This window comes from Anabaena sp. WFMT (assembly GCF_051781005.1).
Classification (GTDB): domain Bacteria; phylum Cyanobacteriota; class Cyanobacteriia; order Cyanobacteriales; family Nostocaceae; genus Anabaena.
The window spans coordinates 115,344-173,014 of record NZ_JBPWOA010000017.1; the positions used below are offsets into that span (position 1 = coordinate 115,344).

56 protein-coding genes (2 of these 56 cut by a window edge) are annotated in these 57,671 nt (G+C 38.8%); 33 read left to right on the forward strand and 23 right to left on the reverse strand.

The window, feature by feature from the left end:
* Positions 1–287, reverse strand: the beginning of a protein-coding gene (locus ACSQ6I_RS09340) for a site-specific integrase (protein ID WP_438890294.1). It extends 1,015 nt beyond the left edge of the window; the window shows 287 of its 1,302 coding nt (coding positions 1–287); its start codon is at positions 285–287; the stop codon falls past the left edge of the window.
* A gap of 674 nt (positions 288–961) precedes the next feature.
* On the opposite strand from ACSQ6I_RS09340, the gene nifK reads away from it, so the two are divergent.
* From nifK to ACSQ6I_RS09400, 12 genes are all read left to right on the forward strand, one after another.
* A complete protein-coding gene (gene nifK / locus ACSQ6I_RS09345) occupies positions 962–2,497 on the forward strand; it encodes a nitrogenase molybdenum-iron protein subunit beta (RefSeq protein ID WP_438890075.1) in 1,536 nt (511 codons plus the stop codon).
* Positions 2,498–2,711: 214 nt separating this feature from the next.
* Entirely contained in the window at positions 2,712–3,050 is a 339-nt protein-coding gene (locus tag ACSQ6I_RS09350) for a Mo-dependent nitrogenase C-terminal domain-containing protein (RefSeq protein WP_438890076.1), read from the forward strand.
* Positions 3,051–3,500: 450 nt separating this feature from the next.
* Positions 3,501–4,877 (forward strand): nitrogenase iron-molybdenum cofactor biosynthesis protein NifE, encoded by a 1,377-nt coding sequence (gene nifE / locus ACSQ6I_RS09355; protein ID WP_438890077.1) that lies wholly within the window; start codon positions 3,501–3,503, stop codon positions 4,875–4,877.
* A gap of 210 nt (positions 4,878–5,087) precedes the next feature.
* A complete protein-coding gene (nifN, locus tag ACSQ6I_RS09360; RefSeq protein WP_438890078.1) occupies positions 5,088–6,419 on the forward strand; it encodes a nitrogenase iron-molybdenum cofactor biosynthesis protein NifN in 1,332 nt (443 codons plus the stop codon).
* Positions 6,420–6,661: 242 nt separating this feature from the next.
* Positions 6,662–7,081: a nitrogen fixation protein NifX gene (gene nifX, locus ACSQ6I_RS09365; protein ID WP_438890079.1), complete on the forward strand. Its 420-nt coding sequence runs from the start codon at positions 6,662–6,664 to the stop codon at positions 7,079–7,081.
* Entirely contained in the window at positions 7,078–7,554 is a 477-nt protein-coding gene (locus tag ACSQ6I_RS09370; RefSeq protein ID WP_438890080.1) for a NifX-associated nitrogen fixation protein, read from the forward strand. The genes nifX and ACSQ6I_RS09370 overlap by 4 nt, the downstream gene beginning before the upstream one ends.
* Positions 7,555–7,805: 251 nt before the next feature.
* Positions 7,806–8,006, forward strand: a complete 201-nt coding sequence (locus ACSQ6I_RS09375) for a CCE_0567 family metalloprotein (RefSeq protein ID WP_015214318.1) — start codon at positions 7,806–7,808, stop codon at positions 8,004–8,006.
* On the forward strand, positions 8,003–8,320 hold the full coding sequence (gene nifW, locus ACSQ6I_RS09380) for a nitrogenase-stabilizing/protective protein NifW (protein ID WP_190909155.1): 318 nt from the start codon (positions 8,003–8,005) through the stop codon (positions 8,318–8,320). Before ACSQ6I_RS09375 ends, nifW begins: the two co-directional genes overlap by 4 nt.
* A gap of 10 nt (positions 8,321–8,330) precedes the next feature.
* Positions 8,331–9,113 carry a HesA/MoeB/ThiF family protein gene (locus ACSQ6I_RS09385; protein WP_015214320.1) on the forward strand — a complete coding sequence of 261 codons (783 nt, stop codon included), beginning with the start codon at positions 8,331–8,333 and terminating at the stop codon, positions 9,111–9,113.
* A 72-nt stretch (positions 9,114–9,185) separates the two neighbouring features.
* Positions 9,186–9,560: a HesB/IscA family protein gene (locus ACSQ6I_RS09390; RefSeq protein ID WP_438890081.1), complete on the forward strand. Its 375-nt coding sequence runs from the start codon at positions 9,186–9,188 to the stop codon at positions 9,558–9,560.
* A gap of 111 nt (positions 9,561–9,671) precedes the next feature.
* On the forward strand, positions 9,672–9,968 hold the full coding sequence (locus tag ACSQ6I_RS09395; RefSeq protein ID WP_438890082.1) for a 2Fe-2S iron-sulfur cluster-binding protein: 297 nt from the start codon (positions 9,672–9,674) through the stop codon (positions 9,966–9,968).
* An 86-nt stretch (positions 9,969–10,054) separates the two neighbouring features.
* Entirely contained in the window at positions 10,055–10,306 is a 252-nt protein-coding gene (locus tag ACSQ6I_RS09400; RefSeq protein WP_438890083.1) for a FeoA family protein, read from the forward strand.
* 96 nt (positions 10,307–10,402) lie between these two features.
* Here the strand turns inward: ACSQ6I_RS09400 and ACSQ6I_RS09405 are convergent, their stop codons facing one another.
* The 3 genes from ACSQ6I_RS09405 to ACSQ6I_RS09415 form a co-directional block, all read right to left on the reverse strand.
* A complete protein-coding gene (locus ACSQ6I_RS09405; protein WP_438890084.1) occupies positions 10,403–11,053 on the reverse strand; it encodes a ceramidase domain-containing protein in 651 nt (216 codons plus the stop codon).
* A gap of 15 nt (positions 11,054–11,068) precedes the next feature.
* A complete protein-coding gene (locus tag ACSQ6I_RS09410; RefSeq protein WP_438890085.1) occupies positions 11,069–11,506 on the reverse strand; it encodes an aspartyl/asparaginyl beta-hydroxylase domain-containing protein in 438 nt (145 codons plus the stop codon).
* Positions 11,507–11,637: 131 nt separating this feature from the next.
* Positions 11,638–11,847: a TOBE domain-containing protein gene (locus tag ACSQ6I_RS09415; RefSeq protein WP_438890086.1), complete on the reverse strand. Its 210-nt coding sequence runs from the start codon at positions 11,845–11,847 to the stop codon at positions 11,638–11,640.
* A gap of 632 nt (positions 11,848–12,479) precedes the next feature.
* Here ACSQ6I_RS09415 and ACSQ6I_RS09420 point away from each other — a divergent pair.
* Genes ACSQ6I_RS09420 through ACSQ6I_RS09430 form a run of 3 tightly spaced genes read left to right on the forward strand, consistent with a single transcriptional unit; the run spans position 12,480 to position 14,611 of the window.
* Complete coding sequence (locus ACSQ6I_RS09420; protein ID WP_438890087.1) at positions 12,480–12,944, forward strand: ankyrin repeat domain-containing protein; 465 nt, start codon at positions 12,480–12,482, stop codon at positions 12,942–12,944.
* A complete protein-coding gene (locus ACSQ6I_RS09425; protein WP_438890088.1) occupies positions 12,931–14,217 on the forward strand; it encodes a SagB/ThcOx family dehydrogenase in 1,287 nt (428 codons plus the stop codon). The genes ACSQ6I_RS09420 and ACSQ6I_RS09425 overlap by 14 nt, the downstream gene beginning before the upstream one ends.
* 19 nt (positions 14,218–14,236) lie before the next feature.
* Positions 14,237–14,611, forward strand: coding sequence for a hypothetical protein (locus ACSQ6I_RS09430; protein WP_438890089.1), 375 nt, complete (start codon positions 14,237–14,239; stop codon positions 14,609–14,611).
* 27 nt (positions 14,612–14,638) lie between these two features.
* On the opposite strand, the gene ACSQ6I_RS09435 is transcribed toward ACSQ6I_RS09430, so the two are convergent.
* Positions 14,639–15,112 carry a hydrogenase maturation protease gene (locus tag ACSQ6I_RS09435; RefSeq protein WP_438890090.1) on the reverse strand — a complete coding sequence of 158 codons (474 nt, stop codon included), beginning with the start codon at positions 15,110–15,112 and terminating at the stop codon, positions 14,639–14,641.
* A 197-nt stretch (positions 15,113–15,309) separates the two neighbouring features.
* Here ACSQ6I_RS09435 and ACSQ6I_RS09440 point away from each other — a divergent pair, with 197 nt between their 5' ends.
* The 4 genes from ACSQ6I_RS09440 (at position 15,310) to ACSQ6I_RS09455 (ending at position 19,246) form a co-directional block, all read left to right on the forward strand.
* A complete protein-coding gene (locus ACSQ6I_RS09440; protein ID WP_015214333.1) occupies positions 15,310–15,678 on the forward strand; it encodes an SET domain-containing protein in 369 nt (122 codons plus the stop codon).
* A gap of 268 nt (positions 15,679–15,946) precedes the next feature.
* A complete protein-coding gene (locus ACSQ6I_RS09445) occupies positions 15,947–17,305 on the forward strand; it encodes an NAD(P)/FAD-dependent oxidoreductase (RefSeq protein ID WP_438890091.1) in 1,359 nt (452 codons plus the stop codon).
* Positions 17,306–17,428: 123 nt separating this feature from the next.
* Complete coding sequence (locus ACSQ6I_RS09450) at positions 17,429–18,496, forward strand: D-alanine--D-alanine ligase family protein (RefSeq protein ID WP_438890092.1); 1,068 nt, start codon at positions 17,429–17,431, stop codon at positions 18,494–18,496.
* A gap of 396 nt (positions 18,497–18,892) precedes the next feature.
* Positions 18,893–19,246, forward strand: coding sequence for a hypothetical protein (locus tag ACSQ6I_RS09455; protein WP_438890093.1), 354 nt, complete (start codon positions 18,893–18,895; stop codon positions 19,244–19,246).
* A 602-nt stretch (positions 19,247–19,848) separates the two neighbouring features.
* Here the strand turns inward: ACSQ6I_RS09455 and ACSQ6I_RS09460 are convergent.
* From ACSQ6I_RS09460 to ACSQ6I_RS09475, 4 genes are all read right to left on the reverse strand, one after another.
* A complete protein-coding gene (locus ACSQ6I_RS09460; RefSeq protein WP_438890094.1) occupies positions 19,849–20,784 on the reverse strand; it encodes an alpha/beta fold hydrolase in 936 nt (311 codons plus the stop codon).
* Positions 20,785–20,803: 19 nt separating this feature from the next.
* A complete protein-coding gene (locus tag ACSQ6I_RS09465; protein WP_438890095.1) occupies positions 20,804–21,307 on the reverse strand; it encodes a DUF4112 domain-containing protein in 504 nt (167 codons plus the stop codon).
* Between the two features lie 364 nt (positions 21,308–21,671).
* Positions 21,672–22,586 carry a YihY/virulence factor BrkB family protein gene (locus ACSQ6I_RS09470; protein ID WP_438890096.1) on the reverse strand — a complete coding sequence of 305 codons (915 nt, stop codon included), beginning with the start codon at positions 22,584–22,586 and terminating at the stop codon, positions 21,672–21,674.
* Between the two features lies 1 nt (position 22,587).
* Positions 22,588–24,348: a DUF389 domain-containing protein gene (locus ACSQ6I_RS09475; protein WP_438890097.1), complete on the reverse strand. Its 1,761-nt coding sequence runs from the start codon at positions 24,346–24,348 to the stop codon at positions 22,588–22,590.
* 406 nt (positions 24,349–24,754) lie between these two features.
* Here ACSQ6I_RS09475 and ACSQ6I_RS09480 point away from each other — a divergent pair, with 406 nt between their 5' ends.
* On the forward strand, positions 24,755–25,249 hold the full coding sequence (locus ACSQ6I_RS09480; protein ID WP_438890098.1) for a hypothetical protein: 495 nt from the start codon (positions 24,755–24,757) through the stop codon (positions 25,247–25,249).
* Positions 25,250–25,279: 30 nt separating this feature from the next.
* Here the strand turns inward: ACSQ6I_RS09480 and thrC are convergent, their stop codons facing one another.
* Complete coding sequence (gene thrC, locus ACSQ6I_RS09485; protein WP_438890099.1) at positions 25,280–26,371, reverse strand: threonine synthase; 1,092 nt, start codon at positions 26,369–26,371, stop codon at positions 25,280–25,282.
* A 251-nt stretch (positions 26,372–26,622) separates the two neighbouring features.
* Here thrC and ACSQ6I_RS09490 point away from each other — a divergent pair, with 251 nt between their 5' ends.
* Positions 26,623–26,811, forward strand: a complete 189-nt coding sequence (locus tag ACSQ6I_RS09490) for a hypothetical protein (protein ID WP_015214348.1) — start codon at positions 26,623–26,625, stop codon at positions 26,809–26,811.
* A gap of 20 nt (positions 26,812–26,831) precedes the next feature.
* Here ACSQ6I_RS09490 and ACSQ6I_RS09495 read toward each other — a convergent pair whose 3' ends face one another.
* From ACSQ6I_RS09495 to ACSQ6I_RS09530, 8 genes are all read right to left on the reverse strand, one after another.
* Positions 26,832–29,186: a hypothetical protein gene (locus tag ACSQ6I_RS09495; RefSeq protein WP_438890100.1), complete on the reverse strand. Its 2,355-nt coding sequence runs from the start codon at positions 29,184–29,186 to the stop codon at positions 26,832–26,834.
* A 1,347-nt stretch (positions 29,187–30,533) separates the two neighbouring features.
* Entirely contained in the window at positions 30,534–30,965 is a 432-nt protein-coding gene (locus ACSQ6I_RS09500) for an EamA family transporter (RefSeq protein WP_438890101.1), read from the reverse strand.
* 486 nt (positions 30,966–31,451) lie between these two features.
* Positions 31,452–32,651, reverse strand: a complete 1,200-nt coding sequence (locus ACSQ6I_RS09505; protein WP_438890295.1) for a 4-hydroxy-3-methylbut-2-enyl diphosphate reductase — start codon at positions 32,649–32,651, stop codon at positions 31,452–31,454.
* A gap of 71 nt (positions 32,652–32,722) precedes the next feature.
* A complete protein-coding gene (locus ACSQ6I_RS09510) occupies positions 32,723–33,592 on the reverse strand; it encodes an SGNH/GDSL hydrolase family protein (protein WP_438890102.1) in 870 nt (289 codons plus the stop codon).
* A 194-nt stretch (positions 33,593–33,786) separates the two neighbouring features.
* Positions 33,787–35,109: an ammonium transporter gene (locus ACSQ6I_RS09515; protein WP_438890103.1), complete on the reverse strand. Its 1,323-nt coding sequence runs from the start codon at positions 35,107–35,109 to the stop codon at positions 33,787–33,789.
* A 640-nt stretch (positions 35,110–35,749) separates the two neighbouring features.
* Positions 35,750–37,981, reverse strand: a complete 2,232-nt coding sequence (locus tag ACSQ6I_RS09520) for a CHASE2 domain-containing protein (RefSeq protein ID WP_438890296.1) — start codon at positions 37,979–37,981, stop codon at positions 35,750–35,752.
* A gap of 147 nt (positions 37,982–38,128) precedes the next feature.
* Complete coding sequence (locus ACSQ6I_RS09525) at positions 38,129–38,398, reverse strand: hypothetical protein (RefSeq protein WP_438890104.1); 270 nt, start codon at positions 38,396–38,398, stop codon at positions 38,129–38,131.
* Between the two features lie 74 nt (positions 38,399–38,472).
* Positions 38,473–38,715: a hypothetical protein gene (locus ACSQ6I_RS09530; RefSeq protein ID WP_438890105.1), complete on the reverse strand. Its 243-nt coding sequence runs from the start codon at positions 38,713–38,715 to the stop codon at positions 38,473–38,475.
* A gap of 205 nt (positions 38,716–38,920) precedes the next feature.
* Here ACSQ6I_RS09530 and ACSQ6I_RS09535 point away from each other — a divergent pair, with 205 nt between their 5' ends.
* The 4 genes from ACSQ6I_RS09535 (at position 38,921) to ACSQ6I_RS09550 (ending at position 43,304) form a co-directional block, all read left to right on the forward strand.
* Complete coding sequence (locus ACSQ6I_RS09535; protein WP_438890106.1) at positions 38,921–39,943, forward strand: AI-2E family transporter; 1,023 nt, start codon at positions 38,921–38,923, stop codon at positions 39,941–39,943.
* Positions 39,944–40,322: 379 nt separating this feature from the next.
* Positions 40,323–41,864 (forward strand): FAD-dependent oxidoreductase, encoded by a 1,542-nt coding sequence (locus ACSQ6I_RS09540; RefSeq protein WP_438890107.1) that lies wholly within the window; start codon positions 40,323–40,325, stop codon positions 41,862–41,864.
* 14 nt (positions 41,865–41,878) lie between these two features.
* On the forward strand, positions 41,879–42,583 hold the full coding sequence (locus ACSQ6I_RS09545; protein ID WP_438890108.1) for an actin-binding WH2 domain-containing protein: 705 nt from the start codon (positions 41,879–41,881) through the stop codon (positions 42,581–42,583).
* Between the two features lie 19 nt (positions 42,584–42,602).
* A complete protein-coding gene (locus ACSQ6I_RS09550; protein ID WP_438890109.1) occupies positions 42,603–43,304 on the forward strand; it encodes an actin-binding WH2 domain-containing protein in 702 nt (233 codons plus the stop codon).
* Between the two features lie 7 nt (positions 43,305–43,311).
* Here ACSQ6I_RS09550 and ACSQ6I_RS09555 read toward each other — a convergent pair whose 3' ends face one another.
* Positions 43,312–44,262, reverse strand: coding sequence for a putative 2-dehydropantoate 2-reductase (locus ACSQ6I_RS09555; protein ID WP_438890110.1), 951 nt, complete (start codon positions 44,260–44,262; stop codon positions 43,312–43,314).
* Positions 44,263–44,382: 120 nt separating this feature from the next.
* Between ACSQ6I_RS09555 and ACSQ6I_RS09560 the strand changes: the two genes are divergently transcribed.
* On the forward strand, positions 44,383–44,784 hold the full coding sequence (locus ACSQ6I_RS09560) for a fasciclin domain-containing protein (protein WP_438890111.1): 402 nt from the start codon (positions 44,383–44,385) through the stop codon (positions 44,782–44,784).
* A 314-nt stretch (positions 44,785–45,098) separates the two neighbouring features.
* Positions 45,099–45,446, forward strand: coding sequence for a hypothetical protein (locus ACSQ6I_RS09565; protein WP_438890112.1), 348 nt, complete (start codon positions 45,099–45,101; stop codon positions 45,444–45,446).
* 271 nt (positions 45,447–45,717) lie between these two features.
* Here the strand turns inward: ACSQ6I_RS09565 and ACSQ6I_RS09570 are convergent, their stop codons facing one another.
* On the reverse strand, positions 45,718–45,942 hold the full coding sequence (locus ACSQ6I_RS09570; protein ID WP_438890113.1) for a hypothetical protein: 225 nt from the start codon (positions 45,940–45,942) through the stop codon (positions 45,718–45,720).
* 935 nt (positions 45,943–46,877) lie between these two features.
* Here ACSQ6I_RS09570 and ACSQ6I_RS09575 point away from each other — a divergent pair.
* The 3 genes from ACSQ6I_RS09575 to murD all read left to right on the forward strand — a co-directional run bounded on the left by ACSQ6I_RS09575 (position 46,878) and on the right by murD (position 51,159).
* The gene (locus ACSQ6I_RS09575; protein WP_438890114.1) at positions 46,878–47,306 is read left to right on the forward strand and encodes a hypothetical protein; all 429 of its coding nucleotides are present in this window, start codon (positions 46,878–46,880) and stop codon (positions 47,304–47,306) included.
* 170 nt (positions 47,307–47,476) lie between these two features.
* Positions 47,477–49,627, forward strand: a complete 2,151-nt coding sequence (gene glyS / locus ACSQ6I_RS09580; protein WP_438890115.1) for a glycine--tRNA ligase subunit beta — start codon at positions 47,477–47,479, stop codon at positions 49,625–49,627.
* An 80-nt stretch (positions 49,628–49,707) separates the two neighbouring features.
* Positions 49,708–51,159 carry a UDP-N-acetylmuramoyl-L-alanine--D-glutamate ligase gene (gene murD / locus ACSQ6I_RS09585; RefSeq protein WP_438890116.1) on the forward strand — a complete coding sequence of 484 codons (1,452 nt, stop codon included), beginning with the start codon at positions 49,708–49,710 and terminating at the stop codon, positions 51,157–51,159.
* Positions 51,160–51,672: 513 nt separating this feature from the next.
* On the opposite strand, the gene ACSQ6I_RS09590 is transcribed toward murD, so the two are convergent.
* Positions 51,673–53,331 (reverse strand): alpha/beta hydrolase, encoded by a 1,659-nt coding sequence (locus tag ACSQ6I_RS09590; protein WP_438890117.1) that lies wholly within the window; start codon positions 53,329–53,331, stop codon positions 51,673–51,675.
* A 212-nt stretch (positions 53,332–53,543) separates the two neighbouring features.
* Here ACSQ6I_RS09590 and ACSQ6I_RS09595 point away from each other — a divergent pair, with 212 nt between their 5' ends.
* Positions 53,544–53,984: a hypothetical protein gene (locus ACSQ6I_RS09595; protein ID WP_438890118.1), complete on the forward strand. Its 441-nt coding sequence runs from the start codon at positions 53,544–53,546 to the stop codon at positions 53,982–53,984.
* A gap of 69 nt (positions 53,985–54,053) precedes the next feature.
* Here the strand turns inward: ACSQ6I_RS09595 and ACSQ6I_RS09600 are convergent, their stop codons facing one another.
* Complete coding sequence (locus ACSQ6I_RS09600; protein WP_438890119.1) at positions 54,054–55,082, reverse strand: M28 family peptidase; 1,029 nt, start codon at positions 55,080–55,082, stop codon at positions 54,054–54,056.
* A 149-nt stretch (positions 55,083–55,231) separates the two neighbouring features.
* Between ACSQ6I_RS09600 and ACSQ6I_RS09605 the strand changes: the two genes are divergently transcribed.
* Together ACSQ6I_RS09605 and ACSQ6I_RS09610 are read left to right on the forward strand one after the other, a co-directional pair.
* Positions 55,232–56,464, forward strand: a complete 1,233-nt coding sequence (locus ACSQ6I_RS09605; protein ID WP_438890120.1) for an urease accessory protein UreH domain-containing protein — start codon at positions 55,232–55,234, stop codon at positions 56,462–56,464.
* A gap of 52 nt (positions 56,465–56,516) precedes the next feature.
* Positions 56,517–57,098: a hypothetical protein gene (locus ACSQ6I_RS09610; protein WP_438890121.1), complete on the forward strand. Its 582-nt coding sequence runs from the start codon at positions 56,517–56,519 to the stop codon at positions 57,096–57,098.
* Between the two features lie 46 nt (positions 57,099–57,144).
* Here the strand turns inward: ACSQ6I_RS09610 and galE are convergent, their stop codons facing one another.
* On the reverse strand, positions 57,145–57,671 hold the 3' portion of the coding sequence (gene galE / locus ACSQ6I_RS09615) for a UDP-glucose 4-epimerase GalE (RefSeq protein WP_438890122.1). 472 nt of this gene lie beyond the right edge of the window; the window shows 527 of its 999 coding nt (coding positions 473–999); its start codon lies beyond the right edge, outside the window; it ends in the stop codon at positions 57,145–57,147.

The window sequence follows — 57,671 nt, forward strand, 5'->3', positions numbered from 1 at the left end:
TTTCCTAAATATTTATCAGTCCAGGCAAATGTTTTTCTAGCAATTAACTTTCCTAATTCATAAGCTTCTTCTTCAGCCGTTTTCAGTCCATCCAAATTAGCGGGAATATTCAAAGTGAGATTGTATTGTTTTCTTCCCGTTCCCCTTGTATCCTGATCTCCCGGTTTAATGGGTAAAGTTGCCCGTAATTGCAGACATCCATTTGATTCCCGAATTGTTACCCTAGCCTTCGCAGACTTCAAACGCAGATTTACCTGCTCTAATTCCCATAGTAGCTGTTCTTTCATCATCCTTGGTGTTGCTGATTAAGAATATGAATTTATTTCACGCAGAGTCACAGAGAGTAAGAGTTGAGAATTGTCTCGTTCCCAGACTCTGGCTGGGAATGCAGATGACGAGGTTCTACCTCGACTATCTTCAGCGGAGGCAGAGCCTCTAACTGAGGCATTCCCTGTCTGAGCCAGGGAACGAGAGGTTGGTATTAGCCTATATTTAGACTAAAAATAAATGTGTTATCTGCATACATTGTTTATCGCTGACATTGCTCACTGCAAACATAGCGGAGTGAAAAGCTATTAAACCATTAGAATAACTACTCCGGTCCTTACCACGGTTACGACGGATTCGCAATCTTTGCTCGTGACATGGATTTGGCGCTAAACAGCCCAACCTGGGGATTAATCGGCGCTCCCTGGAACAAAAAAGCTCAAGCTAAAGCAAAGGCTAAAGCTTCCGTCTAGAAACACCAGAGAGTAGGGGCAACCCTGCCCGTACAGGGATAGCCTGGGGTGTTTACCCCAGGGGGGAGTTGGAAATTCAAAATTCAAAATTAAAAATTCAAAGTTTCGGATTTTGGATTTTGCATTCTGAATTTTGAGCCACATTCCCGACTTCCCCCAAAGGTGGAGAAACCCCGCCCCAAAAGCAAACACAACACACAGCAAGCTTGGAGATACACAAAATGCCTCAGAATCCAGAAAATATTAAGGATCACGTTGAGTTATTCCACCAGCCAGAATACCAACAACTGTTTGAAAACAAGAGACAGTTTGAAAACGGTCACGACCCCGCAGAAGTAACACGGGTTGCAGAATGGACAAAAAGCTGGGAATATCGTGAAAAGAACTTTGAACGTACAGCTTTAACAGTTAACCCAGCTAAGGGTTGCCAACCTCTAGGTGCAATGTTTGCTGCTGTAGGTTTTGAAGGTACTCTTCCCTTCGTTCAAGGTTCTCAAGGTTGCGTGGCTTACTTCCGTACCCACTTAACCCGTCACTACAAAGAACCATTCTCCGGCGTTTCTTCTTCTATGACTGAAGACGCTGCTGTGTTCGGTGGTCTGCAAAATATGATCGATGGCTTGGCTAACTCCTACAGCCTTTACAAGCCAAAAATGATTGCTGTCTGCACCACCTGTATGGCAGAAGTTATCGGTGATGACTTACAGTCATTCATTGGTAACGCGAAGGAAGCTGGTTCAGTTCCTCAAGATTTCCCAGTACCTTTTGCTCACACACCTAGCTTCGTCGGTTCCCACATCACTGGTTATGACAACATGATGAAGGGAATTCTTTCTACCTTGACCGAAGGTAAGAAGAAAGCTAAGAGCAATGGTAAAATCAACTTCATTCCTGGTTTTGATACCTACGTAGAAAACAACCGCGAAATCAAGCGGATGGCTAACTTGATGGGTATTGACTACACTGTTTTATCTGATAACAGTGACTATGTTGATTCACCCAACACTGGTGAATTTGATATGTACCCAGGTGGTACTAAGCTGGAAGATGCAGCAGATTCCATCAACGCTAAGGCTACTGTTGCTCTGCAAGCTTACTCCACTACTAAAACCCGTGAATACATCGCTAAGGAATGGAAGCAAGATGTCTCCGTTTCTCGTCCTTGGGGTATCAAGGGAACTGATGAGTTCTTGATGAAACTCAGCGAATTGACTGGTAAGGCTATTCCTGAAGAGTTGGAAATTGAACGTGGTCGTGCTGTTGACGCAATGACCGATTCCCACTCATGGTTGCATGGCAAACGCTTCGCTATCTACGGTGATCCTGACTTAGTTTACAGCGTAGTTGGTTTCATGTTGGAAATGGGTGCTGAACCTGTACATATCTTGGTTCACAACACCAACGATGTATTCGAGAAAGAACTGCAAGCATTGTTAGATTCTAGCGTCTTCGGTAAGGGTGCTAAAATCTGGGGTGGTAAGGACTTGTGGCACATGAGATCACTCTTGTTCACAGAACCCGTAGACTTGTTAATTGGTAATTCCTACGGTAAGTACCTGTGGCGTGATTGTAAGGTTCCCCTGGTAAGAATTGGCTATCCTATCATGGATCGTCACCACTACCACCGTTACGCTACTGTTGGTTATAAAGGTATAATCAACCTCCTCAACTGGATTGTTAACACAATCTTTGAAGATATCGACCAACACACCAATATTCCTTCTAAGACAGATATTTCCTACGACTTGATTCGTTAAGAATGTCTTTGGGGGACGGGGAAACCCCGCCCCGACAATGTTCATTAAATAGATAACGAATTGTAGTAATTATCACTTGTCAATTAAGGGTCAGGAAAAGACAAATCAATTCAAATATCAAAATTCAAAGTTATGAGTTTTGCAAATTGAATGAGTCCTAACTTTTCCTTTTCCCTTTTCTTTTTTTTCATGGCATTTACCTGAGATATCTAATATGGAAACAACTCACTCACACACTCATCCACATCCTCAGCCTAATTACCATCCACCTAATGATCAAGAAGATTCTGGTTCTTTCGGTCTTCTGAAGCCTTTGCGACGATGGGTGGATGGAATTAAAGTTACAAATTTCCGCATTGCTCATATACTTTGTCAAGTAATTCCTTGCTGTTGTCCTTTTGAGAGAGATGTTAATTTATTTGGGTGGACTTTACATATTCCACCACTATGCAAACTCAATCCGTTGTATGATGAGTTTGTTTACTTAAGATTTCGGGCTTTGTCTTACCTTGCTGATGAATGTGGTGAAGATGTCACAAGGTACATTTGCTAGATTTTCTGATTACTCATTTCATCTACAAATAATAGGGTATTGTTGAATTAAGATAAAAAGATATCACACGGAATCGCAACATAAATAGTGAGCTTTTTATACTTAAATTCAGCAATACCAATAATAGAGTAGGAATTTGTACTTGATGATTTCTTTTATTTTTCGTGAAGGTTTTATTTTTTGTCAATAGAAGAATATGGATTTAATGAACCGCGAAGGCGCGTTCGCGCAGCGTTCCGAAGGAAAGAGCGCGAAGGAAGAAAGAAGAAGAAGGAAGAAGAGAGGTAATTTTATATTGGGAATGGACTATGAAAATTCAGGTACGGCTAAATAGATATCTTTTCTGAAACTTTATGTGTGTAAATATTGTGTAAAGAGGAATTTTGCGGGAAGTCTATTCAGGTTTGCTCATATTTCAATTAATAACTTCCATCTAACGCGAGAAGACAGATGAAAATTACCCAAGGCAAAATTAACGAGTTACTTAGTGAGTCAGGATGCGAACATAATCAAAAGAAACAAGAAAAGAAAAACAAGTCTTGTACACAACAAGCTCAACCAGGTGCGGCTCAAGGGGGTTGTGCTTTTGATGGAGCAATGATTGCTTTAGTACCTATTACTGATGCTGCTCATTTGGTTCACGGACCGATCGCTTGTGCTGGTAATTCTTGGGGTAGTCGAGGGAGTTTGTCTTCTGGCCCAATGCTTTATAAGACTGGTTTTACCACTGATATTGGTGAAAATGATGTTATTTTCGGTGGTGAGAAAAAGCTCTATAAGGCAATTTTGGAGTTAAAGGAACGCTATACACCAGCAGCGATTTTTGTTTATGCAACTTGCGTAACTGCTCTGATTGGTGATGATGTTGATGCAGTTTGTAAGGTTGCGGCTGAGAAGATTGGTATTCCTGTGATTCCTGTGATTGCTCCGGGTTTTATTGGTAGTAAAAATCTGGGTAATCGCTTTGGTGGTGAAGCTTTACTAGAATATGTAGTGGGAACTGCTGAACCAGAATATACTACACCTTATGATATTAATTTAATTGGTGAGTACAATATTGCTGGCGAAATGTGGGGCGTTTTGCCTTTATTTGAAAAGCTAGGTATTCGCGTTTTATCGAAAATTACTGGTGATGCTCGTTATGAAGAAATTCGTTATGCTCACCGGGCTAAGTTAAATGTAATGATTTGCTCACGGGCGCTATTAAATATGGCGCGGAAAATGGAGGAACGTTATAACATTCCTTTCATTGAAGAGTCTTTTTATGGTATTGATGATATTAACCGTTGTCTAAGAACTGTTGCTAAGAAATTAGGTGATGCTGATTTAATAGCACGGACAGAAATGTTAATTGCTGATGAAACTGCGGCTTTGGATATTGCCCTAGCTCCCTATAGAGAACGCCTGAAAGGTAAGCGGGTGGTTTTATATACTGGCGGTGTGAAAAGTTGGTCAATTATCTCGGCAGCTAATGATTTAGGAATTGAAGTTGTTGCTACTAGTACTCGTAAAAGTACAGAGGAAGATAAGGCGAAAATCAAGAAGTTGTTGGGCAATGATGGCATTATGCTAGAGAAAGGTAACGCCCAAGAATTACTGAAGTTGGTGCGAGATACTAACGCAGATATGCTTATTGCTGGGGGACGGAATCAATATACGGCGTTGAAAGCGCGGATTCCTTTTCTGGATATTAACCAAGAACGTCACCATCCTTATGCGGGTTATGTGGGGATGGTGGAAATGGCGCGGGAGTTGTATGAGGCTTTATACAGTCCTGTCTGGGAACAAATACGTAAGCCTGCTCCTTGGGATGAAGAGGAAGTTTAATGGGGGTTTCCAGGAGGCTTTGCTTTCAGAGTCCTACCGTGTAATTGCTCTTGTGCCATACATAACACCCCACCCCTAGCCCCTCCCCGCAAGCGAGGAGGGGGACTGGATTTTCGGTTAAATCGTGTTTTTAGGGAAGGATGTGTGTACACCGTAGGCACGTGAGTCAGGGAACGAGAGGAAAGTTTAAAATTTATGAAAGATTAATTTATGGCAATTGTTAATACTCCGAACAAGTCTCTTACTGTTAATCCGCTGAAACAAAGTCAGGCTTTGGGTGCTTCTTTAGCTTTTTTGGGGTTGAAGGGTGCAATGCCTCTGTTTCACGGTTCCCAAGGTTGTACTGCTTTTGCTAAGGTTGTGTTGGTGCGGCATTTTCGGGAAGCGATTCCTCTGGCTACTACGGCTATGACGGAAGTCACTACTATTTTGGGTGGTGAGGAAAATGTTGAGCAAGCTATTCTGACTTTGGTGGAAAAGGCGAAACCGGAAATTATCGGTTTGTGTACGACTGGGTTAACGGAAACGAGGGGGGATGATATTGAGGGTTTTTTGAAGGAAATCCGCAAACGTCATCCTGAACTTGACTATTTAGCGATCGCATTTGCCCCGACTCCAGATTTTAAAGGTGCGTTGCAAGATGGTTTTGCAGCAGCGGTGGAAAGCATTGTCAAGGAGATTCCCAAAGCGGGGGGAATTAAACCTGAACAAGTCACGATTTTGGCTGGTTCTGCTTTCACTCCTGGAGATGTGCAGGAAGTTCGAGAAATTGTCACCGCTTTTGGATTTGAACCGATTTTTGTCCCTGATTTGGGTGCTTCTCTAGATGGACATCTGGAGGATGAATATAGCGCGGTGACGGTAAGCGGGACAACTCTCAAACAACTGCGTTCTTTGGGTAGTTCGGCTTTTACCTTAGCTTTGGGTGAAAGTATGCGCGGTGCTGCCAAGATTCTGCAAGAGCGTTTTGGCACAGATTACGAAGTATTTAAGGATTTGACGGGTTTAGAACCTGTGGATGAGTTCCTGCAAGCGTTAGCGGTGTTGAGTGGTAATCCCGTACCGGAAAAATATCGCCGTCAACGTCGTCAGTTGCAAGATGCAATGTTGGATACTCATTTTTACTTCGGTGCAAAACGGGTATCTTTGGCACTAGAACCGGATTTACTTTGGTCTATGGTGCATTTTTTACAGTCAATGGGGGCTTCTGTTCACGCTGCTGTGACAACCACGCGATCGCATTTATTAGAACATCTCCCAGTCAAAAGCGTTACTATTGGCGACTTGGAAGATTTAGAAGGGTTAGCTGTAGGTTCAGATTTGCTGATTGGTAACTCCAACGTGAATGCGATCGCTAAACGTCTCAAAATCCCCTTCTACCGTCTCGGAATTCCCATCTATGACCGTTTAGGAAATGGCTTATTCACCAAAGTAGGCTATCGCGGCACAATGGAAGTTTTGTTTGGTATGGGAAACCTCTTTTTAGAACACGAAGAGACATTAATGATCAATCATTGGTCATCAGTAATTAATAGGGAATAGGTGACAGTGAAAGCCATAACCCGCCTGGGAATGAATTCCCAGTCTCATAGCTGAAGTCATCTAAAGATGACTAAATAATCTCAAAATTCTTTAGTTTACTTCAGTAAACTTTGGCTATTAGCCCGGAAATTCATTTCTGGGCGGGTGTGGAAGCCAACAAATAAGCGATTTTTAGCTTAAGTTGACACCAAAGAAGATTGTTAAACCTCTACAACAGAAAACCGACAACCGACAAAGGACAAATGAACGTGAAAATTGCCTTCACCACAACAGACAGAATTCATGTTAATGCTCACTTCGGTTGGGCTAAAGAAATTGATGTTTATGAAATTTCAGATAATGGATATGAATTCCTACAAACTCTGAAATTTGAAGGCGACCTCAAAGAAGATGGTAACGAAGATAAAATCACACCTAAACTTGAGGCATTAAATGATTGTACAATCGTTTATGTAGTCGCCATAGGTGGCAGCGCAGCCGCTCGTTTAATCAAAAAAGGTGTGACACCAGTCAAGGCTAAATCAGAAGAAGAAAAAATCGAAGAAATTCTGAATAAATTAGTAACAACTCTCAAAGGAAACCCCCCACCTTGGTTGCGTAAAGCCTTGAATAAAACCAAGTCAAACTTTGCAGAAGAAGTAGAAAACGAAGCAGCCGTATGAGTGAAAATAACAGTGTCAATGGAACCGCTACAAGCACACCAATAACCTCAGCATTCCTGAAAGCATTAGTTCAACAAATCCGGGCGCAAGATACTTATGGAACTTACCGGAATTGGGCTGATGAATTAATCCTCAAACCTTTTATTGTCACCAAACAAAAGAAACGAGAAATTTCCATTGAAGGTGAAGTAGACCTAGCAACAATATCACGAATCAACGCCTTCTTCCGGGCTGTAGCCTCCAGCATCGAGAAAGAAACCGGATTAATTTCTCATGTTGTAGTTGACTTAGGTCATGAAGGATTTGGTTGGGCATTAGTCTTTTCAGGTCGTTTATTGTTAGCTGTAAAAACCTTACGCGATGCCCATCGCTACGGCTTTGATTCCCTAGAAAAACTAGCCGAAGAAGGAGAATCATTCGTCAACAAAGGCATTGATTTAGCTAAACGTTTCCCCGAAGTAGGAAATATTTAACAAATTGGTAATAGGAACTGGGAAAGAATTATCGTAAGAATTCAGGAGTCAGGAGTCAGGAGAAAGAAGAAGAATATTTTTCTTTTCTGTTAAGAGTTCCCGGCTATATCAAACATTATGTATCCTGAATCCTGAATCCTTACCAATTATCCTACTTCCTTCCTTCTTCCTTCTTCCTTCGCGTCCTTCGCGCCTTCGCGGTTCATTAAATCCATATTCTCCTAGTACGAATAAAGTATTACCAATTCCCAATGACAATTGAGGAACTCACAACAAAAATCAGAAAGCTAAATAGCAAAGCAGGTCAAATGAAAATGGATCTGCACGATTTAGCTGAAGGACTACCAGCAGATTACAAAACATTGATGGATGTTGCCGCTGAAACTTACGAAATCTACCGACAACTAGATGAACTCAAGCAGCAACTCAAACAACTGGAGAGTGCAAAATGACCGGGACTATTCAAGAATTCAACAAACTTGCAGATGCAGAAGAATATTTTATCTTCTTTCAACTGCCCTACGACCAACAATTTGTAAACATAAATCGTCTCCATATATTGAAAAAATTCTCTCAATATATGCAAGAGATTGATAATACTTCTCCTAACTTGAGTGATACAGAAAAATTAACTCAATATTCCTTAGCTTTGCAAAAAGCTTATGAAGTTTTTCTAGAATCAACACCCCACGAACAAAAGCTGTTCAAAGTGTTTAACGATAAGCCAAAGAATGTAGTCACGCTGACAGAAATCACTTCTGATTAGGAGGTATAAATTGATCAACCTAACGCCTACCGAATTAGAACGCTATAGTCGCCAAATGATGCTCCCAAATTTTGGCGAAGCGGCTCAAAAACGCCTCAAGTCAGCGACTGTTCTGGTGTCGGGTGTGGGGGGATTAGGCGGTACGGCGGCGCTTTACTTAGCAGTAGCAGGCGTTGGGCGGCTAATCTTAGTCCGGGGTGGTGATTTGCGGCTGGATGATATGAATCGTCAGATTTTGATGACTGACGACTGGGTGGGTAAACCGAGAGTATTCAAAGCCCAAGAAACACTAAAAGCCATCAATCCTGATGTCGAAGTGGACGTAGTTCACGATTACATTACCGCCGAAAATGTGGACTCATTGGTGCAATCAGCGGATATGGCTTTGGATTGCGCTCACAATTTCACAGAACGCAATTTGTTAAATGAAGCCTGTGTGCGATCGCGTAAGCCAATGGTAGAGGCAGCTATGGACGGGATGGAGGCTTACCTCACCACGATTATTCCTGGTGTCACCCCTTGTTTATCCTGTCTATTTCCAGAAAAGCCTGATTGGGATCGGCGCGGTTTTTCCGTTCTGGGCGCGGTTTCTGGGACTTTGGCTTGTTTAACAGCCTTAGAAGCCGTGAAGCTAATTACCGGTTTTAGTCAACCGCTATTGTCAGAACTACTGACGATTGACTTGAACAGAATGGAATTTGCTAAACGTCGTTCTCACCGCGATCGCAATTGTCCCGTCTGCGGTAACACTGCACCTTGGAGATACTCCCAATCTCAACCGTTAACGGTGTGAAATTCCGTTCCGCCAAAAAAGCAATTTCCCACATCTAAAAATCAGAATAATCGCTACAGAACAGGAAACAAAATGGCTGTTACTTTAACAGAAAAAGCAGAATTTCGTCTGTGGGCATTTTTAAGAGGTTCCGCAACCGACGAATCTAATAAAGCTAAAAAAGGTGTCCGCATCTCTGTCAAAGATGGTGGTTGTAGTGGCTATGAATATGGAATTGACATTACAAATCAGCCTCAACCAGATGATGTCGTAACTCAACAAGGAAATGTGTTGCTTTACGTGGACGCTAAAAGTGCGCCGTTATTAGAAGGTGTTGTCATAGATTTTGTTGAGGGAGTAATGGACAGCGGTTTCAAGTTCACCAATCCCAATGCAACTGATACCTGCGGTTGTGGAAAGTCTTTTAAAACAGATGATGGTACGCCTACCGGTGTACCTTGCAGCTAGGAAATTCAAAGTTCAAAAATTCGATCCTTTATTTTGAATTTTGAATTGTACCAGGGAGACTTAACCAAGTCAGCAAAACTAACTTTATTCACGTTTGAGGAGAATCGAACAATGGCTTATCAAGTAAGATTGTTGAACAAAAAGGACAACCTTGACACCACAATTGAATGTGACGAAGAAACTACAATTCTAGATGCAGCAGAAGAAGCCGGTATTGAATTACCCTTCTCTTGTCACGCTGGTTCTTGTTCTAGCTGTGTAGGTAAAGTTGTAGAAGGTGAAATCAACCAAGATGATCAAAACTTCTTGGATGATGAGCAAATGGCTAAAGGATTCGCTCTATTGTGTGTTACATACCCTCGCTCTAACTGCACAATTAAAACCCATCAAGAGCCTTATCTAGTCTAAAATTTTAATGTCTTAGCTTGTATAAAGATGAAGGATGTTAATCATCCTTCATTCTTTTAATTTTAACCTTTCATTTTTATTCCGCAATGTTTACTTCTTTTAGTTTTACAGGTTGCTCTTTAGAATTGCTCAAGCCAGGAGAAAAAGGAATTATTATTTCTTGTAAAACTCAGGATGAAAGCATTCGTAAAAAAATCATTTCTATGGGAATAACAACAGGAAATAGTATAAGTTTAGAACAGCAATTTCCTTGTTTAATCGTTAAATTTAATAATATATCTATGACAATAGATCGACAAACAGCCCGCGCTATTTATGTTCGTGTGGTTGATATTTGAGAAGATTCATATAACTAGTAGGGTGCGTCAGACAAATAACCTAGTAATAAAATGATTAAATTAAAAATCTGACGCACCGTATACATTTTCAATTTTTTAGTCAGCTTTTGCCTTTATTGACCAATTTAAGATTAGTCCTCTTGCTGATAAGTACAGTAAAACTCCATTGACAAGATGCCAAAATAAATGAGTGCCAATTGGGAAATAAGGGCAAACTATCTGATCTAAACTCCGAAATAATAAAGCTAAAAGGAACACCCCTGCTGCTCCTAATAATATAAATCGCTCACGTTTTTGTTGTTGAAAATGATAAATTCCCAGTCCCAGTAAAAACAAAAATGCAGGAGCGTAGGAAAGAGATCCATTGAATATATTTGTGAATTGTTTACTGTAATCACTCGCAAAGTAAAAAACAACAATCAAAGATCCACTATAAATATATTTCATCTTCATTACCTGACGACTGTAAAGCCATATAAAACAAAATTGAAAAAACATAATAGGCAAAACATCTAATAAGCTCGCCCATTCTGTTGCAAAGGTATGGAATAGAGTGCTACCAATACCAATTGAAATTGCTAAAATAATCAGTATCCAAATACCATTTGTAATTTTTTGTTGTCGTCGTGCTAATTGCCAAATAGCCCCTGCTGCAATGAAGAAAGAAATATTAGATATAGCATTAAATGGTTCACTCCATAAACCAGGAATGATGCGTTCACAGTAAAGATCAATGTAGTCATTCATAGATTTTTCTCTGTTTTATACGTAGGTATTTGGTTGTTCAAGTAATCCCATCGCATACTGCAAAGCATCCCCTGATATCTCATCAGAACTATGCTCTAAACCTGGTTTAATAAAATCTAGAAGTAATACTGCTCGTGGTAAATCAGAGTCGTTCCATGCTTCATGTTCTGTTGTATCTTCAAAAATTAAGCAATCACCTTCCTGCCAATGTTTTAGGGACTGACCAACGCGCAGACTACACTTTTCTGGAACAACTAAACCAAGATGCAAGCGAAATTCATTTTTTGCCCAGCCTGTGTGGGGTTGAATATGTGTATGGGGAGCTAAACGAGAAAATCCTGCTAAGGTCAAATTGGGAATTTGTTCTGACGGGGAGACAAACAAGGCTGAAAACAAGACAGTGTAAAGAATATAACGATTTATGGTAAAAAAAGATAGGTCAAGTATTGTCAATAAGACCTATCTAATGAAAATGATACCTTTATTCTATCAAAAGCACTTAAAAAGTCAATTGAGTCTAGCAGAATACAGCGCTCTGTAGGAATCGCATTACCCATCCTACACTTTACAAGTCGCTAAATTTTTTAGTCAACAGCAACAAGTACATCCGATGACTTAATTACAGCATAAGCCTCTTTACCCTCTACTAAACCCAGCTTTTCTGCTGATGATTTAGTGATGACAGATACTACTTCTACACCAGGTGCTAATTCTAGTGTTACCTCTGTATTAATTGAACCAGGAGTAACTTTTTTCACAGTTGCTTTGAATGTATTTCTGGCGCTGATTTCCATTATTTTTATTTTCCTTTTAGTTATTTACACTGAATAAACTAACAAATTTTATATATTAGTGGTGAATTTTTAGATTTTCTTAACAAGTCTATCGAGTAGGATGACACAACCTGCAATTATATTTATACGAAATTACAAACAGTTGTAAATCATAATTTTTATACTTTTTTAATGGCAATTAATATAAAATTTTATCATGGATTTTTAATTTCAAATATTTGAAAAAAAGATGAAATGTGATTCCTGTTTAACCATGCTAAAAATCCGGTAATCTTTAATAAATGATTTATAATTCAAACTTATCAGAGTGATAATATATAAATAAGCTAAATTGTTGGTAGTGAACCATTACTTCAACAAAAAGCCATTATAGAGTTATCAAAGATATTCTTACGTTATTCCTGATTAAGCTAAAACAAAGGTAGAAAGTAAGAAAGTTAGACAAAAATATAGAGAAACTGCGTAAATCTTAATTCCCAAAAAATTGATGTTTCCAAATCATTTAGGATTGCTCTATAAGAATTAGAAAGTGTTCGTCAGCTACTAATAACTCATGAGAATTGAAATAGTGTTTTTAGATATGGTGAGCAATGCTCACCATTACGTTTTTAGTTGTCGTCACAGTAATAATTATGAGTCAAACAAATCAGCCAAAATTGAGCGCAGAAACTAACCAATGGCTAATAGCAAATGGTTACAATACTGAAGATTTAAATCAGCGTGGTGAAAACGGTGATACAGCTTTAATGAAAGCTACTAGAGAGGGAGTCTACCCAGTTGTCAAAGAACTGATAGATGCGGGTGTAGATATTAACGCCAGAAACAATGATCGCAATAATGCTTTATGGTTCGCTTGTTTTGGTAATCACTACGATTTAATGAATTTGCTGCTGTCAGTCAACATTGATATTAACAATCAAAATGATAATGGTGCAACTGTCCTGATGTATGGTGCATCGGCTGGAAAGACAGAAGTAGTAAGGTTGCTATTACAACACAATCCTAACATGAATTTACAAAATTTGGACGACTATAAAGCAATTGACTTTGCCAGCAATATAGAAGTTTTAAGGTTACTGAAAAATGCCACACAGTAAGCTTTCTAAAGAAGCCTGTCACGAGGCTACCAAGCATTCTTACCTATCAGTGCAGATGAATCCCAATTATGTGGATGCATCAACTCAACCTCACACCTTTAAAGTTTATCCAAAATTTTATCGGCGAGTGAAATTAATTGTCGATAATCCAATTCATGCTTTTATCAGGTTAACAAGCGCCATTACTTTTGAGAAGATTTACAAGGATGGTCTTTATAAACTCCGGGTAAATCCCTCAGCAGGCGCGTTATACCCAACGGAGGTTTATATTCAAATACGTGGTGTTGAGGGATTTATAGATGCTATCTATCATCTGGAAGTTGAGAATAATTGTCTAACACTGATCTATGAATTAATTGATGATGGGTTGGAGAGTTATGTTATACCAAATAAACGTATCAATGGATTCATTTTTTTAGTTAGTTGTGTTTATTATAGGTCTAGCTGGAAATATCAAGACAGGAGCATGAGGTATTGCTTTTTGGATAGCGGACACCATTTGGGTGCGATCGCATCTTCAGCATATCTTCACGAAAAAAACATCCAATTAATCTTTGACTTTGATAAACTCTCTCTCAATGCTGATTTAGGATTTGAGAATAAGGAGTTTATTACTAGTTGTGTGATATCGGGAGAAACGCAAGAAAAGTCAGTCAGACGCTTAAGACTACCAGTTCCTTTTGTTTGTGGTACTGATTATTTTCAAGCTAATCAATTCATTGAAGATGCCTATCAAGCAACATCATGGCAACCTAGTCACCAGCAACATCTAGAACATCCTCAATTTAATTTTCACCGAGAAAGGTTTTCTGAGAACGTTTGGAATAGGCGTTCTATTCGACGTTTTCAAAAGCAGTCTATTTCCCAACAAACCTATTGGCAAATTTTGCAAGATGTTCAACAACCAATACCAAGTGAGAATTTTGAGGAAATAGAAATTTACTCGGTGGTGCATCGTGTCGAGGGAATGACACCCGGTTTATATAACGGTAGGAATCTCATAAATTCGGGTGATTTTAGCGAAAATACAGGTTACTTGTGTATTAATCAGGCGCTGGCTAAAGATTGCGCTGTAACTTTGTTTTTTGTATCCGATTATCTCAGCTATCAAACTGCTATGCAATTAGCTGGTTTTATCGGACAAAGAGTGTATCTATTTAGCAATTATTGGGGCATAGATTGTAGCGGGATTGGTGCTTTTTATGATGATGAAGCCCAAGAGTTTCTAGGAACCAATAAGGATGTGCTTTATGTAATGGCAATTGGTAAATAAAATAGGAAAATCAAGAGAAATGGCTAGAAGACAATTTGATTCCCATGCTGATGATAAGCACCCTATGCAGCCAACATCAGCAGATATTATTTTGCGGCAACAATTAGAGTATTCTATTAGTAGGTACTTCTATGACGGGTGCGATCGCACTATTCAAGGTCTATTATCCGATTGTCGTTGGTATGTGACAACCCATGCTAGTGCTTTAACATTGGTAATCGAATGCCCTGATCAAGTTACTAACTGGCGAGTTTTGCAAAAAATCGTACCAATGGGAAGTCTACTCTACAGCATTGTCAGCAGTGCTAAAATTCGCGTATGTCCCCCTGAAACTAATGGCATACCATTTGAAATGAGGGTAGATGAATTATCAGTTTATCGTGATTGGGCATAAGCTAAATTTGGGATTTTGGATTATTAATTAAGCCATAACATTCTGGCTGAAAATTGTGATTAGTTCTGCAAAAACTAAATCGGCTGAATGTTGGACAACTGGACTTAATTCTAAGCCTAAATTAAGGTTAGCGGCTTCAATTAAATAAACTGTCACCTGTTGAGGAAAATCATCTGCAAAGATTTTTCTCCCGGCTGCTAAAGCATGATCCCAACGAAAATCATGCAGGTTGTAACTAGGTTCTGGCAGTGCTTCTAGTTCTTTACCTGGGACTTTAAATATAGCACCTGGTTCGGAACCTGTGCAACTGGCATCCAAAATAATTAATTTTTCACTTCCTCTCGCTTGAAACATCACTTCCATTCCCGCAGTACCACAATCAAAAATGCGGATGTTGGGGTGAGGGTTTTGAGCGAGATATTGCTGTAAACGTTGGGCGATGATTACGCCTACAGCATCGTCATTACGATTGAGATTTCCACATCCAATGATAGTTAGCATGGGATATTTATAATAACATGATTTTTATTATATCGGCGCGGAAAAATTAATATTTACGGAAATTTTGACTATATCTTTGATTATTAACTTTATAGTGGCTATAGCAGCCGTAAGTCATGCACGAAAATCTTTATTCTCTCTGCGTTTGGCGTGATTAGTCCTACACAATATTTCTCACCCATCAGACAGAATTGTATATGCTAGTATTTCGTGATACAGACTCTAAAGGTAGAGGTATATTTGCTCAGAAGAGTTTTGCTAAAGGAGAGGTAATTGAAAAAGCAGCAGTGATTGTTATCCCTAAGCAACAAGTTAAATTAATTGTCAAAACGGTTTTATTAAATTATTATTTTGGTTGGCATGGGGAAAGTGGAGCTATAGCTTTGGGCTTTGCGTCACTTTTTAATCATTCTTATCATCCCAATGCGCTTTATGTTAAGAATTTTTCTAAAAATGTAATTGAAATTATTGCTCATAAAGATATTCGAGCAGGTGAAGAAATTACTGTTAATTATAATGGGCAGGTTGATGATTTATCGCCTGTTTGGTTTGATGTTGTGGAGTAAGTCTCACGCAGAGGCGCAGAGTCGCAGAGAGTAAAACAGGAGTGAGTTATTGTGCGATCGCTAATGCTTGAAGTGCAGAGGAAAATAGTATCTTAGAGATATCTTCCAACTGGGTTGCAAGTTCCCTTTTAATAATGATTTATTTAGTAACTTTGACTACTTTCATTATTTTTTCAAGTGTTCTAAATAAACGGCAAAATATATTATGATTTTGTTACATTCTTGTTAAGAAAGGTTACAGGAATCTTAACAAAAGGAAATATGTCTTATGGTAGCACTGGAGAAAAAGCCATTACATCAAGTTGTCATTGTTGGTGGTGGCTTTGGTGGACTGTATACAGCAAAGACTCTTGGTAACGCAAATGTAGATGTTACTCTCATTGATAAACGGAATTTTCACCTATTTCAGCCGCTTTTATATCAAGTTGCAACAGGTACGTTATCACCTGCTGATATTTCTGCACCATTGCGATCTGTATTCAGCAAAAGCAAGAATACAAAAGTATTGCTGGGAGAAGTAAGTGTTATTGATCCAAAAGCGCAACAAGTTATTTTGGGTGATCAAATAGTACCTTATGATACATTAATTGTTGCCACAGGTGCTAACCATTCCTATTTTGGTAAAGATAGCTGGAAAGAAACTGCTCCTGGTTTGAAAACTGTTGAAGATGCCATAGAAATGCGTCGGCGGATATTTTCAGCATTTGAAGCGGCAGAACAAGAAACTGATCCCGAAAAACGTCGTGCTTTTTTGACTTTTGTGATTGTGGGGGGTGGTCCTACCGGTGTAGAATTGGCAGGTGCGATCGCAGAATTGGCATACAAAACTCTCAAAGAAGATTTCCGCAACATCAACACCTCAGAAGCGAAAATTTTGCTATTGCAAGGGGGCGATCGCATTCTCCCACACATTGCGCCAGAATTATCCAAGGTAGCAGCAGAATCTTTGCAAAAATTGGGAGTGATTATCCACACTCTCACTAGGGTGACAAATATTGAAAATGACATAGTTACTTTCAAGCAAAACGATGAATTGACAGACATTGCCGCAAAAACTATATTGTGGGCAGCAGGTGTTCAAGGTTCGGCACTGGGGAAAGTCTTAGCAGAACGAACAGATGTAGAATGCGATTTCTCTGGAAGAGTAATTGTCGAACCAGATTTGACTATCAAGGGTTACAAAAACATTTTCGTAATTGGAGATTTAGCCAATTTCTCCCATCAAAATGGTAAACCCTTACCTGGTGTCGCACCGGTAGCTAAACAACAAGGAGAATATGTCGGTGGACTGATTCAACTACGTCTTCACGGTCATACTTTGCCACAATTTCATTACACCGATGTAGGTAGTTTGGCGATGATTGGGCAAAATTTAGCTGTTGTAGATTTAGGTTTTATCAAACTTACTGGTTTCCTAGCTTGGGTATTTTGGCTAATAATTCACATCTACTTCTTAATTGAGTTTGACACTAAATTGGTAGTAGTATTTCAGTGGGCATGGAATTATATTACTCGTAATCGACGCTCTAGATTGATTACAGGTAAAGAGGCTTTTTTAGAAGTAACACCTGTTAATAATAGCAGTCCTTCCCCAACTACAGAACAGAAGCAGCCAATTAAGCTGTAAGATTTTTGGCCAGTTGTACTCCTGACTCCTGACTCCTGCTGTATATTTCTTGAAAATCTAATCGGTTAAGATTGCATTCCCTGTGGTACGCTATCTGCTTTAGATAGTGTCGAGGTACAGAAGATGTCTAAGCTGCGGGTGGGATTGCTGTTTGGTGGACGTTCTGGAGAACATGAAGTTTCAATAATTTCTGCACGAGCGATCGCTAATGCTTTAAGTGCAGAGGAAAATAGTCATAAGTACGAAATAGTGCCTTTCTACATCCAAAAGGATGGTTTTTGGCAAGCTGGGGAAGTTGCACAGCAAGTTTTATCATCTGGTGTGGCTAGAGAAAATCTAGCCGTAACCCCTAATTTATGGGAGTTTCCACCACAAACAGCAGAAATTGATTTGTGGTTTCCTATTCTCCACGGCCCCAATGGTGAAGATGGTACGATTCAAGGTTTACTCACTTTAATGCAAGTTCCTTATGTGGGTTCTGGGGTGTTAGGTTCGGCTACGGGAATGGATAAAATCGGCATGAAAACCGCTTTTGCTCAAGCTGGACTACCCCAGGTAAAATATAAAGCGATAACTAGGGCGCAAGTTTGGTCAAATCCTTGTATTTTTCCGAAATTATGTGATGAAATTGAACTAACTTTAGGCTATCCCTGTTTCGTTAAACCGGCTAATCTGGGTTCATCGGTGGGAATTGCGAAAGTGCGATCGCGCCAAGAGTTAGAATCAGCTTTAGATAATGCCGCAACCTATGATAGACGCATCATAGTCGAAGCCGGTGTTGTCGCTAGAGAAGTAGAATGTGCCGTTTTAGGTAACGATAATCCCAAAGCATCTGTTATTGGTGAGATTACGTTTGATAGTGATTTTTACGATTACGAAACTAAATATACCCAAGGTAAAGCTGATTTATTTATTCCCGCACATCTGACAGAATCAGTAGTTCAGCAAATTCAAGAAATGGCATTAAAAGCCTTTTTAGCTGTTGACGCGGCTGGTTTAGCACGGGTAGATTTTTTCTATATCGAAGCTACCGGAGAAATTTTAATTAACGAAATTAATACTTTACCAGGGTTCACAGCCACAAGTATGTATCCTCAACTTTGGGCAAATACTGGCATTTCTTTTCCCAAATTAGTAGACGAATTAATTCAATTAGCTATTGAAAGACATTTAAAGAGTAACGACTGCTGAGTAAAAAAGAAATAATCTCACTCCTCCAAGATATTTGGCAAAAATTAGTATGATATTCAATTTTCTGTAAAGTTTGGGTAAAAAACTATTTTTGCCAATACAAAACTGAATTACGAACTAAAATAATGGCAACGGACAACTAAAGAGTAGTGAGTGCTGAGTATACTCAAAACGGCTAGAAATTTGACTTTTTGATAATACTAAATAACAAGTTCAAAGCCTCTCCCCGTGAACGGGGAGAGGTACTCTTCGAGACGCTTCGCGAACGCGTCAATGGAGAGGGGTTCCATATTTAGTTAAACTATGAACCGTTTGCAGTATAAATCTGACTCCTGCCATAACACTTATGTCTTCTAGTACAATAATCTACTAGAGCATATAAGCGTGATATTAATTATGGACAATAGTGACGATGTAAAGCAAAAGCCAAACCAATCAACAGAAACTAGTCTAGAAGCATCAAAAAATACACCCCCAGCTAAAAACCTGTTGCTAAAGCATTCTTGGCTTTTGTTTGTAGGGTTGTTCGGAATTTCTGTAGGAGTCTCAATTTTTGGTTATTATCAACTAAGTTATATTGGGGATGTGCCAAAAAAGGAAGCAGAAAAACCCTTAAAAGTAGTCAGTGCGGAACTAATCACAAAATTCACTGATACCAGTAATGCTACACCTTCATGGTTAATAATTGCGATCGCTCTGACTTGTGCTGCTGGTTGCTGGGTAATCTTTCGCTTACTCAAACTTCCATAACGGGGTTGAAGAAATGTATAGGGTGTAAGGTTTTGAGAATAATCAGAATACTTGTACAACATCCTCTCAAATTGATAACCGATAAAAAGTGCCAACTTGGCAACCAATCTGTAAATAACCCAGTTAAATTAATAAAAGATAAACGACTTAAAGGGTGTTGTTATCAGGGGCAACTACTATTAATAAATCAGTCTTATAAAGGCTTTTTAAAAAAGTCTTTCTTAGGGAGAAAAAGCAATCTACTTACATTTTTCTGGGCTATGAGTTCAGCAAAAAAAATAATAATCAAGTTTAACATTTGCTGCAAAGGAATATTCACAGCATACAGGCGCTGTCGTTGACGTACAATTTAGCCCCCCTAAATAACGGGCAGCGTCTATACATATTCCTGAACGCTCCAGCAGCAAATGCAGAGTGGGAGATTAAAGGCGATTGGTATGCCTTCTCCCACTCTTCTTTTATGGATAATTGGGATCAACTTCATTAAACATAAAAAATCTGTAGGGTGGGTAAAGCCCTTGCGGGCATGGCTACGCTTAGAGCGACAGCGTAACCCACCATTATCCTAAATTTACGGTGTGTACTTACTTTACAAACATCCTCTAACAAAAATCTGTATCCTGCAAAAATTTAATAATCTCTGAATTCACTACCTGAGAAGCACCAGTTGAGGCATCATGATAGCAGTTATGCAAAACTTGAAAGCGCGAATTAGGGATATGTTGATGTAATTTCTCTCCATGACTAAGAGGAAACCAACTATCTTGATCACCCCATAAAATTAGTGTAGGACATTCAATATTGCTAAGATTACTTTGAATCTGACTAAGCATATTGGGCTTTTTAGCTTGGAAATTTTCAATTTCTTGTACTGCTATTTGTAACTCTTCAGCCACCTTTACCAAAGTTCCTGGAATTTCAATAAACGGATAAGTTATCCAATAAATATCTTCTTCTGTGAGAATAGAAGGATCAAATAACACTTTACGTCTTTCTATACCCATTACCTCTCTAACTATAGGTGCAAACCAATATGCTAGACGTAAAAAGTCAATTGTATGTATGAGTTCCAGCGGTGTTTGGGCAAGTAATCCCATAGCCCAATGAGGTAACTGTTCAACAAAGATTGGCGCGTTAATAACTACCAAACGCCCAATTAATCGGGGATTTTTTGCAGCTAATGCTAAAGCAACTAATGCACCTAAAGATTCTGCTACAATGATAGGAGGTTCATCGCATAAAGCCTGAATAATTTGTTCTAATTCAATTACTTGATGACCAGTTTCTTCTCGGCGGGACAGATTTTTTTCAGAAAAACCATAACCTTTAGCATCAAAACAAATAACCCGAAAATCTTTAGATAATGGTTTGATACTGTGCCGCCAATTATAACTCCAACTGCCCAGACCATGTAATAAAATTAGCGGCTTACCTGTACCTTTTTCGCCATAAGCGATTTGTGCGGTATATCCATCACCATCTGGAATAATCAGACTTTGTTGCCCTTTGGGAAAGTTAACTTGCCACCAGTTTTGCATTGTGTAATTAATAATTAATTTAACCGCCAGTTAAGGCGTTCCATAGCATTCTTATTAATATCACGGGTAATGCTATTAAGACAATGGCAAGCAAAAACAATCCAGCAAAAAGGATAATAATAAATAGCTGGTCAACTTTCTTTTTTTCACCAGGAGATTGTAGGTAATCTTCTAATAACTTGATGTTATAACTATTTGCTTTCCAGGCAAAATCAAATAAGTCTCCCAACATGGGGATAGCACCTACTAAAGCATCAATGATGATATTTGCAACCATTCGGATCAAGGTAGCTCTAGGCACACCCATCTGTGCTGATTCAATGATAATGTAGATAGAAACTATCAATGACAACACATCACCACCAACAGGTATTAATCCGAGAATTGGATCTAACCCAATCCCAACCTGAGTGCCTGGAATTGTAATAGCATTATCTAAGAGTCTACTAATTTGACGTATACGCTTTAATCTAGGTGCATATCCATCAGGTTCAATGGAAAAGCGATCAGGAGAATTAGACATTTTTGATAATTGATAATTGGTGATTGGTAATTGGTAATTGGTAATTGGTGATTGGTGATTGGTAATTGGTAATTGGTGATTGGTGATTGGTGATTGGTGATTGGTGATTGGTGATTGGTGATTCTTCTCCTGAACTCCTGACTCCTGAATTCTTACCTAAGAGGGTGTTTGAAAAGTATAAAGTGTCATGCTGAACGAAGCGCCAGCGTAGTGTTCGCGGAGCGTTCCGGAGGCTTCAGCATCTCATAATTTAACGCCAAATCAGGATTCTTCACTGCACTTCGTTCCGTATGGCTAACGCCACACTTCGTGAACAGAATGACGAATTATACCTTTCATAGACTTTTCAAACATCCTCTAATACTTATATTGACTGATTCATATTATTTGTTTTGTCAAATTGCTCCCTTTTTGTCTGTATAAATTCACCAACTGTTACATTTAATTGGTTGCCAACCAGGAGAACAGAGGCACTCATCCACAACCACAACATTAGTACTATAAAAGTTCCTACCGTACCATAAACTTTATTATAATTTCCAAAATTGCTGACATAAAGCCGAAATAGTGCAGAAACTAATGCCCAAAATATAGCTGCTAAAACTGCTCCTGGCATCAATGGTATACCTGGTTTCCACACGCTTGGTCCATAACGATAGACTAAGCTAAAAGTAGCAGAAACAATAACTAAGGCTAAAGGCCACTGTAACAGTTTCCAAAGAGGTAATAAGAATGCTAAATAAGGATTGCTATTTACCACTATTCCTAAAAGTAAATCACTAATAAATACTAAAAAAGAAGCCAGCATTAAAAGCAATATTGTACCAATTGTTAATCCCAGGGAAATGAGTTTAGCTTTCCAAAAGGGACGCATATCTTCTGGAGGAATTTGCTCAATTTGATCAAAAGCAGTCATAGCGGTACTGACTGCACCAGAAGCTGTCCAAAGTGCGATCGCAAAACTGGCAGAAAACAAACCCCTATTTTTAGACTCAGCAATCTCTGTAGTCGCAAAGTCGCTAATTAAAATCCACGCATCTTCGGGTACAATCTGACTCAGTTGCACTGTTAGTTGAATAAAGGTGTTTTGCAATGATTCTCCTGCTAATCCAATGGCTGTCAGTACAGCAAGAACAGCCGGAAATAGGGATAACATGGCATTAAAAGCAATTTCTGAAGCCAGTCCTAAAAGTCTTCTTTCCATCGTCCTGGCAAAAGTTTTCTTCAGTGTTCGCCCATTGAGGTAGCGAAAGAATCTGATAAAACGAGTTTTAAACATATTAGCGCGGTTCTGGCAGAGTTTCCTGTGGTGGCTTCTTCAGTGATTCTACTGCAATTTGGAGTTTGGCATTTGGTTTAGGTTCTGTACCTATTTGCGTATCTATCCTGTGGTCACTGATTTGCCATTTTAATTGTAGGTATTCTAGAATGGCTTGCGATCGCGCTTGAGTGATATCTTGTAGCTCGGTTAGTTCCTGGTTAACTATCACCTCTAAGCTTAAATTAGGCTGTTGCTGTAAAATTTCACCAGCACGATCTAACAACTTAGCATTAGCTGGTGTCACTACTGATTGATCTTTTTCAAAAGAAATAATTCCTACGTCAGTTCCTATTCTCTGCATTGTCACTTTCGCAGACTGGTAATTAAGCCTACTTTTAATAGTATCTGCCAAGAGCATTTGAGCATCTCTATCAATATCTCTTTCACTCAAATAGATTAACCGAATACTTAATGGTTGCAGAGGACTACTAATTAATTCGTAATTAATTAATTTTGCTGGCTGAGGAAGTTGTATATCACTTAAGGAAGATTGTACTTCTTGAAAAAAGTTGGCTTGCAACTGAGCAATATTAACAACTTGTTCAACAGGTTTTTCCGCAGGTAATTGGCGGACAAGTTCATTTGATGCTGTCGGAATTTCAATCAGTTTCAATGCTAATAATTCTGGTGATTTCTGCAAACGAGAAGCCAATATTTGGATATAATTATTTTTTTCTTCATTCGTGTATTCTTTACTGCTAAATACCTGAAGTTGAATTGTCAGCCTATTATTTTTTTCTGAAGTTGAAATATTACTAATATAAGAACGTGTTTCACCACTAGGGAAAGTTTCAAATTCCTGTTGCCATACTTCAGTCGCTGTTCTCCGAATTTTATTTTCCTGTTGCTGCAAAGCAATTTCACGCCTGAGTTGGCTGAGAGATTGATTGAGTGGAAAACTAATTATACCAATGGTAGTAAAAATCAACAAAAATCTGCCAGGAAGACCTCCCACCTTTTTCAGTTTATTGTATGCAGGTAATTTTTCTAAAATACTCTGCATCCGCAAACTTTCTTTATCTGTTGTCCGCCATGCTTTTACTGTTTGTTTTACCTGATCATTATCAATATGTAAACTTAAAAAAACCAGCATGGCGGTGAACGTAATTGCTACTAAGTTGGTCAAAAATAGTAATCCCCCACCACTAGCTACCTGTAGTCCTTTGACAGAATCCACGCTAATTGCGACACCAATACCATAACCAACAACGCATAAGGGCGGCATTAAGGCCACTGCAATAGCCACACCAGGGACAGAAGTTGCTACTCCTTTTGCTTCTTTACAAATTGCCACTGAACCAACTGCACCGGAAAATAAAGCGACTACTAAATCTAAGATATTGGGGCGAATTCTAGCTGCAATCTCAGTAGTCATTTCCTTAAATGGTAATACTGACACCAGGAAGACAGCAAAGGAAATGGCAACTATACAACTGAGGACAAGATTAAAAAGCGATCGCATAGCAAGGATGACATCACCCGCAGCCAGTGCTAGTCCATTCGCCAGAATACTCCCCATCAATGGAGAAATTAGCATTGCACCAATAATTACGGCAGCGCTGTTTAAGACCAATCCTAGTGTAGCAATGCCCGCAGCAAATAAAACCTGAATCCAATAACTGACATCTTCCAGAGTTACTGATCTACATAGATCCAGGTATACTTGTTCCTTCCGAGCTTGACTAATTCCCAAGTTATCAGCAAACCACTGTCTAAACATAATTTAACTGCTAACTAGATTTGAGTATCAGTAACAATAACAATATACAGCAGAAGTCAGGAGTAGGGGTTTAGCACTGCGCTTTACCCCTACAGGAATGAAAGCTGCTTGATGCTTGATAGTTCAGCATGGCATACGCCATATTTTGATTTCAACTTTGGATCTCATTTACCTACAATGTGCTGTAATAGCAGTAGCAATTTTTTCTCTAGTCTACTAATCTATTGGTTGTAAGGATTCAGGATACAGAATATTTCATATAGCAGGGAACAGAAGAGAAAAATATTCTTCTTCCTCCTGACTCCTGACTCCTGACTCCTGACTCCTGACTCCTGACTCCTGACTCCTGAATTCTTACTATTGGTTGTATTAAAAAGATTAAATACAATTACTACAAAAACCTTCTATGACTCAAGATTTAACACAAAAATGGTTAGCGGAAATTCAAGCCCTGAAACAGCAGATAACTGAACTTCAGCAAAAACGTGATGAGGCTTGGGAGAGTTCACAAAAATGGCGACAACTATATAATACTGAATCAGAACAACGTCGTGCAGATGCCAAAATGCACCAACAAGCGATCGCATCTGTAAAAGCTGAACTTCAGAAATTGCAAGGTATAAACGCTGATACCATTGCTGAAAGTGCGACAACGACGATTGAGCCAGAATTGGCAGAACCAAAATCTGTAGAGGAATTACAAGCCAAATTCATCGCTGTGACTAAAGAGCGCGATCGCTTAATTCAGGCATTGAAAATCGAGCAAGACAACCACGCTCAAACCCGTAACAGCCTAACCACAGCCTTGGGTGATGCTATTGACAGTTTAACCAAAGCACGCGCAGCAGGGGAGCAGGGGAAGCAAGGGAGCAGGGGAGCAGAGGAAGCAGGGGAGCAATAATTACCTTTTTACTTCTGTCACCTGTCACCTTTAAAATCCCATTGCCTCAGCTACGGCTTTAACTTCCGCTGCGATACCTTGTTTAAATTGGGCATGACTGTGTTTAATTGCTGTATCTGGATCTTTCAAACCATTACCAGTGAGGACACAAACCACAGTTGCACCTGTGGGAACTTGGTCTTTTACCTTTAACAACCCGGCTACAGAAGCCGCACTAGCAGGTTCACAGAAAATCCCTTCTGATGAGGCTAAAAGTCGATAAGCGTCGAGGATTTCTTCATCTGTGACGGCGTTGAAGCTTCCCTGACTTGCAGATTGAGCAGCGATCGCTTTATCCCAACTAGCAGGATTACCAATTCTAATTGCTGTGGCTAAAGTTTCAGGATTCGCGACAGGTTTACCATTTACCAAAGGTGCAGCACCAGCAGCTTGGAAACCCATCATTTTCGGCAAGCGATCGCACTTTCCATCTTGATGATATTGACAAAAACCCATCCAATATGCTGTGATATTTCCCGCATTCCCCACCGGAATACACAACCAATCGGGAGCATTACCCAAGGCATCGACAACTTCAAAAGCTCCTGTTTTCTGACCTTCCAAGCGGTAGGGGTTGACAGAATTCACCAAAGTGATGGGATAACTATCTGCCATTTCCCGGACAATTTCCAGCGCTCGGTCAAAATTCCCCTTAATAGCTAATACCTCTGCGCCATAAAGTAAGGCTTGCGCTAACTTACCCAAAGCCACATAACCATCAGGAATCAACACAAAAGGTTTCATTCCCCCACGTCGAGCATAAGCAGCAGCGGCAGCGGAAGTGTTACCTGTACTAGCACAAATTACCGCCTTAGCCCCTGCTTCCTTGGCTTTAGAAATTGCCATTGTCATCCCCCGGTCTTTGAAGCTGCCGGTGGGGTTAAGACCATCATATTTAACAAATACCTTGACCTGTTTTCCAATGCGTTCTGCGATCGCTGGCACTGGGATTAAAGGTGTGTTACCTTCCAATAGAGTAACAACTGGCGTGCTTTCACTGACAGGCAAATATTCACGATAGGCTTCTATCAGTCCGGGCCAAGGTTGGCAATGAGATTTAGCAACAGACAAGCTCAAAGTCACAGGATTCTAAACTTCTTAACTAAGGATTTGGGATTGGAAAAATGGGATTTTATTTATAGTGTCAATAACTTTACCACGCTGAGGGCTTTGTTATCTCTGGAACAGAGTCGCTATCATCGTAGTCTCTTATGACTAAAGGGTAAACCTATCAGACTATGTGATGGAAAGTATACAATGTTTTAAGAAAGATTAAGATGACATTATTATAATATATCCAATGGTGTGAGTTAAGTTTGCAAATGAGTATAACTATGTCCACTTTGTCATCCAGTGTTGCCAGTTGCGAATCCCATAGCGAACTAGTCAAAAAGCTTACCAAAGCTTACTATAGAGACGATCAGCAAGAGAAATTTATGGATTTGCAAGCCGAAGTAGATTCCCTGCTCGAACAGTTACAGAACCTGAAGAGCCAAAAGACAGAATCTTCCAGCCACGAATAATAAACCCCAAAATTTGCTTACTACTCAAAGCGCTGATTAGTTTCTGACCAGCGCTTTAAGTTATATGTATTAGCACTTTCCACCAATAAAGCTAGAGATTGATCACTAGACAGTTTAGCGATCGCAGTCAGATTTTGTTCTGACTTGGAGATAAAATCGTTATATATGATCTTGCCATTAGCTCTAAAAATCAGAGTCCGGGGGCGAATTTTATCATCCTCATTCCCCAAGTTTTCATTTTCTGGCTGAGTCAAAGAAGCGATCGCAGAACCAGAAATAGTCAACACCACATCAAGATTACCGTCATTGGTGACATCAACCATCTGCACAGGCCAACTACCCATTTGTGCTTTCATCTTCTCCAAGCTAAGAACCTGACCAGAAGGAATATCCCCAGACTGCTGCAAAGCACGCCATACATTCGGTAAAATTGCTTGTAATCCTTGAGGATTCTGTCGATTCAGTTCTTGAATAGCGATCGGCGAAGGTTGCACCCATTCTAATGCTGCCGAAGTCAAAGCTAGAGGTTTGGGTTGAATAGAACTATTTTCATTTTGGGGAATAGAATCACCAACCGCTAAAAGTCGCAACACCCCGCCTCGCATTTGTACGGCTTTGATAGTAGCAGCGTTGATTTGCTGTTCTCCATTGCTTCCCCAAACAACTATCTGAATAGAGTTATCAGTCCTCATTCCCAAAACTCTCGTCCAAAATTGGCTAGTCTGAGTTTTTGGTAATCGCAAATCAGAAAACGGGTAACTTAACCAACTTGTACCATTATGAAATGCGCTCACTTCCACCTGATACCATACTTGTTTATCCGTAATTTTAAAATCGGCTTGAGGATCTATTAATAGCCAATCAGCATTATTAACTTGGGTGATTTTCTTCACCCCACCAACAATCTGACTAACATGAGGATTATTTACCTGCTCATCGAGTTTAGTGAACAAACCTTGAAGATAGGGTAGAGTTTCCTGAGTAATATTTGCTTGTCCTTCTATCCACGAATCAGCACGATCTTCTCCCCTTTGCACAGCGAAGATCAGATATGCCCAAGCTAACACAGCACGTCTAGTAGGATTGAGCCGCAACGCCACCGTTGTCCGATGCCATAACTTACCCTTATCTGTTTTGAGTAGGGTATAAATTTCTTTACCTTTTTCAGGCGATTCTATCAATACCTGTAAAGCTTGCTCCCAGCGACCATCAAGTAAATATGTCAGTACTTGTTGACTAGGACTAGCCCAACTTTGGTCAGCTTGAATTTTGGTAAATTGAGAATGCAGGCGAATTAAATCTATTTGCGCCTGTGCTGCTTCTGGATAAGGCTTTTTGCGCTCTTTTACCAGAGATGTCAACCAAGCATCAGCAGGTGTCCACAGTCCATTGCGGGCTAGTAACAGAGAGTTTTTATAACCAAAATCTTCACTTTCTGGTTTTTTGAGGTTAATTGCTTCCAGTAACAGGGAATTACTAACTAATTTGCTAGGTTTAACTTGATAAACTTGCAAATGCGGCTCTAAACCTACTGTCTGATCTATCACTAACTCTTTAGCACCACCACCAGTCACTTCCTGCCATTTAGGTAGTGTTCCATTAGGGTTTTTCCACGATAATATCTGCTGTAAACTGCGATTTTGTGGATTGTAGTGAACAATTCGACCATAAGCAGTTTTATTATCATTGTCTTGTGTGCTATCGCCCCACAAATAAAACCAGAAACCTGGTGATGTCGAATTTTCAAAAGCTTTGATCTCCGTTAAAGCTAAGTTAATGCTTCCCTCTTGAGTTTCTGACTCTGGAACATTTTCACCCAACCCAGATTCCACAAAGGACTCTGTAAGCCCAGTAACAGACAATTGAGTGACTAGATGGTAGTATTTTTGTTGTTGAAATTGAAACTCTAAGTCTTTTGATAGCGCATAAACCCTCAGTTCCACAAGTTCTTGACAATCAGACTGACAATTGTTCCGTTTTTGAAAAACTGGTAGTAGAAATAACTTTTTTTGCTGATTATCTAAAGATAGACTTTCCCCAGCTATACGCTTTTGTTTACTTAAGGTGAGTTCAATTTCCGGGAGTGTGTAGGAGACATCTTTCTTCCCTAAAGGGATTTGCGCCCATTTTGGTAAAACTTCATTTAGCCAGCTAATCTGTTCTGGATTCAGTATGTAGAGAATGCTAATCCAGCCAACACCCACAATCATACCAGTACTGCTCAACAAAATAGTCAGCGCTAAAGTTGATATTAACCAACTGCGCCATCGAGGCTGTTTCTGAGATGTTTGATTCGTCTTTTTCAATGCGTCATCTATACGGTGCTGATTAGTTCGAGCAGCTTTTGGCTTCAGCTTACGCCTGTTGTGTGCCATTTTAGTTTTCGGTCAATGCGGAGAGTCTTTTCAGGCTGAGTATTTTTACTTTGATACTCGTGCTTTGGGTAATTGTCCATAATTATGAGGACTTACGCTAGATTAACGTATTTTCGTCATAACGACGGTCAGGAAGCAATTTCAAACCCTGATTTTTCGTACCCTGTGCATAAATCCTGATTATGAAGTTTAAATTTTTACATTGTACAAAAAAATACAATTTATCTAAATTTGTGTTAAATAAATTATAAAAACACAGGCTGGTATAATATTGTTTATAGTAAAAGATGTGTCATCAAAATCGCAGGGGAGTAAAAAAGGTTTTATAGCTGATGCAACTCTGCGCTATAAAATTTTGGTGCATATGCAGGAGCTATCACTAGTCAGATGAACTTAGGGACTTCCAAGAAATAAATTATCCAGATTAACGAACCGCAGAGGCGCAGAAGACAAAGAGGAATAAGAGTTTGAGTGTTTTTTTATTTGGAAGTCCCTTAATGTAACTAATTTTTCCGGATATTTGGTTAAAATTAAGGTAGAGATATAAATATAAAAAAGGTTTGGTGATTAGCCAAACCTTGCTATAAATCCAGTGCATAACAACATCCCAAATCAATTTACCCTGTCCTGTTTTGTTAAAGCATCTTCCTAGAGGATGTATGCAAATAGGCTAAGAACTGATAAGAGAGGATACGACTGCTAAAAAAACGGAATCTGATTTTTGGCAGTTACAAATATTATGTTATGCAAAATTGAGCAGAACACATAGTTTCAATCTTTATCATCATCGTTAAAGATCACATATTTATTCTGGAAAATCGACAGGATAAACGTAATACTATTTCTTTATGAGACTGCGCCGAATTTCCTAACCTTGTCTTTTCCTTCTCTGCGTCTGGAGTGGTATGCCTCCAGCTCCTATTAGGAATACGTTTAGAGACTTCCAAATAAAAAATAAAGGACGGGGGGTTATTCCGTCCGCACTAATAGCTTGAAAGTGGCAATACACCTTGGAATATGAAAAAAAATAGTACAAATAAAATTCAATAGGTTTTCAGGATTGCAAATGAAACAAACAATAAGAACGGGAATTTAGCCCATGCTATTTGTTTTGATCATTATTAATTCCTGCTATTGATAATAACCTAACATAGATAGTTTTTCATTTTCTGCCAAAATGCCAAATAGTAAATAACAAAAAAGACGGGGTTTAACCCGTCTGCGGTATAATTAGTAAAAACATCTTGGTAATCTCTGTAATGTATCAAGCCGCTATTGTAAACGAGTGCCAAAATGCCAAATATCTAAATAGGTTTTGCTGAAAATTCTCTTAGTTATGGAACGGTATCAAAGAATCACAACCAGCGTACCAATTAAAATTAAAGATGTTCCCAAGAATATTTTCAGCGTTAGCGGTTCCTGGAGAAAAAGTACTGAAAAAACCAGTACTAAAACCAAACTCGATTTGTCCAAAGGTGCTACTAAAGAAGCTTTTCCCACTTGTAAAGCGCGAAAGTAAAACAACCAAGATAAACCCGTTGACAACCCAGAGAAGACTAGAAACAACAACGTTTTGGGAGTGATTGCCAAAAATGTATCGAATTCTCCTCTAACTAAAACCCAACTCCAAACCATCACAAGAATAACTACTGTGCGGATTGCGGTTGCTAAATTGGGGTTAATTGCTTCGACTCCAATTTTGGCAAAAATGGTCGTCAAGGCTGCAAAAAATGCCGATAACAACGCATAAAAAATGCTCTTGCTTGCATCATCCAACATTTATGATTTAAGTGGATAAGTATTTATTGAGAAATAATATCATTATTTGCCTATCCTTAAACCTGTACATTTAGCAGTATGTCTGGGTATAATTTTTTGTATCCTGCAATTGAGCAAAATACAATCCACGATAGGGTATTTTAAGAATTTGCTTGTAATATAGGACTTACGCATGAGTCACGGAATAACGAACCGCAGAGGACGCAGAGGACACGGAGGAATAAGATTTTGGGAGAGTTTTTGCGTAAGTCCTATAATGTTGTCTGCATGGGAAGGGTAAGAGTAAGCCACAAAATAAATGATCCTGTCTTGTCACACTTCGTGAACAGAATGACATTGGGCATTTCTTTTTGTGGAGTTCTCTAATCTTACTTACCGGACGGTGAAACAGCGATGGAGAGTCACTTTAAACACCGACAATATCAGGACAAATTATATTAGGAGTCAGTAATTCGTAATTCGTAATTCGTAATTACGAATTACGAATTACAAACTTGCTTTTAATGCAAAAATTTTCTCAATAATATCTTCCACTACTTTATCGGGGGTGGAAGCACCGGAGGTGATGCCTACAACAATTTCTCCTGCGGGTAACCAATTTTCGGTAATTACCAAATCTCCTGTTAGTTGCCTGTGTTCAATGGCATTAGTAGATTGAATACGCTCAACACAATCAATGTGATAAGAAGGAATAGTGCGGTCAAAAGCTATTTGTTGTAGTTGGGTAGTATTTGATGAATTAAAACCACCTATTACTACCATTAAATCTAGATTTTGTTCTACTAATTCTAACATAGCATCTTGACGTTCTTGAGTAGCGTCACAGATGGTATTGAAGTTTTGAAAATGCTGAGTTAATTCTGTGGGACTATATTTTTGCATCATAGTTCGCTCAAACATTTTACCAATTTTCTCGGTGTCATCTTTGAGCATGGTTGTTTGGTTAGCGATACCTACTCGTTCTAAATCTTTGTCGGGGTCAAATCCAGCAGAACAAGCTTTAGCAAACTTCGCTAAAAATTCTTCACGGTTGCCACCATTGAGGATATAGTCTGTTACATATTCTGCTTCTTGTAAATTTAAGACAATGAGATATTTACCTGCAAAGGAACTGGTAGCGACGGTTTCTTCGTGCTTATATTTACCATGAATGATGGAGGTGTATTCGCCTTTTTTGTGTTTTTCAACTGTGTTCCAGACTTTGGAAACCCAAGGACAAGTTGTATCAACAATTTGGCAGCCCTTATCATTTAAAATCTGCATTTCTTGAATGCTGGCACCAAAGGCAGGTAGGATGACTACATCTCCGGTATCAACAACAGAGAAGTCTTTTTTATTAGCTTCCACAGGAATAAATTTGACTTCCATGTCTTGCATTCGTTGATTCACAGAGGGATTGTGAATAATTTCGTTGGTAATCCAGATGCGTTCTGAGGGGAAGTGCTGACGGGTTTCGTAGGCCATGGCTACTGCACGTTCTACACCCCAGCAAAAACCAAATGCCTGTGCTAGTCGGATGGTAACATTGCCTCTTTGGAGGGTGTAATTGCGATCGCGTATTTGTTGAATTAAGTTACTTTGATATTCAGACTGCAACTGGGTAGCGACTTCTGCTTTATGTCCAAACCCTTTACGGTTGTAGTTTTCTGAATGTTGGAGGCTGCGTTTAAATGCTTTCGTATCCATTTTGGTTTTGTGGCTAAAATCACTATTGATCATTTTCTCGTGCGAAGACACGATTTCGATGGCTAACTTTATTAAATCCGATCTAGACTTGGTTTGTTTTGCCTTTCCTGAAACTGGGCTGCTAATTCTCTGTTGCTATAAATCTGCAATGCAGTCCGCCAAATTATGTAGCCTTGAGGATTGAGGTGTAAACCATCGGTAGTAAATTCTCGGCGGAGATTACCTTGTTTGTCGGTAAACAGGGGATGTAAGTTGAGGTATCTGATACCTTGTTGAGTGGCTATCCCTTGTAGTTCGTCATTCAAATTGCGAATGCGACTGTTGGGAATAGCCAGCAGTTTCTCCCGTCCTTCCCAAGTTGCTTCCTCTCCCCCGTGAGGTAAAATTGATTGCGCTACAATTTTTGCTTGGGGGTGCTTTCTACGTAAATAACGGATAATTTGGCGTTGATTGGCTAAAATTTCTTCATCGCTGACCCCACGAATGAGATCATTAATCCCAATCATCACAAAAACTATTTCTGGCTGGGTACGGTCAAATAAATCTAATCTTTTCAATAATCCATCGCTAGTTTCCCCAGATATTCCCTGATTCAGCCAATTTCTATCTTCGGGTAATAAATCAGGTGGAAACCACAAACTCAGAGAATCTCCAGCGAGGACAGTTAATTTCTGGGGTTGTTGTTCTGCTGATGCTTCGGCTTCTTGTTTGAGGACATCTACCCATTGTCGGTAACTAAGCTTATGGCGAGGGCCTAACTCTGGTGCTAAAGATTGGGTTTGCGGGACGAGGTTAACTTGTTCTGGGGGAGTTGTGGTTGCAAATGCGGTAGTTAGTTTCTGCTGTCGCCAAATCAGCAGGATGACGGCTGACATCAGGATACCGTTGGTGATAAGCAAGAAAAATCCCCAGATCGGAAATGTTTTGGTTGGAGTGGACACAACTAAAAAATTAAAAGTCCTAAATTAAAAATTTAAATGAATTCTATAGTTAATTTCATAGCGAGTAAATTAAATGTACATCAGTCCCACAAATTTTAGCAATATAAAAAAAACAGCGGGATGAAAGCTGTTCCGCTGTTGCTTGGGTTGTAGTACGGAGTTAAGAGTATGGAAGTAGAAAGAATCAGATGCTTTTAGGAAACGTTAATGCGATCGCCAAATTCGGAGTTATAACCTTCTTCTCCGTGTTCGTTGATATCCAAACCTTGATTTTCGGTTTCCTCTTGCACACGTAGTCCGATTGTGGCATCAATAAATTTGAGGATCAGCCATGTACCAGCAGCAGCAATGATATAAGCTATAGCGATCGCTGCTAGTTCTATGAATAATTCCCCGAAATTACCACGCAATACCCCATCTTTCCCACCTGAGTTGACTTCTGTAGTGGCAAATATGGCGGTTAAAATTGCCCCAAGGGTTCCTCCTACACCATGTACCGGAAAGGTATCTAAGGCATCATCAACATTAAGCTTGTGCTTGAAACTCACAGCATAGAAGCAAACAACTGCGGTGATAAAACCAATAAAAATTGCTGCTAAGGGAGTGACAAATCCTGCTGCTGGGGTGATTCCTACCAAGCCAGCTACTGCACCTGTGGCTGCACCAACGGCGGTGGGTTTTCCCCGTAAACGTGCTTCTAGAATTAGCCACATTAAAGCACCTGCTGCGGCTGAGGTATTAGTAGCTACAAATGCTACCGTGGCAACGCTGCCGGCAGATAAGGCGCTACCAGCATTAAAACCGAACCAGCCAAACCAAAGTAAACCTGCACCTAGCAATATGAAGGGTACATTGTGGGGAGGACTGAGACGATCTGGATGGTTTTTCCGGGGGCCAAGGACGATCGCTGCTACAAGGGCAGAAACCCCAGAACTAATATGTACTACTGTACCTCCAGCAAAGTCAAGAGCGCCTATTCCACCGTATAAACCCAAAAATCCACCTTTTGCCCAAACCATGTGCGCTAAGGGTGTGTAGATAAAGGTTGACCACATCAGCACAAATAGGCAATAAGCGCGGAAACTCATCCGTTCGGCGATCGCACCAGAAATTAAAGCTGGGGTGATGATTGCAAACATGGCTTGGTAGATCATGAATGCTTGGTGGGGAATTGTCCCTGCATAGGAAACAACATCTTCAGGGGCTGAACCTACCAGATAATCGGTTGTTTCTAAACCGACACCATTCAACCCTAACCACTGTAAGCCACCGATGAAGGGTAAACCAGGGGCAAAGGATAGGCTATAACCCCACAGAATCCAGGTGACTCCCACAATCGCCATCAACACGAAACTCATCATTAAGGTGTTGAGGATATTGCGCGATCGCACAAATCCACCATAAAAAAAAGCTAACCCTGGTGTCATCAACAATACCAGCGCTGACGAAATCAGCATAAATGCCGTATCTCCAGTATCAGGTGGTGGAGTTGCTGCTTGGGCCAAAGCATTACCCATCGGTGGAACTCCCAACAGCAAAAGGGTAAAAACCCCAATCATGAAAAATTTCTTCAGCACTTGTTTTTGTTCCTATGCACCAATTGCTTGACGTTATTTAAGTAGTTTCCGTAGTCCTTGATACTATTTCTGTCTTTAAAGTTACTCAACTTTAAGTTTGCGGGAAACCTTAACAAAAAAATAATCCTGATCGTAGCTGCTAATGGCACAACTTAATTATTCGCTTATGTAATATTTACATAATTTATTTTCATAAATTACATATATAATAATGACAGCGAAGTGATTTTTCATACTAATAACCAATAGACATCTGGTGAAAAAGATTGTAGAGACGAGGTAAGAATTCAGGAGTCAGGAGTCAGGAGAAGGAAGAAGAAGGAGGAAGGAGGAAGAAGAATATTTTTCTCTTCTGTTAAGAGTTCCCTGCTATATCAAATATTCTGTATCCTGAATCCTTACATAGATAAAATTAGGACTTATGCAAAAACTCTCCCTTTCCTCTTTCTTTCTGACTCCTGAATTCTGAATTCTTACGAGACAAGAATCCCTATACATGGAACCTCTCTACAAGGTTTTAAAGTCACGCACATTTAATTTTCACTCCTATGTCTAATAACTAATAACTAATAACCAATGACTAATGACTAATGACTAATGATTTTAAATCTTGAAGAACAGCAGTAGCAGATTGATAGCGATCGCTAAAATGGTAGCAAACCATCCTCTCTAAAATTGCCGCTAACTCTGTGCTGACAGTAGTTGTGTGTTGCCACATAATATTACCGGTCTCTGGATTTGGTTGTAATTCCTGCGGTGAAATGCCAGTGATAGCTTGAATAGCAATCATACCCAAAGCGTAAATATCACTAGATAAGCGGGGATGACCTGCAAATTGTTCTGGTGGTGAATAGCCTCTTGTCCCAATAGCTACTGTGGCTAATTCTGTTTCTCCACTTATTCTAGGTTGGATTAATTTAACCGCACCAAAATCTATCAAAACCAGTTTATTATTTTCAGCACATCTCATAATATTTGTTGGTTTAATATCCCGATGAATGACATGATATTGATGTATAAATACTAAAATTTCTAAAATTTCTTTGAGCATATCAACTACAAAAACTTCGCTTTTAACACCTTTTTCGGGTAGTAATTCTTCACTCAAAGTTTGACCGGAGATATATTCTTGCACCAAATAAAACTCTTGATTATCTTCAAAATAGGCAAATAATTCGGGAATCTGAGGATGTTTACCCAAAACGGCTAAAATTTCAGCTTCAGTATTAAATAATCTACGGGCAACTTGTAAAAATCTGGTATCCTGACGGGCAGGCATTAACTGCTTAACGACACAAATAGGATTACCCTGTCGTTGGGTATCTTCTGCTAAATAAGTACGACCGAAACCACCAGAACCAAGAGATTTAAAGATTTTGTAGCGTCCAGCCAAAAGAGAGACATCGTTTTTAGATATGGATATATCCGAGATAGTCAGGTAATTAAACTGGGATGGGAATGCTGTGTCTTGATCAAATAATAGACTTAATTGTGCGATCGCTTCTTGTTGTTTTTCTACTTGCAACAAAATCGCCTGATTTTCCTGCTGAGTTCGGTAACTCGTGTAAAGCATCATAGTAATACTACTTATAACCACCGCTAAAGAAGGTGCAAATAATGGTATCCATATTCCTTGTAGATAAAGACCAGCAGCAACTCCCAACAAACTGAAAAGAATAAAACTTGCCACTAATAATAACAACAAAGGATGTCGCCATTGCCATGCCAAAACAGCACCCACCAAGGCACAAACCCAAATCCACAAAAATTCAGCCCAGTCAGTCCAATAATAAATTAGAGGTCTTCCATCTAAAACTGTACCGAGAATTTGACTAGCTACTTGAGCATGAATTAAAACACGAGGCATTCTCGCAGGTTGGTCTGACAAACTGCTATAAGGCGTATAGTAACCAGGATGCACACTAGCAGCAGTAGTCCCAATAATTACCAAACGATCTTTTATCCAATTAGGGTTGATTTGATTTGCAAGAACTTGTGTGAGAGTAACTTGTTGAACAAGATTATTTGGGTGACGATAATTTAATAGAATTTGATAGCCATCTGCATCTGTATGCTGATAACTGCCGGCATTTTGATCTAAACGCGGGAATATAGTTTTACCTATTTGAAGTTCTTGATTGTTATTAAAATTATATGTAATTCCTTCTTTCTCCAGGTATTTAATCGCTAATAAAGCCGGAAAAGAAAACTGCGTTTGACATTTATAATCTGTATTTGTAGATTCAGTAAATAATAAACTGCGTCGAATAACTTGGTCGTTAAAGTTGTCAGTTACTACATCGTCAAAGCCAATATTTTCGATAGGAAAGTTAGGTGGTGGCGGTACTTCCAATCTACCAAAATTACTTAACAAACAAGTACCAATAATGTTATCTTGCTTTTGGAGATCAGTGCCTAAATTTGTTTGCTCATTGCGGTAAATATTTAACCCAATTACACGGGGTTGATAAGATTCTAACTTTTCTAATAATTTGTTGATAGTTTTGTCTGACAAAGGCCATTTTTCTCGTGTCAGATCCTCTTGAGTAATTGTAACTAATAAAATTCGCCTCTCAAGTGGTTCTTGAAGAGGAGATTTTTGCAATTGTGAAGCATCTCGCAGCATTTGGTCATAAATGCTTAACTCCCCAGCTTGTAACCATTTTAGCCCCCGCATTCCCCATACTGAAACCGCCACTCCCACGCTAGTCAGGAGAATAATTGATAGCCAATTATAGGTAGTAAAAACTGGACGTGAAACCTGATCTGTGACGAAAACTGCACGAAACCTTGCTAAAATTCCATTAATCACTGTATTGCAGCAGTAGCCTGGATGTGGTAGATGATAATATTTGCAATATACAGTAGATTGCAGATACATGAAATACAGAATCTAAATTCCAAGCCAAACACCAAGCCAGTTTGACTCTTGATTTTAGAATTGTGCTGTAAGTGTTTTTTATTCCTGTGGAGTTTTTTGAACCTCTTCAATGGAATTTAGCATTGATAAAGAAATTGGTGTTGATGAATCTAATTTAGGTGGTTGGGGTAATAATTCAGCCATAGCATTACTGAAATAAGAACCGACAATTTTATCGTAGTTGGAAGCAACCGCTAAAAATGCTCCTCCTAAAATATATATCGGCAAGGGTAGCGATAATTCTTTCACCCAGTCAAAAAATTCTGCTAAGGCAAATAATACAAAAAAACAGGCAAGCCAAACCCTCATCTTTTTTTCCCCTGTATGGAAACAACTCTATTTATAGGTTAAACAGCTTGCATGATACTGGATGTACGCCACAATCACAAATTTTTGGTTAAATCCTGTATCACCTGATTGTAAACTTCTTGGACATCCTTGCGATCTTGTAGTTCTGGCAAGGTTTCTAGGCTGCCACGCTCAATCATATCAGCATGATGACGCAGAACTGCATGGTATTGGGGATTTTGGGTAAAATTGGCAATAATAGCGATCGCTTCTAGTAAATGCATCGTCACCGCTTTTTCAGAACGGGAATTTTGGCGAATTGCATCAATATTACCCATTAATAACATACAAAATTATCTATTAATTGCCATCAGACTTTAGAAAGAATGATATACATAATATTTTATTGTATAGGTATAAAATATTTATTGAATCAAGTTTAGAAATCAGTCTTTCAGAAGTTTCTATCTTCATACAAGACAATATAATTGATAAATATCGTAGAAATATCACCAACAATTTTGAAATCATGGAGGCGACACTGTGCGTTTTGGGCAATGGCTAGGCTTACTCGCACTTGTTATATCTCTTTATATTCTTTGGCAAATTCGGCAAATAATTTTAATCGCATTTGCATCTGTAGCCTTAGCAACTGTATTAAACCAACAAGTGCGATTTTTACAGAGATTTAGGATGCGGCGAAGTCTTGCTGTTAGTATTTCAATTGGATTGTTATTAGTAATAATAGTAATTTTTTCTTTATTGATTGTTCCTGCTATTATTGAACAATTGCAACAATTTAGTAATCTAATGCCAATAGTATTAGAACGAATTCATTCTTGGAATAATTGGTTAATTCGTGTTATTCCAGATAATATTTTAGAAAATATTCGGGGACTACAATATTTAACTCAAAGTATTCAAACTTGGGCGAATCAAATACTTAGAAACTTTTTTATTTTACTCAATAGCTCTTTCACAATTGTTTTAGGATTACTGCTTTTCTTTGTACTAACTATTATGCTTCTAGTCAACCCTGGCGAATATCGACAGGGTTTTATTATGCTATTTCCCGCCTTTTATCGTCCACGAGTTGATGATATTTTGAGCAAGTGTGCTAATTCTTTAGTCGGTTGGATTAGAGGGACACTTTTAACCATGTTAATAATTGCTATGATGAGCTATATTGGGCTATTAATTTTAGGAATACCATTGCCGTTAATCAATGCACTCTTGGCAGGGTTATTAGAGTTTATTCCTAATGTTGGTCCAACTTTGAGTGTAATTCCGCCTGCGCTACTTGCTCTAAATGAATCTCCTTGGAAAGCAGTTGCAGTAATAATTTTATACTTTGGTATTCAACAGGTAGAAAGTCTGATTTTATTACCTTTAGTCATGAAAAGTCAAGTATCCCTATTACCAGCAATTACAATCTTAGCAGTAGTTATTTTTGGCAGTTTTTTCGGTTTTTTAGGTGTATTTTTAGCCGTTCCATTAGTAATTATTTTCCAAATTTTGATCAAAGAAGTTTTAGTTAAAGATATACTAAACCACTGGCATAGTTAGTAGAGAAAAACTGCTGTTAATCCCTCATTAATTAGGAAATAGAACCAATGATGTACCTTACACGATATCATCTATCAATGATTTTCACTCTTTTAGGTAGTAGTTTGACCTGGATATATTTCAGTTTTTCTGTTCTCATATCCTAGTCTAATGAAGTACAAAATTATCTGCGTCCATCTGCGTTTAATTATTACTGCTTGTACCTCACTTGCTATTCATAATTTTCTCTTTAAAAATCTACTTTGCTATTACCATTTTGCATTCAGGTAGACAAAGCCAATTTTTGGGTCAGCTTTGATAAAATGTGACAACTTTGTGAAATTTTCTACTTAGTGAAACGATAGGATCAATAATATACAATTGACTGGAATTAAATTTTATGTCTTTAACTGAAGAGATTCTTTCCCAACTACCAGGTGATGTTTTAGGTGGTTTACGTCGCACTGACCGCATCTTAACATCCCTACGAGCAGACAATGCAACTATCCCAAATGTAGTTAAAGAAAACCAGCAGCCTTTAGACTCTGTAGACTGGGATGTAATTATCTGCGGTGGTACTTTGGGAATTTTGATTGGTTGCACTTTAGCAGTGCGGGGTGTGCGTGTAGCGTTGCTAGAAAGAGGTTTTTTGCGAGGGAGGGAACAGGAATGGAATATTTCCCGCAAAGAGTTGGAAGTGTTTCGAGAATTGGACTTGCTGACAGAGGTGGAATTAGAAAGAGCGATCGCAACTCAATATAACCCAGCACGAGTTAGCTTTCAAGGTGGCACTGAGGTTTGGGTAGAAGATGTCCTCAACATTGGTGTAGATCCTGTTTATTTATTAGAAACCTTAAAAACCCGCTTTCTCGCTGCCGGAGGTCAGTTATTTGAAAATACACCATTCACTGAAGCGGTAGTTCACCCCAACGGAATAACTGTAAACAATAAATTCACAGCCAGATTATTACTTGACGCAATGGGAAATCTTTCACCAATATGTCAACAAGCGCGTCAAGGAAAAAAACCAGATGCACTATGTTTAGTTGTGGGAAGTTGTGCTGAAGGATTTCCGGAAAATGATGCAGGTGATTTGTTGTTATCTTTCACGGCTTTGCAAAATCAATGCCAATACTTTTGGGAAGCATTTCCCGCTAAAGATGGGAGAACAACTTATTTATTTACCTATATGGATGCAAATCCCCAACGCTTGAGTTTAGAAACTTTGTTTGATGAATATCTCCGCCTTTTACCAGAATATCAAGGTGTGGAAATTAGTCAACTCAACTTTAAAAGAGCGTTGTTTGGTTTTTTTCCTAGTTATCGTCAAAGTCCTCTCAAAACTCCTTGGCATCGCATTTTACCAGTGGGAGATAGTAGCGGAAATCAATCACCTTTAAGTTTTGGTGGTTTTGGGGCTATGGTGCGTCATTTACAAAGATTAACTTATGGTATTGATGAAGCACTAAAAACTGATCAATTATCTGCCCTATCTTTAGCACTTCTGCAACCATATCAACCTAGTTTAAGTGTAACTTGGTTGTTTCAGAAAGCAATGAGTGTGGGTATAAATCAAAAAATTGCCCCCAATCAAATTAATCAATTACTCGCTGCCGTTTTTCAAGAAATGCAACAGCTAGGTACACCTGTTTTAAAACCATTTTTACAAGATATAGTCCAGTATGAGGCATTAACACAAACTCTGTTAAAAACAGGTTTATCCCATCCTGTATTAGTTGCCAAAATAATCCCGCAAGTTGGTTTATATAGTTTACTTGATTGGATATTACATTATATTAATTTAGGTGTATATACTGGCTTGTTTTCTATAAATCCCATCTTAGAATCATTAGTTAATATGTTGCCAGAAAAACAACAATATTATTGGCATCGTTTGGTTGATGCTTGGAAATTTGGTTCCGGTGGTGATTATTCTGAATAATATCTGAGGATAAGATGATTGAACGTAAGTCTATTAGAGTCAAATACTTTGCAGTCTTGATTCAATTACTGCGAGAACGTCAAGTATTTCTCGAAGAAATTCGTCAAGGTGTAAGATTACCAAGTAAAATAATTTCTCTGTTGGTTTGTAGTTCCCTATTTATAGCAATGTATGGCGGAATTATTGGTGCATATCATAGCTGGATGCAAGCTTTATCTTCAGCAGTAAAATTACCAGCACTCTACTTAATCACTCTCTTGATTTGTCTGCCGACTTTGTTTTTTTCTAATATTATTTTTGGTTCAAAGCGCACCTTTGGTCAATATTTTGCCTTAGTGTTAACAGCGGTTGCAGTTACGAGTGTTTTACTATTTAGTTTTGCACCAATTGCCTTGTTTTTTTTAATGACTACAAATAATTATCAATTTTTAATTTTGTTAAATGTCATTATTTTTTCCCTAACAGGATTTATTGGTATTTCCTCTTTATATAATGCTACTAGTGTAGTCTTAGAACAAGAAGATGAAGGTAGTCAAACACGCAAAAAGATTATCCAAGGTTGGTTATTTCTTTATGCTTTTGTAGGTAGTCAGTTAGGATGGACTCTCAGACCTTTTTTTGGCACACCAGATTCTATATTTCAATTGTTCCGTGAAAGAGAAGGCAACTTTTATTTGAGTGTGCTGCAATCTCTTGGTCATATCTTAGGAATTCGTTAATTACTCAAGGGAAATTAAAATGATAGAACAACAAGCTTATGTAAAAAAATACTTTGGTGTTTTACTAAGTTTATTAAGAAATCGCCAAGGGTTTTTAGAAGAAATTAGCCAAGAAATCAGATTACCATATAAAATCAGTTCTTTGTTTGTTACCAGTTCTATATTTTTTGCAATTTATGGAGCAATTATCGGTGCATCTCACAGTTGGGCGCAATCATTATCCGGTGCAATTAAACTTCCAGTTTTCTATTTATTAACACTGATTATCTGTTTCCCTACGTTGTTCTTTTTTAATGTTTTATTTGGTTCTCGTAGTAGCTTTAAACAGCATTTTGTCATCTTATTGACAGCAGTATCAGTAATTAGTGTTCTGTTATTTAGTTTAGCACCAGTGACGCTGTTTTTTATGATTACAGCACCTGATTCATATCAGTTTTTCAAACTATTAAATGTTTTGATTTTTGCAATCACAGGTGTTTTTGGTGTCAAGTTTCTTTATGAAGGAATGCAGTTACTTTCTCAACAAGATGAAGTTGGACAAAAAACTCGGACTACAATTTTAAAATCATGGTTATTGCTGTATGGTTTTGTGGGTGTGCAATTAGGATGGTTTCTTCGTCCCTTTTTTGGTGCGCCAGGTACTAAATTTGAGTTATTTCGGGCGGTAAAAGGTAACTTTTATCTAGATATTATGAATGCAATATCAGCAATTTTTAAGTAGAATTATTTTAAGTTAAGACAGAATTTTGTATTCTGGTATTTAAGAACTGCAACTGTTGATATAAACAACGAATCTGCGGTAAATTGACACCTGCTGCTTCGGCTTTATTTAATGAGTTGCCAAAAATTGCTTCTATTTCCAAAGGACGACATTCATCAAAATCAATTTTCATGCTGGTGCGGTAGGGCTTCATTTTTACTGTATAATCAAGCATTGTTTGAATGAAACTATCAGGAATAATTCTTCCTGTACTTTTTGCACCTGCGACTACTTCAAACATTAATTGTTTAACTAACTCACGGGTGTGAATATCTGCCATTAATTCGTCGGTTGTAGCATTGAGAATCACAGATAATCCGTTGTAGGGAATATTCCAAACCAATTTTTTCCAACGTCCTAATAGTAAATCTTCTGCTAGTTCTATTAATATCCCCGCATTTTGAAAGTCTTCTGCAATTTCCCTCATTCTGTCTGTAATTCCAGTGGGGAGATATTTAGATGCATATTCACCAAGGGTAATTTGTCCATAGTCTAAATGATGAATATGTCCTGGACTTACTTTGTTGGAACAAAGAAAACATAAACCACCTAAAATATGAGTGTTGCTGACAATTTGGGAAATTTCCGCTTCTATACCAATTCCATTTTGTAATACTAAGACTACCCCATCATGTTTGACAACAGGTGGTAATATTTGCGGTAGCAAGTGGTTTTGGGTTGTTTTTAGCGCTACTACCACCACATCACAACGAGGCATTTTCTCTGCATCGTTGTAGGCTTTTACTTGGGGAAGGATAAAATTGCCGTCTTTAGATTCAATAAATAAACCATGTTGCTTGACTTGTAGATAATCACTTTTGAGTAAAAAGTGGACATTATTGCCAGCTTTTTGCAATTTAGCGCCATAAAAACCGCCTAATGCACCAGTCCCGATAATTGCGTATGTGCGTTTACCCATTTCATCTATAGAGAAATCTTAGGAAAATCATAGAAGGATATTGTAGCAAGATGTGAGTTAATAAAAGTTAAATATGATTTACTATTCTTTAGAACTTTTGGCAGAGATAAGGTGACATAAATGGCTGATATTGTTGATATTGCTGTTGGTAATGATTCGTTTCAAACTTTAGTGGCAGCTGTGCAAGCGGCTGGTTTGGTAGAAACGTTGAAAAGTCCAGGTCCATTCACAGTTTTTGCTCCAACTGATGAGGCGTTTGCTAAGTTACCCCCAGGTACAATTACAACTTTATTACAAAATATTCCCCAGTTAGCACGAATTTTAACATATCATGTTGTTCCTGGAAAGCTGACTCAAGCTGATTTAAGCAAACTGGGTACAGTGACTTCTGTGGAAGGTTCCCCTATAAAAATTAATTGTGAAGATGGTTTTGAAGTGAAAAATGCCCAGGTTTTAGCAGCAGATATTGATGCAGATAATGGTGTAATTCATGTTATTGATACTGTGATTTTAATGGGTTAATTTAGTTAGGGATAAAGCTGAATTCCACAATCAATATCTCTTGTGGCTTGCATCAGACTCGATAATTTGGCAACAATCAACAGATTTTTGGGATCTGATGCACTCTACTAAATATTCCAGTTGAGTAAGTCCTGTTGGTAATGGCGGGCATTTTCCACCATATCTCAATATCTAGTTGAGAATTTTGGTTGGCTTAGATTCTTTAAAGAATGTAAAATAATCTACACGAATACTCACTCCCATGCTATTATCAGCGTAGGTAAATAAATAAATGTTAACCTTATAATAAGTCAATTCTTAATTACCATAATTTAATGCTCGATTTCAACACTTTAGCTGAATTATCTCGTGCCAACTGTGCAGGTATTTGTGCATTTCTCATACCAGCAAACATTCTGTCCACATTGTTGACAATTACCCTCACAGCACTAAACCGTCCCACAATTCAAGTATGGCAATCTGCTGGCTTTGCTAGTATTTTCGCCTGTGTGATGATGCTGCACGTTTATACTTGGTTAATGATTGGTGTAGTGATGCTACCAACTTATATTTTATTGGGTCTAGCTATTAGTTGTTTATTAACTAATTTAGCTGCTGTTCTTTGGCGGTTTAATGCGCTACCATTACTCGCTCACTGGAAGTATAATAGACAATCTGAATAAGTTCAAAAGATTGGTTTATATCAATTTTCCAGATTAATCCAGATTAAATATATATCAATAAAGTGGGAGGGTAATTATATTACTCTCCCGTATTATTTAATTAGCTTTTTACTAATAGCTAAGGGACTTCCAAAATAAAAAAATGTACAAAAATTTCTTGTGGTGCGGGCATCTTGCCCGCAAATTATCAAGGACGGGCAGGATGCCCATCCCACAAGATTGGATAATTTATTTTCTGGTGTTCCCTAATACTCTGGATTGATTTAGTTAATTACCACCAGCCATTAGAGTAGCCAGAATGGTTTTTGTAGGAGTGGTCTTTGTAAGAGTAGTCTTTATAAGAATGGTTGTGTCCGTGATATTTACCATGACAAGAATGACCACCACCTGAAACAACTAGAGTTTCCTGAGTAGCTAGTTCATTGAGAAAGCTGGCGGAATCATTGAATAGTTCATAACCAGTAGGAAGTAGTTTGGAAATATGGATATTAGCCATGAGAATTTCTCCTTTATCTGGATGTAAGTTTTCTGCAATTTATAGATTAGACTTGATTGCAACTAATCTTATTTATCATGGTTTCAAAAAAACTATATTAAATCAAGGGTTTTACCTCAATTATCTGGACATAAATAGATTAATTATGTCTGGTAATATTCTGAATTTAGCAATTAATTTTCAGGCAAAACCTGTCAGTATAATTTTTAGTTAAAAGACATATAATTAATATTAAAACGGCAATATCTACAGAATAGCGATAAATTTATCAAATGTTTCTGTATGATGTTTTTACCGATTTAGATCCTCTACAGGTTCATATAGATGTTTTCTGTTGGATGCAATACAATTAAGTGCGGGAAAACTCAGCCCCTAAGAGACTTCCAACTAAAAAAATATCCCGTCGTTGTGACGGCAGGGGGGCAGGGAGCAGAGGGAAGAAAAGTCGCTTTGATTTGGTGAAATTGGATAGCGAAGCGCTGCTGCAAGCAGTTCATCTTTTTTGTGGAGTTCTCTAAAGGGTTAGTAATGGAAAATTTTATATCTTTAAGAAGAATTGGGCAGGGGGTTAAATGTTTGAATCAGCGGGAAATAAGATGAAGATTGGCAGACTTAAGGACTTTAGTTATGTCTGACAAGATGACTGAAAAACGAGACATGGGGTGCAGTAGAAGCGATTACAGATCAACAACTAGAAAATTATCAAGAAAAAAGTATCTATAAAAAGTTTGATGAAATTGAATTAATTGGTTGTTGTTCTGTAGAAGAAAATTTATAAACTACATACAAATAAGTTTGATCTAATACCAATTCTGTATAAAGTGCGCTCAATTTAGCGGATTAGGTTGCGTTTTATTGCTGATATTTGTGGTTTATTAAAATGATTATATAATAATGTATCTAAAGTTATACTACTTCTAGAGTGGTAATAAATTATGCAAATTAAAGGAATAAGCATTGCTTTAGTTCTGGGTCTTTCTTTGCCCATAGTTACAGATATTGCCATCCAGAATCAAGCTGTGGCTGGTCTCGCTTTTCCGGAGGGAGAATTTTTTGCCGTGCAGGGTCAACCACGCAATTGGCATTTAACTCTTTGGCAAGATCAAGGTAAGTATTACTACAAAAATTTAAACCTGAAAACAGGCAAAAAAATTTGTTTAGTTGGTGCTAGAGCATCTGGTACTAAAGCTCGTCCTGTCTTCACATGGACTAATGGCAAATTTAAATATCAAGTTGCCTGGCAAACTGTCCAATCCGATTTGGTGCGATTACAGGTAATAAATCCTGCGGGTCAGATGATTTTAAATGAACTTCTTATCCGTCAGCCTGGTGAATTTGAAGATCCCAATGCCACTAAATGTTAGAAGATATTTAGACATAGGCGTGAAAAACAATGTAGAGCGGAGAATCTCTACCCAGGTCACGTCTCTACATTGGAAAAAAGAAAATTCTGCCGAATCAGTTGTACATCGCATACTTCAGCCTGATGGCAAGGTACACTGTTGGAATTGACTGATAAAGTTAAGAGTGACCTATGCCTGCGTTTTTATTAGAAGTTGGAACAGAAGAACTACCTGCAAGCTTTCTTAGTAATGCTATTGTACAATGGCGATCGCGCATTCCCCAAACTCTGGAAGCTAACAGCCTTACATATCAAGCTTTTGAAGTTTATGGAACTCCTCGCAGATTAGCAGTTTTAATCACCGGTTTACCATCTCAACAACCAGACAAAGAAGAAGAAATCAAAGGGCCACCCGCACAAGCAGCCTTTAAAGATGGTCAACCCACACCCGCAGCAGTCGGTTTTGCTAAAAAACAAGGTGTGGAAGTCGCAGCTTTTGAAATTCGTCCCACAGAAAAAGGTGATTTTGTCTTTATCCAAAAAAAGACTCCTGGCCGTCCAGTTGCAGAAATTTTGACAGAACTGGTTCCCCAGTGGATTTGGAATTTAGAAGGAAAGCGGTTAATGCGTTGGGGACATGGAGATGCTAAATTTTCCCGTCCGATTCGCTGGTTGGTGACTTTGTTAGATGGGGATGTTTTGCCGTTAGAATTGGAAAATGGCGGTAAAACTGTCAAGAGTAATAGAATCTCTCAAGCACATCGCGTTTTACATCCCGAACCTGTCACAATTCCCCACGCTACAGAATATGTAAATACCCTCCGTTCTGCTTTTGTGAATGTTGTCCCAGAAGAACGGGAAAATATCATTAAAGAACAAGTGACAACAGCAGCACAAAAGTTAGGCGGATATACACCAATTTACCCAGATTTATTAGCAGAAGTCATCAATCTTGTTGAATCTCCTAGCGCAGTTATCGGTAAATTTGAAGATGAATTTCTCCAATTACCAACTGAAGTAATTACTACAGTTATGGTAAATCATCAGCGTTATTTCCCTATTTTTAAAACTGCTGACAGCAAAGAGTTATTACCCAATTTTATCACTACTTCTAACGGTGATCCTGCCAAATCAGATATTATTGCAGTCGGTAATGAAAGGGTAATTCGAGCGCGTTTAGCTGATGGTAGATTTTTCTACGAAGCTGATTTAGCTAAACCATTAGAAAGCTTTTTACCGCAATTGGAAAAAGTCACTTTTCAAGAAGATTTAGGTTCTGTTCGGGCGAAAATTGACAGAGTTGTTAATATTGCTAATTTCATCTCTCAACAATTGCAGTTAGGAGAAAGTGAAAGCGAGAAAATCAAAAGAGCAGCATTATTGTGTAAAGCTGATTTAGTCACACAAATGGTGTATGAATTCCCAGAATTGCAGGGAATTATGGGAGAAAAATATGCTTTAGCTAGTGGGGAAGATGCAGAAGTTGCCACAGCCATTATTGAGCATTATTTACCCAAAAATGCTGATGACATTTTACCCCAAACCCTCACAGGTCAAATTGTCGGTTTAGCTGATAGATTAGATACATTAATCAGTATCTTTGGCTTAGGCTTAATCCCCACAGGTTCCTCTGATCCTTTTGCATTGCGTCGGGCAGCAAATGCCATAATTAATATTACATGGTTTGCGAATTTGCAGATTAATTTAGAAAAGCTATTAGAACAAATAGCCACCGATTTTGCAACAGCTTTTAACAAAGATGGGAAATCATTAATTAAAACTTTGCAAGAATTTTTCCTGCAACGTATCCGCACTTTATTACAAGAAGAAAAGCAGATTGATTATGATTTGGTAAATGCAGTTTTGGGAGAAAATGACCCAGAATACACAGAACGAGCATTACAGGATTTATTAGATGTACGCGATCGCGCTCTCTACTTGCAACAAATCCGCAAAGACGGTACTTTAGATAAAATCTACGAAACCGTCAACCGTTCCACCCGTCTAGCAGCACAAGGCGATTTAGACTTCCAGCAGTTAGAACCGCAATCTTTAATTAACCCCGAATTATTCCAAAAAGCCTCTGAATCTGCATTCTATAACGCCTTGGTTGAGTTAGTACCCGAAACCCAAGCAGCGCAAGAAAACCGTGATTACCTACGATTAGTAGCCGCACTAGAAAAAATTGCTCCCACTGTGAGTAATTTCTTTGATGGTGAAGATAGCGTTTTAGTCATGGACTCCAATGCCGATATTAAGCGAAATCGGTTAAATTTACTGGGATTACTTCGCAATCATGCTCGTGTTATAGCCGACTTTGGTGCGATCGTGAAAAATCTGTAGCAAAAGTCAACAAAAACAGGTGTAATTTTTGCTAATTAACGCTACCATAGGGTAGCTTAACCAGGGATGCTACACAGTCTATGCCAGAAGCTATAGTTATTGGATTGGGAAAGTCCGGTGTTGCTGCGGCAAGATTGTTGAAACAGGAAGGCTGGGAGGTGGAGTTAAATGATAGTAGCACCTCCCCGACCCTCCTCAAACAACAACAAGAACTTGCCATTGAAAAAATTCCCGTTAAATTAGGTCACACTCCAGACCTAAATAATACTCATTTACCCAAATTAATAGTTGTTAGTCCCGGTGTCCCTTGGGATATTCCTATCTTAGTCAAAGCGAGAGAGTTAGGGATTGAAACAATTGGGGAAATGGAATTAGCTTGGCGAAATTTACAAAATATTCCTTGGGTGGGAATTACTGGTACAAACGGTAAAACTACCACCACAGCCTTAACTGCTGCCATTTTTCAAGCCGCAGGATTTAACGCTCCTGCCTGTGGTAACATCGGTTTGGCTGCGTGCGAAGTAGCTTTAGCCAACATGAGTATTGAAGGCGACGACCAAAACCCAATCCAAAATCCAAAATCTAAAATCCAAAATCGTTATGATTGGATAATTGGTGAACTTAGCAGTTATCAAATTGAGTCTTCCGTAACTCTTTCTCCCCGCATTGGTATCTGGACAACCTTCACACCAGATCATTTAGCACGTCATAAAACTCTAGAAAATTACTACAATATCAAAGCCAAGCTATTAAATAATTCTCAGTTGCAAATATTCAACGGCGATGATTCCTATTTAAGTAAAATAGGATTAAGTGATTGGCCGAATGCTTATTGGACAAGTGTTAAAGGTCAAGATTTTTTAATTGGTGAAAAAGGCTTTTATATAGAAAATGGTTGGGTAATAGAAAAGTTAAGTTCCACATCTGCACCCACACCAATTGTAGAAGTATCGGCTTTGCGAATGGTAGGAGAACATAACCAACAAAATCTCCTCATGTCAGTAGCAGCAGCAAGGTTAGCAGGAATAGATGTTAATGCGATTTCCCATGCTGTGCGGGAATTTCCCGGTGTTCCCCATCGTTTAGAACATATCTGCACATGGGAAGGTATTGATTTTATTAATGATAGCAAAGCGACTAATTATGATGCCGCAGAAGTTGGTTTATCATCTGTAAAAAGTCCCGCAATTTTAATTGCTGGTGGTGAAGCTAAAGCAGGTGATGATACAAATTGGTTAACAAAAATTCAAGCCAAAGCTGCTGCTGTTGTACTCATTGGTAATGCTGCACCAGCATTTGCTCAACGTCTGCAAGAGGTAGGATATACTAACTTTGAAATTGTGGAAACAATGGAAAAAGCTGTACCCAAGTCCGCAGAATTAGCAAAACTCCATCAAGCATCTGTCGTTTTGTTATCTCCCGCTTGTGCAAGTTTTGACCAATATCCAAATTTTGAAATACGCGGCGACCATTTCCGGCAATTATGTCTTATCGAACAGAATTCAGGAGTCAGGAGTCAGAATTCAGAATAATATCGGGAAGTGCTGTATGTCATACTGTATCCCTGACGGGGAGGGTTAGGATGGTAGTTTGTAACCCGCTATAAATTGAAGGAATAATGGTGGGTTAGCGTAGCGTAACCCACCCTACAATTTTTAGGGAATTTATTTTTTGGTGTTCTCTTAGTAGAACTATCAACACTGTTCTAAGTAATCAGAGAAAATTAATTACACAGTTTATTCCCCATTCCCCTTTAAATGCCACAGCTATATATAAAGATAGATGAATTATCTATCTCATAAATGATTAAATTTGCCAGAGTCTTTCACTTCTGTGATTAAGGTTTGGCACAACACCAAGCCTTTTTTATACTTTTACTATATCACACTATAAAGTAAATTGGGCAGTGCTTTCGTTCAAAATTAGCCTTGATTGTACTCCTTAAGGAGGATGCTTAAATTACTGAGAGTTTATACACTAGGATATATTTTACCCTGAGTGAAGTCTTGGCTTGGTTTCCCTTCCAAGCCTTTTTATTTTTCTAACTATCTTTTCATCAACCCCATTGCATCCATAGGAATTTGTCTGACTATACTAAATGGAAACAGACTAGTTGATGAAATTTGAGCATAATCTGAAGTCAAAAATTCCGCATATTTACTAGCTTCTGGTGTTAACTGTGCTGCCATTGCTAAAGTCACAATTTTCACAAATTTCCGCACATCAGTTGCTTGCTCACCCTTGATTTCTCGACTCGAAAAAGGTGTATTTGGTTCTACGGACTGATTTAAATTGGTATCAGAGTCCATAACACTCAAATGTGTAGCACCAACAGCACCAGCAAACCATTTAGGAGCCTGAATTTTAGCAAAGCCTATTACCTGTTCGGTTAAAGGTGGAGTAATTTTATCTGCGGAACTTGCTAAAACGAGGGTGGGAATTTGTACTTTTGTTAAACCAGTTTCACCAAATAATAAAGAAGTGGCTGGATTAAGTGCAACTATTTGTTTAATTCTGGGATCTTGCAATTGGTAGTTTTTCTCTGGTAATTCTTTAGCTACACACAGAAAACCTTCGACTAAACTCAATTTAGCCGATTTCTGTTCACAGCTTTGTTTGAGGCTTTCAATTTGAAATTCACCACCAGCTAGTGCTAAAGCTGTAGTACCACCAAAAGAGTAACCGACAACCATGACTTTATCAGTTGCGAGTTTCCCTTGGAGTGGGTTATTAGCAGTTTGGTTGATTTTTTCTAATTCATCGACAACAAAACTAATATCACGAGGTCTGTCTAAAAATTCTTGAGGTTTTAGCAACTGGGTTTTATTTTTAGCTGCTAATTCACTACTAGTTTGATTACTACCTGGATGTTCTAAGGCTGCGACTACATAACCATGAGATGCGAGATGTTGTGCTAAATAACGCAAATCAGCGCGGGTTGAGCCAAAACCGTGAGAAAAGACAATTACAGGTTTATCGGTATTTGCGGAATTTGACCAGTACACATCTAGGGGAATATTGCGATCGCGCTTTTCGTCATTTAAACTTAAATTGAGTATTTCAACTTGTGCGCTTCCAGCTTGTTGAGGGTCAAGGGAATAAGCTTGTTTGAGATTGCTGGGGTCACTTGGTGGAGCCATAGCCAGCATAAACAACTGAGTCCGCAAAAAAGCCATATTTAAGCTTTTTGCCACATTTAAAGCCTGTGGTACATTAATTTCTAGGCTTTTACTGGGATAAGCCGCAATAAAACTGAGTACAGATAGACCTTGGGGCGAATTAGCACCTATAATCAATCCGGATCTAAGTGCTTGAACGCCGGCTTTATCTTTGCGACTGATACCAGTAGAAATGTCATTAAGAATCGTACTACCAATTTGAGTATTAAGTAACCTATTCAGTGTGACGACATTTAGTGGTATTTTTGCTCTCAACCCCCCGATTAAAACGCGGCGTTGTTGTTCTGATAGTCTTTTGGTATAAGTTCCTAAACTAGCGGGTAATTCTTTATTTTTCGCAGATTTTTTTAATTCATCTAAAGAAACAGATTCTTCTAAAGCACCATACCGCACAACAACTGTATCTGCTGCTTGCGCTGAAGTGTTTGCTCCTAATAATGGCATGAATGCGATTGCTACCGCAGGTATCGCACTAATTACACCTGCTACTAACTTGATATTTTTCCAGTTTTTTCCTATCAACATTTTTCAACTACACCTTAACTTAGGGGATTGTAGCTGGTTTTAGTTTATTTGACTACCATACTCTTATGAAAAACGTGAAATAATTGATAGAGAATGTATCCAAAATCAGTGTTTACAGCCACAAAATTTTCTTTAAAAATCATCTAACTTTAAGATGGTATTTTTCTGATTAATCTCAACACAACCTCTATTCACAAAACTAATTTAAATTTATGCGTAGTCCCTTTATATATGCTTCTATTCTGCTGCTTTCTTGTTTGATTATTGTTATTTGGTGGCCTGTAAATGATTCTACTTGCAGTCTTGTCGATGTGCTGAAGTTGAAAAAAACAAATTTTCAAGTCCAAGCGACTCAGGTTGTGGTTAAACCTTGGCAAGGTAAACATCATATATATGCAATATTTAAGGTTCCTGATGAATACAAAGAAAGCAAATTTTTTATGTTAACGGTTCCAAGTAATCGTAAATATTGTTCTCGTCCTTTTGGGCATAGCCAAAATTATGATGATGTTTTTGCAGAACCAGGAACACATTTAATTAGGCATTATATTAGAACTCGTATTGCTGTAAAAATGATTTTTCAAGGTTTGTATTCTCAGCTTAATAATCCCCAAAATTGGACTTTGACATTTCCTAAAATCAAGGTTGATTAACCGAGTACCGAGTACCGAGTATTGAGTACCGAGTAAGAATTTTTTCCCCTGCCTTCTGCCTCATGGTCTCTAATTTTGGCTGTTAGTTGCTGGTTGAGTTGTTAAAACACCGGATTTTTCTAACAACGTATTAGTAGCATTGACTATAATTTGCGCTGAACCTGTGAAAAAAGAGCGATCGATATTTTTTGGTAAATCACTTGGTTGGTGGTAATTAGGGCTACGCAAATTAGCAGTATCTGTCACTAGAACAGCACCCACACCTTGATACCAAAATGGTGCATGATCACTGCGTAAAGTATCTGGTGTTAATAAGCCTTTAAAGGGTATGGGTAATGTTAGCACTGCGGGTAGATTTTGATTAGTGCTGTTAAAAGTATTTAATAAAGGTAAATGTTCCATATCACCGACTACGGCTAAAAAATCACCTTTATCACTAAGTGGAGTTATAGGTAATCCAGTCGGGTATTGCTGACAACCAGCAGTGTAACAAGCATAACCTACCATATCCATGACAACTACACCTTGGATATTTTTTAATCGTGCTGCTTTTCTCACAAAAGCTTGACTACCTAAAAGTCCTGCTTCTTCTTGGTCAAAAAAAGCTAACTGCAATGTTCTCGGTGTGGCATAATCGGCAAAAAGTCTAGCAACCTCTAATACTACAGCTACACCAGTGGAGTTATCATCTGCACCAGGAGATAAATCAACGGTATCATAATGGGCAGCGATGAGAATTGCACCAGCGGCTTTGTTAGTTCCTTGTTTTTGGGCAAAAATATTTACACCAGTGGGAAATTTTTCTATTTGGGGTTTCCAGCCAAATTTTCGCAATTGGGTTGTAATATAAGTGCGGGAGTGCGATCGCTCTTTTGGAGTAAAACGCTGAAAGTTCAACTTCTGAATGTGTGCCAAAAGTTGATCAGCAGACACTAATGGAATATTAGTATTAATTTGTTGTTCTGGCTGTGGTTGGGGCTTTTCTATGGGTGTATTTTCAACAATAGGTAAAGTCTCAGGTTGCTGGAAAAAACCGCTAATGCCCATCACAACTATTGCACCCGATATCAGCAAAAGCAGCCAAAGCCATTTTTTCATGATGATTTTTCCTGTCTTCCAAACAAAGATAGCGCAACACCTAGTTTGACAAGTCGTCTTTTGACAAAATCAAAAATTTAATCTATATTCCCACTCTAGAAAAGTTCTGATTTTTCAGAACTCAGGACTCAGGACTCAGGACTTTATTTATGTTAGATTTGCTGTTGATGACCATCCTGGGATTCCTGGGGAGTTTTGGACATTGCTTTGGGATGTGTGGCCCCTTAGCAGTTGCATTTTCCCTTTCCCATCAAGAAGAAACTCAGGGTTGGCAACAGCAATTAAAATTTCATACCTTGCTCAACTTAGGACGAATGTTGAGCTATGCTTTAGTCGGTGCGGGTATTGGCGCATTAGGTTCTGTATTAGTCGAAGGTGGACAATTAGCAGGTATTGGTAGCGATTTCCGCCGCTGGATAGCAATTATTACAGGCATAATGTTGATTTGGTTTGGTTTAGGACAAGTCAAACCAGACTTATTACCGAGTATTCCCCTATTACACCCCCTATTAAAAGGTAGTTTACATAACCGCTTGAGTGCAGGTATGGTGAAGCTATCTTTACACACAAAGTGGTGGACACCAGCATTACTAGGGATGACATGGGGTTTAATGCCTTGCGGTTTTTTATACGCTGCTCAAATTAAAGCGGCGGCGACAGGTAATTTATGGCATGGTGCAATTACCATGTTAGCTTTTGGCTTAGGAACTCTACCGACGATGTTGGGAGTAGGTGTTTCCACTTCCTTAATGAGTAAAGATCGCCGTAGTCAGTTGTTTCGTTTGGGTGGTTGGGTGACATTAATCATTGGCGCAATTACCTTATTGCGGACTGGTGACACAATGGTAGACTACAGTGGACACGCTGCCCTGATATGCTTAATTCTGGCGCTAATTGCTCGTCCCATCAGTAACATTTGGGCATCACCTATGCGCTACCGTCGTGCTTTAGGAGTGGGGGCTTTTGTGCTGTCGGGAGTACATACCATTCATATGATAGAACACTCCCTAGAATGGAATTTTGCCGCTTTCTGGTTCTTACCGCGAGAATTTCAATGGGGAATGGGTGCAGGTGCTGTGGCGTTGGTGTTAATGAGTCCTGCGGCTTGCACAAGTTTTGATTTTCTGCAAAAATCTTTAGGTAAGCATTGGCGAAAAATTCATCTTTTGAGCGTTCCAGCTTTGTTATTAAGTGCCATTCATGCAGTATTGATTGGTTCTCATTACCTGGGTGCTTTAAGATTGACTTGGGAGAATAAATTAGCAGCTTTGCTACTAGGAATTATTACTCTTTGTGTGTTGTTAGTGCGATCGCCTTATTTTTGGTCAAACTCCAGTATAAAAAAGTTATATGTCCCCCCAAAGATTACAGGTGACAGGTAGAAGGCAGGGAGCAGGGGGCAGGGAGTAGGGAGAAATTTACGAATTATGAATTATGAATTACGAATTACGAATTACGAATTACGAATTATTATTTCTGCCCATTGCTTCTGCCCATACAGTGAAAATAGCAGGTGATGTTGGTGGTACTATCCACATTGAACCCAATGATAACCCTCGTGCTGGTGAACCCGCTCAAACATGGTTTGCTCTCACCCGCAAAGGTGGTAAAGTGCTACCGCTGAAAGAGTGTAATTGTCAGTTAGCTATTTATGCCGAACCGCATACACCAGGAGAACCTGCACTGCTTGAACCTGATTTGATACCTGTACAAGCTGAACGATATCAAGGCATACCCGGCGCAGAAATTACTTTTCCCAAACCAGGGGTTTATGAATTGCAACTGAAAGGTAAACCAGTCACAGAAGCGAATTTTCGACCTTTTGAGTTAAAGTTTCAAGTCACTGTAACCGCAGGTAAAGCTGTAGCCGCACCACAATCTGTACAAAATGTAGCTGAGACTAATCAACAGCAAAGTACGGCGATAGAATTCATACAGCCTATAATTATCCTGGCAATTACGCTGCTATCTTTAGGTATTGTAATTTTCTTAGTTAAAGCACTAAAAAAAGAGTAATTTTTCATCACTCAATACTCGGTACTCGGTACTCAATCCTCGGTACTCACTTGTGCCTTTTTTGATGCCAGTTCCAGGCATGAGTGACAATATCTTTAATATCAGGATACTGTGGTTGCCAGCCTAAGATGTTTTTGGCTTTCTCGCTTGTACCAATGAGAACAGGAGAATCACCTGGACGGCGATCGCATTCTTGCACAGGTATAACCTTTCCTGTAACATCCTTAGCAGCAGCAATTACCTCTCTAACTGAGAAACCATTACCATTACCCAAATTAAAAACTTCACTTTCGCTACCTTGGAGTAGATATTCCAAACCCAAAATATGGGCATTTGCTAAATCAGCAACGTGAATATAATCTCGAACCGCAGTACCATCAGGGGTAGCATAATCGGTTCCAAAAATCGAAATTGATTCCCTCTGTCCTAATGCTGTCAGCAACACCAAGGGAATTAAATGAGATTCTGGATTATGATCCTCACCTAATAATCCATTGGGGTCAGCACCAGCTGCATTAAAGTAGCGGAAACGCACCGATTTTAACCCATAAGCCACATCAAAATCAGAAAGAA

Excerpts from the sequence above, each read along its gene's own strand:
- ACSQ6I_RS09525 (WP_438890104.1), bottom strand. The coding sequence starts at position 38,398 with ATGAGGGTTTGGCTTGCCTGTTTTTTTGTATTATTTGCCTTAGCAGAA.
- ACSQ6I_RS09350 (WP_438890076.1), top strand. The coding sequence starts at position 2,712 with ATGGAAACAACTCACTCACACACTCATCCACATCCTCAGCCTAATTAC.
- ACSQ6I_RS09460 (WP_438890094.1), bottom strand. The coding sequence starts at position 20,784 with ATGCAAAACTGGTGGCAAGTTAACTTTCCCAAAGGGCAACAAAGTCTG.
- ACSQ6I_RS09515 (WP_438890103.1), bottom strand. The coding sequence starts at position 35,109 with ATGGGTAATGCTTTGGCCCAAGCAGCAACTCCACCACCTGATACTGGA.
- ACSQ6I_RS09435 (WP_438890090.1), bottom strand. The coding sequence starts at position 15,112 with ATGCTAACTATCATTGGATGTGGAAATCTCAATCGTAATGACGATGCT.
- ACSQ6I_RS09595 (WP_438890118.1), top strand. The coding sequence starts at position 53,544 with ATGCGTAGTCCCTTTATATATGCTTCTATTCTGCTGCTTTCTTGTTTG.
- ACSQ6I_RS09415 (WP_438890086.1), bottom strand. The coding sequence starts at position 11,847 with ATGGAAATCAGCGCCAGAAATACATTCAAAGCAACTGTGAAAAAAGTT.
- ACSQ6I_RS09605 (WP_438890120.1), top strand. The coding sequence starts at position 55,232 with ATGTTAGATTTGCTGTTGATGACCATCCTGGGATTCCTGGGGAGTTTT.
- ACSQ6I_RS09550 (WP_438890109.1), top strand. The coding sequence starts at position 42,603 with ATGATAGAACAACAAGCTTATGTAAAAAAATACTTTGGTGTTTTACTA.
- ACSQ6I_RS09590 (WP_438890117.1), bottom strand. The coding sequence starts at position 53,331 with ATGTTGATAGGAAAAAACTGGAAAAATATCAAGTTAGTAGCAGGTGTA.
- ACSQ6I_RS09405 (WP_438890084.1), bottom strand. The coding sequence starts at position 11,053 with ATGAATGACTACATTGATCTTTACTGTGAACGCATCATTCCTGGTTTA.
- ACSQ6I_RS09450 (WP_438890092.1), top strand. The coding sequence starts at position 17,429 with ATGTCTAAGCTGCGGGTGGGATTGCTGTTTGGTGGACGTTCTGGAGAA.
- ACSQ6I_RS09445 (WP_438890091.1), top strand. The coding sequence starts at position 15,947 with ATGGTAGCACTGGAGAAAAAGCCATTACATCAAGTTGTCATTGTTGGT.
- ACSQ6I_RS09440 (WP_015214333.1), top strand. The coding sequence starts at position 15,310 with ATGCTAGTATTTCGTGATACAGACTCTAAAGGTAGAGGTATATTTGCT.
- ACSQ6I_RS09600 (WP_438890119.1), bottom strand. The coding sequence starts at position 55,082 with ATGAAAAAATGGCTTTGGCTGCTTTTGCTGATATCGGGTGCAATAGTT.
- ACSQ6I_RS09465 (WP_438890095.1), bottom strand. The coding sequence starts at position 21,307 with ATGTCTAATTCTCCTGATCGCTTTTCCATTGAACCTGATGGATATGCA.
- ACSQ6I_RS09375 (WP_015214318.1), top strand. The coding sequence starts at position 7,806 with ATGACAATTGAGGAACTCACAACAAAAATCAGAAAGCTAAATAGCAAA.
- ACSQ6I_RS09400 (WP_438890083.1), top strand. The coding sequence starts at position 10,055 with ATGTTTACTTCTTTTAGTTTTACAGGTTGCTCTTTAGAATTGCTCAAG.
- ACSQ6I_RS09395 (WP_438890082.1), top strand. The coding sequence starts at position 9,672 with ATGGCTTATCAAGTAAGATTGTTGAACAAAAAGGACAACCTTGACACC.
- ACSQ6I_RS09545 (WP_438890108.1), top strand. The coding sequence starts at position 41,879 with ATGATTGAACGTAAGTCTATTAGAGTCAAATACTTTGCAGTCTTGATT.
- ACSQ6I_RS09500 (WP_438890101.1), bottom strand. The coding sequence starts at position 30,965 with ATGTTGGATGATGCAAGCAAGAGCATTTTTTATGCGTTGTTATCGGCA.
- glyS (WP_438890115.1), top strand. The coding sequence starts at position 47,477 with ATGCCTGCGTTTTTATTAGAAGTTGGAACAGAAGAACTACCTGCAAGC.
- ACSQ6I_RS09560 (WP_438890111.1), top strand. The coding sequence starts at position 44,383 with ATGGCTGATATTGTTGATATTGCTGTTGGTAATGATTCGTTTCAAACT.
- nifN (WP_438890078.1), top strand. The coding sequence starts at position 5,088 with ATGGCAATTGTTAATACTCCGAACAAGTCTCTTACTGTTAATCCGCTG.
- ACSQ6I_RS09455 (WP_438890093.1), top strand. The coding sequence starts at position 18,893 with ATGGACAATAGTGACGATGTAAAGCAAAAGCCAAACCAATCAACAGAA.
- ACSQ6I_RS09475 (WP_438890097.1), bottom strand. The coding sequence starts at position 24,348 with ATGTTTAGACAGTGGTTTGCTGATAACTTGGGAATTAGTCAAGCTCGG.
- ACSQ6I_RS09430 (WP_438890089.1), top strand. The coding sequence starts at position 14,237 with ATGGCTAGAAGACAATTTGATTCCCATGCTGATGATAAGCACCCTATG.
- ACSQ6I_RS09495 (WP_438890100.1), bottom strand. The coding sequence starts at position 29,186 with ATGGCACACAACAGGCGTAAGCTGAAGCCAAAAGCTGCTCGAACTAAT.
- ACSQ6I_RS09470 (WP_438890096.1), bottom strand. The coding sequence starts at position 22,586 with ATGTTTAAAACTCGTTTTATCAGATTCTTTCGCTACCTCAATGGGCGA.
- nifX (WP_438890079.1), top strand. The coding sequence starts at position 6,662 with ATGAACGTGAAAATTGCCTTCACCACAACAGACAGAATTCATGTTAAT.
- ACSQ6I_RS09575 (WP_438890114.1), top strand. The coding sequence starts at position 46,878 with ATGCAAATTAAAGGAATAAGCATTGCTTTAGTTCTGGGTCTTTCTTTG.
- ACSQ6I_RS09540 (WP_438890107.1), top strand. The coding sequence starts at position 40,323 with ATGTCTTTAACTGAAGAGATTCTTTCCCAACTACCAGGTGATGTTTTA.
- murD (WP_438890116.1), top strand. The coding sequence starts at position 49,708 with ATGCCAGAAGCTATAGTTATTGGATTGGGAAAGTCCGGTGTTGCTGCG.
- ACSQ6I_RS09390 (WP_438890081.1), top strand. The coding sequence starts at position 9,186 with ATGGCTGTTACTTTAACAGAAAAAGCAGAATTTCGTCTGTGGGCATTT.
- ACSQ6I_RS09610 (WP_438890121.1), top strand. The coding sequence starts at position 56,517 with ATGAATTACGAATTACGAATTACGAATTACGAATTATTATTTCTGCCC.
- nifK (WP_438890075.1), top strand. The coding sequence starts at position 962 with ATGCCTCAGAATCCAGAAAATATTAAGGATCACGTTGAGTTATTCCAC.
- ACSQ6I_RS09570 (WP_438890113.1), bottom strand. The coding sequence starts at position 45,942 with ATGGCTAATATCCATATTTCCAAACTACTTCCTACTGGTTATGAACTA.
- ACSQ6I_RS09490 (WP_015214348.1), top strand. The coding sequence starts at position 26,623 with ATGTCCACTTTGTCATCCAGTGTTGCCAGTTGCGAATCCCATAGCGAA.
- ACSQ6I_RS09480 (WP_438890098.1), top strand. The coding sequence starts at position 24,755 with ATGACTCAAGATTTAACACAAAAATGGTTAGCGGAAATTCAAGCCCTG.
- ACSQ6I_RS09425 (WP_438890088.1), top strand. The coding sequence starts at position 12,931 with ATGCCACACAGTAAGCTTTCTAAAGAAGCCTGTCACGAGGCTACCAAG.
- ACSQ6I_RS09370 (WP_438890080.1), top strand. The coding sequence starts at position 7,078 with ATGAGTGAAAATAACAGTGTCAATGGAACCGCTACAAGCACACCAATA.
- nifE (WP_438890077.1), top strand. The coding sequence starts at position 3,501 with ATGAAAATTACCCAAGGCAAAATTAACGAGTTACTTAGTGAGTCAGGA.
- ACSQ6I_RS09505 (WP_438890295.1), bottom strand. The coding sequence starts at position 32,651 with ATGGATACGAAAGCATTTAAACGCAGCCTCCAACATTCAGAAAACTAC.
- ACSQ6I_RS09530 (WP_438890105.1), bottom strand. The coding sequence starts at position 38,715 with ATGGGTAATATTGATGCAATTCGCCAAAATTCCCGTTCTGAAAAAGCG.
- ACSQ6I_RS09420 (WP_438890087.1), top strand. The coding sequence starts at position 12,480 with ATGAGTCAAACAAATCAGCCAAAATTGAGCGCAGAAACTAACCAATGG.
- nifW (WP_190909155.1), top strand. The coding sequence starts at position 8,003 with ATGACCGGGACTATTCAAGAATTCAACAAACTTGCAGATGCAGAAGAA.
- ACSQ6I_RS09555 (WP_438890110.1), bottom strand. The coding sequence starts at position 44,262 with ATGGGTAAACGCACATACGCAATTATCGGGACTGGTGCATTAGGCGGT.
- ACSQ6I_RS09565 (WP_438890112.1), top strand. The coding sequence starts at position 45,099 with ATGCTCGATTTCAACACTTTAGCTGAATTATCTCGTGCCAACTGTGCA.